This window comes from Methanobacteriaceae archaeon (assembly GCA_029219465.1).
GTDB lineage: Archaea > Methanobacteriota > Methanobacteria > Methanobacteriales > Methanobacteriaceae > Methanocatella.
In genome coordinates, this window is sequence record JAQXTL010000004.1 from 459,169 (window position 1) to 516,839 (window position 57,671).

A 57,671-nucleotide genomic window follows, 5' to 3' on the forward strand; every position below is an offset into this window, starting at 1 on the left:
AAGCAGCAGCCAGTAAAAAAGTTACAATAACCTTAAATGGAAAGATATATTCAAAAATAACAAATAAAAACGGACTTGTGACTTTAAACATTAACCTAAAAGCTGGAACCTACCAGATAACAACTGCTTACTCAAATCTTAAGAATGTAAATAAAATTAAGATAAATCCTGTTAAAATATCTAGTTTTACCCATACAACAATAATTCCAAGTTATGTTAATGTTACAGTACCAATTGCATTTAACTATCCAGGATACACACTAAAGACAGGATTTAACGGTATAATAAAAATGCCTAAAAACGAGATATTTAATGTTCAAATCAAAGACAAAACATATACATTTTCAACTATAAAGTTTTCAGGAATTGATTCTATAGTGCTTGAGCCTAAAAATAGCTTTTTAATTCCATTTGATGGAACTGGCGTGCAAATCAATCCGGATAAATCAAAATTTACAAAAGACGGAATTATAATCACAAGAATCAATGATGCTACTCAAATCGAATATAAAAGTAAAACCAAACAAAATACTGAATTATTTGGATTTTATACAGGTAGAGGACTGCAGTTTAGTGAAACATTAACATATATGGAAAAGGATGTTAGAACTGCCAAAATCACATTTAAAGCCATGAGTTTTGATGAAACTGGTTTAAAATATAGTGTAGCAAAATTTTATGGAAAAACCATCTATGATTTTAATTATAAAAGCTATTATGAAATAACCGGAAATAATACTGACTCAATTAAATTTGCAAAAACTCAAACTCCTGTAACACTAAGCTATTTTGGTAATTCTATAGTAGGAGACATTCCAAAAGAAGATATAATGACAAAATTTGAGATTAATGGTGTTGAAGAGCTTGAAAAACAAGAAACAATAAGTTACGGTTTTGATGAAAACTATAGAGCAAATATGGGCTTTGAAGTTTTACAGACATACACCATAATCAATGAAAAGATAACCAAATATTTGTTAGAAAGCTGGATGTCTAAAAATGCAACCTACATTAATAGATTTGCGGTTATGGATATGTATGGAATGCATTTGGCATCACTTGAAACAGCATGGATTGCAGATGTTCTTGCAGATAAATCCTCAAATGAATTTGATGTTAATTGGAAAAGAGACAAAACATTGACAATAGTAGGTGGAATAAACTTAGAAGATACTTATTTGAATATCTTAAATTCTGATATGGGAATGACCGTAAGTGGAGATGAAAACAATTCAGCTTTATTTAGACTAATAAATTCCATTAATTTACCTAATATTGAAGAATATGTTCTTTTGAAAATAACTGAAAATGATGCTGATAAAATTCAAAATTCCCTTGATAACGTCTTTATGTCAATATTGGACAATAATTTCAGCATGGTACAAATAGATGATATGTTTTACATCTTTTCTGACAGTGATAAAAAATCTGCAATAATTTTGAATACAAGTAGTGGAATTGCAAGTGTAATTTTAGCCAGAAATTCCGTTTATAAAGGATCATCATCACCAACATCAAAAAATTACTGTGGTTTTTGTAATCTTGTTGAAGATACCATAAATGGAATTAAAAATACCATTTCAAAAATACAGGACCTCACTTCTAATAAAACACACCCACTATCAAGACTTTTGTATTATGCCACATCACTATTTTCAAAGGAGTTTAGTGGTCTTAAATCCTTAGGAATGAGCATGATTACAACTATGGCATTAATACAAACTACAGGAACTACATATAGAAACGAAATAGCCGAGAAAGAAGACTGGCATGAACTAATGGATAAAATAACCTTTACAAGACCAGGATATTTACAATCAAAAAAAGTCTACAATATTCCAAATAAAAATAGCGGATATGATTTTATTGAAGTGAAAATCAAAAGTGATATGAGCTTAGATAGGGAAAATGCGATATATATTAGTAATAAAAACACAAGACAATTAACCAAAGAAGAAACCTATGAGTATTTCAGCGAGGATTACTGGACACCATTCAGTATGCCTAAGAAATATTGGGATAAAAGTTGGAACGGGTGATGGAAATAAAAAATAAAATCATATTGGGACTAATTATTGTTGTGTTCCTTTTATTGGCCATTTATCCAAATAATTATCCTTTATGGGATTCATTATTTATCGTGTGTGCATTTTTAACAGGTATTAGAGCATTTTTAAGTGATGAACCTCAAAAACTAAAAAATTTACACATTGTAGTTAAAATTGGATTAATATTGGGAATATCAGTTGGAGTTTATGAAGCGTTAACTGTAGGACATTTCATTTATTCAACAGCAATATTATTGGTAAGCGAACTAATAGACACATTATTAGAAATAAAAAAAGAGATTTAAAAGTTAAAATAATAATTTATTTTAACTTATTTTATTTTTTAAAGTTGAATAGCTTCTTGGACAACTTCATCGTTGTCAGCATCATCATATAAGATGTGAGCTAATTTTAATAATTTTTCCTGACCTTTTACTTCATCTTTAAACAAAGGTACTTCAGCAATGTGTTGGTCCGGGAATTTTTGATCAATTAAAGCTAAACGTTTTTGTTGTAACTTGTGTCTTGAATGACAGAAATCACAATCAGCAATATCTGGCATTACTTGATTTACAACAACACTATCTACTGTAATGTCGTATTTTCCAAGAGCTTCCAATGCTCTTTCAGATTCGTAAATTGACATTTCTTCAGGAATAACAACCATTTTAAAGGTGGTTCTGTCAGGATCAGATAAAACTGCTTTTGCTTTATCAATTTCCTCTTTAGTTCTTTTTAAATCTTCTGAAGTTTGAGGATCATCAACAGCATCCATAAATGGCATTATTTTCTTTAAAGCGTTGGTTGCTCCACCTAATTTGGTTTTAAGCATCATCAATTTACCTACCCAAGAGTCCATTACTTCAGGGAAGGATAATAATCTTAATGTGTGACCTGTTGGTGCAGTATCAAATACTACAACATCATATTCATCAGAGTTCATTACAGCCATGAACATTTCAAAAGCTGCTGCTTCATCAGCACCAGGAGATGCAGAAGCCATATCTAATTGGTCAGATAAGAAATCCATACCTAATAATCCACCATCATTAGGATTTGCTGCTTTTTGAGCTTCCAATTGTGCTTGTTTTTGAGCCATTGCTTCATCAGGATCAATTTCAACAGCAAATAAATTAGTTTTAATTTCACGAGGATAACTGCCGATTGGAACTTCAAGAGAATCAGCTAATGAGTGTGCAGGGTCAGTAGACACAATTAATGTTTTTTTACCTTGTTCTGCTAACCATAATGCAGTTGCAGAAGAAACAGAAGTTTTTCCAACTCCTCCTTTACCACCAACGAAAATGAAAGTGGTTTTATCTTTATTAAACTTAAAATAATCTTTAAATGCCATATAAATTACCTCTTAATAAACTTACTTTTAGTAACTAAATGTTAATTTAATGTTTAATAGTATATAAATTTAGTCATTAATAAGTACTTAACCATCATATGGTTCCAAGGAAATCTTTGTAACAAACCAATTTATGTTTACTAGATAATTTTATCTAGTTTTAACTTCTTTTTTTAAAATTATTTTTCACCAACCATTTTCATAAAAATTGAAAGTACCATTTCAAATGAAATCGCCTTAAAATAATAATATAATATATAAATTAATAGTCACATATTATTTAATGTATAAATGATAAAAGTTGGTGAGAACATTAGTGAGATTCCAGAACTAAACTTCGAAAAAACAAAAAACGACATTGTTGACTTCATTAAAACCAAAGTATCCGAATCTAAAACAGACGGAATCATAATTGGTTTGAGTGGAGGAATTGATTCAACCCTTTCAGCATACCTTGCATGTGAAGCTGTTGGAAAAGAAAATGTTTATGGAGTAAGTTTGCCATCTACTACAACACCAACAGAAGATAAAATTCATGCTATCGAAATAGCTCAAAAATTAGGAATTAATCATAAGGAAATTGGTATTGACAGCATTTTAAATGAGTATATATCTGCAACTCAAATAAACGATGATGATTTAGCTATTGGAAACTTAAAAGCTAGAATCAGAATGTCAATTATCTATCATTATGCTAATCATAAAAATTACTTAGTTTGCGGAACCGGAAACAAAAGTGAAATTTTAATTGGTTATTTCACAAAGCATGGAGACGGTGCATGTGATATTGAACCGATTGGAGACTTATACAAAACTGACGTGTTTAAATTAAGTAAGTTTCTTGAAATCCCTCATGAGATTATTGAAAAACCACCTCGTGCAGGATTATGGAACGATCAGACTGATGAAAAAGAAATTGGTATGAGTTATGATTTACTTGACCAAATTCTTTATTTATACACTCAAAAAGATATGAAAAATACTGAAATAGCTGAAAAATTAAGCATTCCAGTAGATGACGTTGATATGATTATTAATAAAAAAATTAGGAGCGAACACAAAAGTAAAGTTCCTCAAAGCCCTAAAAAAACAATATTATAATGGTGATTTAGTGAGCGAAAATATTGAAAAGAAATGGCAGAAAAAATGGGCAGATGCAAAAATATTTGAATCAAACCCAGATGAAAGAGAAAAATTATACCTTACCGTTGCTTTTCCATACCCAAGTGGAGCAATGCATATAGGACACGGACGTACTTACACAGTACCTGATGTTTATGCAAGATTTAAAAGAATGGAAGGATATAATGTATTATTCCCAATGGCATGGCACGTAACCGGTGCTCCAGTTATTGGAATCGCAGACAGGATTAGAAGAAAAGACCCATGGACCCTTGATTTATACCACAGAGTTCACGGAGTTCCTAAAGAAAAATTACCAGAATTAGAAGACCCAGAATACATCGTAAAATACTTCTCAACTGAATATCACGAAGTAATGGAAGAAATGGGTTATTCAATCGACTGGAGAAGAGAATTCAGAACTACTGACCCAACCTACAGAAAATTCATCGAATGGCAAATTACCCAATTACATGAAAAAGGATTAGTTGAAAGAGGAGAACACCCTGTTAAATACTGTCCTAACTGTGACAACCCTGTAGGAGACCACGATTTACTTGAAGGTGAAGGAGTCGGAGTTAACGAATTAACTTTACTTAAATTCCCAATTGGAGACAAAATCCTTGTAACTGCAACCTTAAGACCTGAAACCATCGTTGGAGCAACAAACATCTGGTTAAATCCTGATGTTGAATACGTTTTAGTTAACGCTAACGGTGAAAACTGGGTTGTTACCAAAGAAGCTCACTACAATTTGCAAAATCAAATTAAAAACTTAGAAATCATATCTGAAATTGATCCTAACGATTTAATTGGAAAAATGGCAACAAATCCATTTACCGGTGCTGAATTGCCAGTTTTCCCAGCTAGTTTTGTAAGTGCATCATACGGAAGTGGAGTAGTATTTTCCGAACCTGCAGATGCACCAGCAGATTACATTGCTCTTCAAGACTTAAAAAACAATTCCGAATTAATAGCTAAATACAACTTAGAAGGAATTATTGAAAATGTAAATCCTATTCCTGTATGTACTCTTAAAGGATATGGAGAAATTCCAGCTGCAGACATTATTGAAAGACTTGGAATTACCGATCAAAACGATGAAAAATTACATGAAGCTACAAATGAGTTATACAAAGCTCAACACAGTAAAGGTAAAATCATCGATTCCATTCCTGACTTTGGAGGCATGAAAGTTCGTTTCGCACGTGAAGAGTTAAAAGAAAAATTAATCAACGACAATATGGCTACAATCATGTACGACTTTGCTGAAAGACCAGTAGTCTGCAGATGTGGTAACAACTGTGTTGTTAAAATCATGGACGACCAATGGTTCATGAAATACGGAAACGAAGAATGGACTGAAAAAACCTTAAAAGTTCTTGATGGCGAAACCGTTATTCCAAAAGAAATTAAAAACAATTTCGAATATTATCTCAACTGGTTAGACGATTGGGCATGTTCTAGAAAAGTAGGACTTGGAACAAAACTTCCATGGGACAACCAATGGTTAATTGAACCTTTAAGTGACTCTACAATTTACATGTCTTACTACACAATTGCTAAATACTTAAGAGACATGGATCCTGATGATTTAAACCTTGCTTTCTTTGATAAAGTTCTCTTAAACAAAGATTCAGGAGAAATCACCGTACCAAGTGAAAAAGTACAGGAAATTCAAGATGAATTCAACTACTGGTACCCACTTGACTGGAGATTATCTGCAAAAGACCTTGTTGGTAACCACTTAAGTTTCTTAATGTTCCACCACAGTGCTATTTATCCTGAAGAAAAATGGCCAAGAGGAACTGTAGTATTCGGTATGGGTCTTTTAGAAGGAAACAAAATGTCTTCCTCAAAAGGAAACGTAGTTTTACTTAAAGATGCAATCCGTGATTACAGTGCTGATGTTGTAAGACTCTTCTTAATGGCTTCTGCAGAACCATGGCAAGATTTCGATTGGAGAGAAAAAGAAGTTCTTGGAACCAAAAGAAGACTTGAATGGTTTAGAGAATTTGCAGCAAAAGTTGAAGAAGTAAAAGGTTCACCTTTAGACTTAAGCAACATTGAAGAAGTTGAATTAACAAGAACCATTGATTTATGGATGATTAGTCAACTTAATCAACACATTAAAAATGCAACTGAAGCATTAGAAATCTTCCAAACCAGACAAGCACTTCAAGATTCATTATTCTTACTTAAAAAAGATGTAGATCACTACTTATACAGAGTAAAACACATCATTGACAAACAAGACCCTGGAGTAATCTATGTATTATCCACTGTTCTTGAAGCTTGGATTAGACTTCTTGCACCATTTACTCCTCACACCTGTGAAGAATTATGGTCCACATACGGAGGAGTTGGATTTGCAAGTGAAGCAAGCTGGCCTGAATATGATGATGAGCTCGTAAGTGCTGAGATTGAAAAATCAGAAGATTTAGTAGAAAACATCATTAAAGATATTGCACACATCAAACAGATGGTTGGAGAAGATGTAGAAAAAGTCCACATTTACCTTGCACCAGAATGGAAATGGGAGTTATACAAAATAGCTGATGAAGTTGGAAAACCAGATATTGGACAAATCATGGGAAGAGCTATTGGCGCTAAACTCCACGACGATAAAAAAGAAATCGCAATGGTAGCTAAAAAAATAGGTAAAGAAATAACCAAGACAAGATACATCGGTAAAATCAATGAAGAAGAAATTTTATCTGATGCACTTGAATACATCAAAGAAGAATGTGGAAACGAAGTAATTATCCACGTAGATGATTCCTACGACCCACAAAACAAGGCTAAAAACGCTATGCCTTACAAACCTGCAATATTTATGGAATAATTTAATTATTCCTACTTTTTCTTTTTTTAATGTAGATACCCTACATGATTTATTAAAAAATAATACTAAACTTAAATTTAATGAAAAAAGCTATTGATAAAAATAAGACTAATTTTAAAAAAAGTAAAATAATTATAGCCAAAATTAATTAAAAGTGTAGCTATAATTTTCTTGCAAATACCATGTATCCGCTGTGACCAACCATACGTGTTTTTGGTCTTACACCTTGAGGTCTGACTTCAAGACCCCTTTCTAAAATTTCAATAATTTCAATATCGTAAAATCCTACTTTTTTAGCGATACGATAGGAAATTTCAGCTTGGTCAATATAAGGTGCATAAACAGCCAACCATCCTCCGACATTTAAAGAGTCCATAACATCTTCAAATATTTCAAAAGGCTTTGGCAAATCTAAAAAGACCAAATCGATTTTATCTTCATCGATTCCGTCCTTAATGTTTTTGTTTTTAACATGAATATTAGTAATTCCAAATCTTTCAATGTTTTTTTGAGCAACCTGTGCAAAGTCTTCTCTGATTTCGTAGGTAAATACATCACCATCAGGACCAACAACATTTCCAAAGTTAAGAGCAATAGCTCCAGCACCAGTACCTGCGTCAATTACACGTGATCCAGATCCTAGTCCAGTATGAGCTAATACTAACCCAATATCTTTTTTAAGAAGAATAGAACATCTTCTATCCATTATATCTATAAAGTCATTGATATTAGGTTTCATAATTTTAAATGTGTGGTCTAAATGACTTTTAACCTCTTCACCAATTTCTGCACTGTCCAATACTTCTGCAGAAACAATTCCCAAATCGCTTTGGAAATCTTCTCCAGGTTTTAAGACGTATTTTTTACCACGTTCATCTAAAATCATCTTCATTATTGTAACTCCGCTAATTTCTTAACTCTTTTTAATGAATCTGGGTGAGTAGATAACAATTCCATAATACCGTTTTTCTTTGAGATTGTGATTTCTGAGTTTGCAAGTCTTCTTAACTCTTCATCAGATATTTTTCCATCACCGTCAAAGTCAAGTTGTTGGAAATCATGAATATCATTAGCTGCATTACCAATATCATTTACAAAGAATGCTCTTCCTGAATTTACATCATCAATTGTTTCTTTACTGCAGTTTGAAGCACCGTAGGATAATTTATAAAGTGCAGATGCTAATGCTGCAGGACGGTTTCCAAATTCAACACTAGCTGCATCAGCATAGTATTCACGAGTTCTTGAGATGAATAAAACTAACAATTGACCTAATATGTAGAATACATAACCAAGAATACCGATTATGATTGCTGCACCATTATCATTGTCTCTTGAAAACATAAAAGATAGTGCAATGTAGTAACAAATCATTGGAATAACACTAACAGCAGCAGTAACAATCATATCATTGTGTTTGATATGACCCATTTCGTGACCAAGAACTGCTTTTAACTCATCTCTGTCAAGTAATCCTAAGATAGGGCGGGTAATTGCGATGTGTCCGCTTCTGCTTGATCTACCATATGCAAATGCATTTGGAATTGCAATTTCAGATAAACCTACTTCAGGTTTTGGAATTCCAGCTTCAGCAGCTAATTCTTGAACCATTTGATGAATGTGAGGTGCTTCAGCTTCAGACAGTGGTCTTACATGCATTGAACGTTTTACTAAACTTGGTCCAAACCAGTATTGTAAGAATACAATAATTAAGCTCACTCCACAGTATAATTTCCAACTAGCTATGCCCAAATATAATCCTACGAGCATAATAAGGAAATATACAATGGAAAACATTACAACAAATGTAAGAATCATTCTTAACTTAAGTTTCCATGTATTTTTCATATTAACACCTTAAATTATTTATAAACATATGTTTCAAAACTACTTTAAATATTATATTTAATTTAATATAAACGTTAAGCACAAAATAATTTAATTACAAAATACATAAACATTAACTATATAGAAAATGGTGATTAAATGAGCGGACCATGGGTAGAAAAATATAGACCACAAAAATTAGAAGACATCGTAGGACAAAAACAAATCGTTACAAGATTACAAAAATATGTTGGGGAAACCAGCATGCCTAACTTAATGTTTACAGGTCCTGCAGGTGTCGGTAAAACAACCACAGCCTTAGCACTTGTTAAAACAATATTAGGAGACTACTGGAGAAACAATTTCTTAGAATTAAATGCATCAGATGCAAGAGGAATTGACACAGTAAGAAATGACATTAAAGATTTCTGTAGATTAAAACCGGTAGGTGCTCCATTTAGAATAGTCTTTTTAGACGAAGTAGACAACATGACAAAAGACGCTCAACACGCTCTTCGTCGTGAAATGGAAATGTATACTAAAACCGCTTCATTTATACTTTCATGTAATTACTCATCAAAAATTATTGACCCTATTCAATCAAGATGTGCAATATTCAGATTCGGTCCAATCAACGGAGAAGAAATTAAAGAACGTTTGCACTTTATCTGTGAATCTGAAGGATTCGAAGCAGATGAAAAAGGTATTGAATCAATTGTTTACTTTGCAGAAGGAGATATGAGAAAAGCAGTAAACGTTTTACAGGCTGCAACTGCAGAAGGAGAAAGCATTACTGAAGAGTCAGTTTACGAAGTTGTATCAAAAGCTAAACCTCAAGACATTGCAAACATGATAAATAAAGCATTAATGGGCGATTTTATGGGTGCACGTAACCTCTTAAGAGAAACCATGGTGCTTCAGGGAACCAGTGGAGAAGATATGGTTACTCAAATTTATCAGGACGTATCAAGAAGAGTTCTTGACGGTAAAATGGATGCAAGTATCTACATGGATTTAATTGAAGCTATTGCTGAATGTGATTTCAGAATTAGAGAAGGAGCAAATCCAAGAATACAACTTGAAGCTTTATTAACTCAATTCTTATAAGGTATAGAAATGTTATGGACTGATAAATACCGACCACAGGAATTAAGCGCAGTGGTAGGTAACACCAAAGAAATCAAAATAATCAAAGATTGGGTTAGCGCTTGGAAATCAAATGACCCTCAAATACCACTACTTCTAGTTGGTCCACCAGGTATTGGAAAAACAACCTTAGCACAAATCATTGCTAAAGAGTTTTCAGAGCATATTGAGCTTAATGCAAGTGATAAACGTTCACAGGACGTTATTAAAAGAACAATTGGTGAATCATCATCTTCAAGATCCCTTTTTGGAGATGAATACAAATTAATTATCATTGACGAAGTAGACGGACTTCATGGAACTAACGACCGTGGAGGAGTTAGAGCTATCGGAGAGATAATTAAAAATTCAAAACATCCAATGATTTTAATAGCTAATGATTTCTACTCAAAAAGATTACAAAGCATTAAACCAAAATGTCAAGTAATTAAAATGAAAAAATCCAGATGGAATTCCATTGCTAAGCTTTTACGTGAAATAGCTCAAAAAGAAGGAGTAGATGCAAATCCAAAAGCACTAAAAGAAATTGCTGTTAAATCTCAAGGGGACGTTAGATCTGCTATTAATACTCTTCAGGCACTTTCAAGTAAAGATGAACCTCTAAACATGGAAGAAATAGCAAATATAAAAACAAAGGACACACGTTCTGATATTTTCAATGCTATAACTGGAGTACTTAAAAGTAAAACCCCAGCACATGTTAAGGAAGCTCTTTGGATTGAAGAAGACCCTACATTAGTCATGGAATACATTGCAGAAAATATTCCTCGCGAATATAAGAAAAAAGATGAAATCAAAAAAGCTTATGATTACATCTCAAAAGCAGATGTATTCTTTGGAAGAACCCAGAGAAGCAGAAACTATGGTTACTGGAAATATGCAACTGACTTTATGGGAATCGGAGTAAGTAACTCAAAACACGAAACCTATAAAAAGTTTACAAAAATCCAAACTCCAACTACATTTTCATTAATGAGTCGTAACAGAGCAAAAAGAAACCTAAGAGATGAAATTGCTAAAGATATAGGTAAAAAATTACACATATCCCGTGCAGTAGCTATTTCAATGTTCCCATATCTTGAAATAATGTATAAAAATGATGAATTAGCTTGGGAACTTTCAGAGTTTTTTGGATTTGAAGACGATGATACTAAAATCAAAAGATTCAGATCAAGAAAAATTCCTAAAAAAGTAGTTACTAAAATGGAGAAACGAAAAGCTCAAATGATAGTTGAAGAACGTGACAAACGTGTTGAAGAGCTTGAAAATCAGATGATGAATATTGTAGGAAGAATTGAATCTTCACATGATAATGATTCTTTAGACTTCTCTGAAGAAGAAGCTGTTTTAGAACCAGAAGTTGAAACGGTAGAAGAAGAAATTACTCTAGAAGAACCTAAAACAGAAACTATTGAAGAAGAAGTTTTAAAACCAGAAGTTGAAGAGAAAAAACCTAAAAAAGAAAGAAAGAGAAAACCTAAAAAAGAAGAAAAAAAGAAAACTGACAAACAAGTTTCATTGCTCAGTTTCTAATTTACTAATTAAATTTTTTGTTTCTTCATCAAATTTGTTAAAATCTGATTTGAAAAATTTATCTTGAATCGGTTTGAATTTTTCATATTCTAATTTAACAAATTCATCAACTTCTTCTCTTGAAATACTTCCCTTACCTTCCAAAACATGATATTCATAAAATTCTAAAAATTTATCTAATTTTTCAGCCCAACTTTTCATGCTTATAGGAATTTTTCTTTCAGCCCTATCTTCTGCATAATCCAAATACATACTAACAACACGATTAAGAGTTTTTAATTCATCATGTGTTAGATAATTTTTAGCAACTTTCACATCACTTAAAAAAATTTTTCCATCTGGAGATTTTCTCCAACTTGTTAGACCCACATGTTCTTTAGTAGAATCTGCCCTTTCACGAATCAATTCAGGTGCAGTTAAGCCATAAACAGCAAAATGAAGCTTATTTTGAACTTTAGCATAAAAATCACGAGTTATTTCTGCATTTTTATTATAATCATATGAAGTAGCAAATAGATCTGTGACTTTTTCATAAACTTTTCTTTCAGACGACCTAATATCCCTAATCTCTTCAAGTAACTCTTCAAAATACACATCAGTAAATCTTCCACCATTTACCAATACTTCCTTATTGAGGACATAACCTTTCCTCATATATTGCTTTAAAACGCCTCTAGACCATTTACGAAACTTTGTTGCTTCTTTAGAGTTTATCCTGTATCCAATTGATATAATGGCATCAAGATTATACCATATTTGAGGCCTACCCCTTGTATTAGATTTTTGTAAGAATTCCTTACTAAATTCTAAATCATCTTTAAATAACTCTTTAGATGATATAGATACTTCATTTTCTTCAAGCTCACCTTCAAACACTATATTAGAAAAATGCATAGACATATTTGAGCCAGTAGTTCCAAAAATCTCTGAAACAACCTTTCTACTAGCCCACAACATATCATCACCAATTATAAATTTGCCTTCAACTGCACCCTCATCACTTTGGTATAATAATGTTTCAACAAGTTCCTACTTAACCATCAACACACCTTTATAAATTTAATATATACCAAACCATTATTAAATACAGATTTATTTTTATCATATATAAATATAATTAGTTAAAAATCTTTAAAAATTGATTTAACTTGATAAAATTGCTTTAAAATAAACATTTAATATAAAGTTAACCATTAAAATAAAAATAAAGATTATTGAGATAATTTTTTTTCAATAAATTCAGCTGCTTTAACAACATTTTCTTTATATTGAGGAGCTACATCTTCTAAAAATTCACTAAATGAAGTAGCTAACTCATTTTTATTTTTATTTTCGATTAATTTTTGACCATCCATTTCTAAAAATGAATTAATCCAGTCTAAAGGAACATTAATTAAAGGATAGACTTCATTAGATTTAATATCACGATTTAAACCTACACCATCAAAAATACCTTCAAAAATATCATTTACCTGATCATCTAAAATTAAAGGATTAACAATAAAATCTGCATCCCCGTCATAAACAAGTTTTACACCGTATTTACGAGTATAAGGTTCCATTAACAATTCAATAATGAAATTGTCTTTTGGCATCAATAAAGTTGAATTCGGTTGTATTTCAAGTGCCAAGTGTTTTGATGATTTGGAACAGATTTTCTGGAATAATGAACTTCTTACAACTTCAATTTCAGGATATTGTTTATTGAAAGTGTCCTGTCTTTTTCTTGAAAACTTGGAAAATCTCAAATTGTTAATATAAAGTTTATCTGGAGTATAAGATACAAAACGACTGTCTACTCCAATTATTTTTAGAAATTTCAATACATCTTTTTTAGAATTTGAAAATTCCTTTTTTTCTTCATTCAATCCTGAAACATCAAACATTAAATCCATAATATCACTCTAAATTAAGTGTTTGTCTTAAAGCATTTTCCATAACGTCTATTGGTGCATCCTGACCAGTCCATATTTTGAAGCTTTCTGCTCCCTGATAAAGCAACATTTTAATTCCGTAAACAGGTTTTGCACCTGCTTTAATAGCTTCTTTTATTAAAACTGTTTCATTAGGATTATAAACTGCATCAAAGACTACCAAATCCTCATGCATATTATCAAAAGTAGCTATTGGCTCATCATCAATATGTGGATGCATTCCAATAGGTGTGGTATCAACCAATATGTCAGCATCGCCCAAATAGTTGTTAATAGCTGAAATTGAATCTGATTTTATATCATCAATTAATCCTGAATCTGAAATATCTCCTGCCAATTTTTCAGCTCTTTCAACATTTCTGTTTAAGATTGTTATTGAGTCTGCACCATATTTTGCAAGATAACATGAAATAGCTCTTGATGCTCCACCAGCACCTGCAACAATTACATTTTTGTTTTTAATACTTGTTACTTCTTCAATTGACCTTACAGCACCAATTCCATCGGTGTTGTATCCTTTTAAATTTTTAAAGTCAATTGTGTTTACTGCACCTATCAAACTTGCAACAGGATCAATTTCATCTAAAAATTCCATTACCTCAATTTTATGAGGAATTGTAACATTAAAACCTTTAATATTTAATGATTTGGCACCTTCAATAGCTGATTTTAAATTAGACGGATCAACATCAAAAGCAACATAGGCATAATCCATTCCAAGAGCCTTAAATGCAGCATTATGCATCGGCGGTGAAAAGCTATGTTCCACAGGATGACCAATCAAACCTACAATATTTGTACTACCTTTAATTTTCATATAATAATTAATTGATTAACAAAGATTATATAAATTTGTATAGACATAGTTAAATTATAATATATTATTTATAGGAGAGTAAGAATGGAATTTAATAGACCAAGAGGTACAAGAGATTTCTTATTTGAAGAAATGAGAGAAAGAAACCAAGCAGAAAGTACCTTAAGAAGAGTATTTGAAAGTTACGGTTATCAGGAGATTCAAACCCCTTTATTTGAAGAATTAAAATTATTTACAACAAAATCCGGAGACGAAATTGTAAACCAGTTATACAATTTTAAAGACAAATCTGACAGAGAATTGACTTTAAGACCGGAAATTACCGCACCTGTTGCAAGATTATACTTAAACGAACTTGAAAAAACAGCTACAAAACCAATTAAGTTATTCTATTACGGAAGCTGTTTTAGATACGAAAGACCTCAAAAAGGAAGGTTCAGACAATTCTGGCAATTCGGTTGTGAATTAATCGGTGCTAAAACACCTCAAGGTGAAGCAGAAGTTATTGCACTTTGTACTGATGCAATCAATTCCCTTGGAATTACAACAGCTGATGTTAACATTAACCACTTAGGAATCATCAGAGGATTATTCAAACACTTTGACATTTCTGTTGAAACCCAAAGTGAAATAATGGTTATTATCGACAAAGGAGATAAAGACTTACTTATTGAATCCTTAAGCGGAGATGAACCTGTAATCGATAATGATGAATTAAATCAAATTTTATTAAAATTAATTGATCTTGTTGGAGACAAATCCATCATCAGTGAAGTTGAAGATTTAATTGCACCATACGAAGAACCAAAACAAGCTTTAGAAGAACTTAAAGAATTAATTGAGCTTTTAGAATCCTTCCAAGTTGAAAACTATACCTTGAACTTAGGAGTTGCAAGAGGACTTGATTACTACACAGGTGTTGTATTTGAAATATATGTTCCAGAACTTGGAGCTCAAAAACAAATCTGTGGTGGAGGATCATACAGCCTTGTAAAACTCTTCGGAGGTCAGGAAGTAGAATCCACCGGTTTTGCACTTGGTTTTGACAGATTAATGAATGCTATTGAAGAGCTTACCGATAAAGAAGAGTTACCTTCACACTTAGATGTTTATGTAGCACCAATCTCCAAAGACGTCAGACCAAAAGCATTTGAAATTACCCAAATGTTAAGGAAAAATGGTTTTAAAACAGACGTTGACTTAAACGGCAAAAAATTCAAGAAATTAATGAACTATGCTGACAAGATTAAAGTTGAAAAACTCGTAATCATTGGAGCTAATGACCTTGCAGAAGGTAAAGTCACTGTTAAAAATATGATTAGCGGTGAGCAAAACTTAGTTGATATTGATAAGCTTGTAGATTATCTTAAAGAGGAATAAAAATGAAAATCAACTTCAGACATGAAATTAATGGAGTTAAAGTAATTACTGCTATTGCACAGGATGCAAAAACAAATCAGATTTTAATGCTTGCAAACATGAACAAAGAAGCATTAATCAAAACCATTAAAACAAAAAAAGCACATTATTGGAGCACCTCCAGAAACCAGTTATGGCTTAAAGGAGAAAGCTCAGGGCATTTCCAGGAAGTTGAAGAAATCCTTATTGACTGTGATATGGACGCTGTTATTTTAAAAATCAACCAAACTGGTGCAGCTTGTCATGAAGGATATATTTCATGCTTCTACAGGAAAATAAACACAGAAAATGAAGTTGATATTGAAGATTTAAAAGATGAAGATTTAGAAGTCATTTTAGAAAGACTTGTAAACCCGGAAGACGTGTATTAAAATGAATTGTATAATACCAGACACAAGTGCTGTTATTATCGGTGCAATAAGCGAAATAATTGAAACAGAGGATATTGACTATCCGGAAATTATTGTACCTGAAGCAGTTGTTTGTGAACTTGAACACCAGGCCAATGCTAATAGATCAGAAGGAATAAGAGGCCTAAAGGAATTACAAAAATTACAACAACTCCAGTACGAAGGAGAATTGTCTATTAGCTTTAAGGGAAGAAGACCAACAAATTATGACATCAAATACGCTAAAAGCGGTGAAATTGACAGCATAATTAGAGATTTAGCAAGAAGTGAAATGGGAACCTTACTTACAAATGATAAAGTACAGGCTGAAACTGCAAAAGCACAGGGGATTCCCGTTTACTTTTTTAAACAACAATATAAGGAAAAACCACTTTCAATTGAAAAATTCTTTGATGAAGACACAATGTCCATTCATTTAAAAGAAAATATTGTTCCAATGGCTAAAAAAGGAACACCAGGACATGTAAACTTCGAAGTATTAAGTGAAAAACGCTATTCATACAAAGAGCTTAAGAAAATTGTTGATGAAATCCTTGATAAAGCAAAAAGTGATCCTAAAACCTATCTTGAAAGTGAAAAAGAAGGTTCATTTGTTGTTCAGTCAAGAGAATACAGAATTTCAATTGCTTACCCTCCATTTTCTGAAGCTTTGGAAATTACAATCGTAAGACCTGTTGCAAACATCAGCCTTGATGAATATAACTTATCTGAAAAGCTATTAAACAGAATTCAAACAAGCGCTGAAGGAATTTTAATCTCCGGATCTCCTGGTGCAGGTAAATCAACATTTGTACAGGCTATTGCAAATTATTACTCTTCAAAATTAAATAAGATTGTAAAAACAATGGAATCTCCAAGAGATTTACAACTTCCAGATGAAATTACTCAATATGCACCACTAGAAGGAAATATGGAAAACACAGCAGACGTGCTATTGCTTGTAAGACCAGATTATACAATTTACGATGAGCTTAGAAAAAACAGTGACTTTAATATCTTTGCTGATATGAGATTAGCAGGTGTTGGAATGATTGGTGTTGTACATGCAACACGTCCAATTGATGCAATTCAGAGAATTTCATCCAGAGTAGAGCTTGGTGTAATCCCATCAATCGTTGATACAAGTATCTACATTGAAAATGGTAAAGTTACAAGTGTTTATGAAACAAAAATGACTGTTAAAGTTCCAACAGGAATGAAAGAAGCAGATCTTGCAAGACCAGTAATTGAAGTAAGAGACTTTGAAACTGGCGAGCTTAAAAACGAAATCTACACCTATGGTGAGCAAACCATCGTAATGGACATGGATTTAGTAAACGGTACTGCTGAAGGAGAAAGAAGAAAAACTTCTGTTGAAAAGATTGCAGAAAAAGAAATCTTAAGAAAAGTAAGAAAATTACTTCCAAAGAAAGCTAAAGTTGATGTGGAAGTTACTTCTCCTGAAAGAGCAAACATTTACATTCCTGAAGAATTTATTCCAAAAATTATCGGTAAAAACGGTAAAAGAATCGCTGAGATTGAAGAAAACATTGGAATAAGTCTTGGTGTTGAAGTAATTGAAACAAAACCAGTTAGCAAAGCACCAATTGAAGTGGACATTATCCATACCAATAAACAGTTGATTTTGGACTTGGGCCGTGAAAAAGGAAGAAAAAACTTTGATGTTTACATAGCTGGAGAATACTTACTTACCGCTACAACTTCCAAAAAAGGAGAAATAAAAATTAAAAAAGGAATAGAATTATCTGATTTCATTATTGAAGCTATTGAAATGGGATTAGAAATTAGCGCTATTCAAAAAATGTGATATTATGAAAATCGGAGCATCAACCCTTGCAGGAATTGAAAATGATTTAGAAGAAACTTTAGAATTTATTGAAAACTTAGGATTGGATTATGCAGAACTTGTACATCAGTTTCCATGTGAAAACATAGATGCTGAAGTATTGGAAAACTACAATTTAAAATATTCCATCCACGCACCATTTATTGATGTTAATATCGCAAGTGTGCAGGATAAAAGTAGAATAAATTCAGTAGACCAAATTAAATCATCAATAGATTTAGCAAATAAAATTGATGCTGAGTGTGTTGTAGTCCATCCTGGACTAACTTCCTTTTTACCAAACAAATACTTTAAAAATGAAGTAACCAATTTTGCAAATGAATCTATGATAGAACTTGGAAGATATGCCGAGGACTTAGGAGTGCTTGCAACTTTTGAAAACATGCCTTCATTTAATACAATGATTTATGACAATATGGAAGAATTAAATGAATTTTTAGTTTCAAATGATTTGTTTATGACACTTGATATCGGTCATGCTATGCATTCTGGATATGGCGCAGATGAAATGTATTTTGATTGCATTAAACACGTACATATCCACGATAATTTTGGTGATGATGATGCACACCTTACTTTAGGTGAAGGCACTATTGATTTAAACACTATAGTCAATACTTTAGAGAAGAATAATTATGATGGCATCTACATCATTGAAGTAAATAACTATGATTCTATCAAAAAAAGTTATGAATATATGAAAAAGAACTTCTAGAGAAGTCTTTTTTCCTTAATTTCTTTTTCAAAATAAAGATATTTAGAATCAATTACCTTTCTAATATCTTCAGCTATTTTTTTACCAATACCTTCTACTTCCTGAAGCTCACTTTCACTTGCATTAATAATTTTTCCAACACTTCCAAAGTGAGATAATAAGTTTTTAGCATTAACAGGACCAATATTAGGCAGAGATTCTACAATAAACAACTGCTGCTCCAACATACTCACTGGTTTTTTATCTGTTCTAATTTGAATTGGAGCTCTTTCATCGTTTTGTTCACGAACAGCTATTCTTTTAATCATAGCTGCAGTATCCTGAGCATTTCTTGTTGGAATAATACTAATACCAAAATCAATTGCAATAGAAGCCAATGATCCACGAATAGCATTTGGATTAACCATACCACCATACAAGTCATCCCCTTCAAGAATAAGTAGTGGACGTTTAAATTCCTCAGATAACTCACGAGCCTGCTTGAATAACCTTTTATCAATTATTGAATCAACAAAATCTTTTGTTGTTTTTCTCTCAATAGCTACTTCATCACTAACCTGATAGTCTGCAACAGCCATAGAATGAACTTTAACATCCATTTCCATTTCAGTTAAGTGTCTGATAACTTTGGAATTACCCTCACGAGAGTCAGCATAAACAATAGGGAAGTTATTTTCTTTTTTAGGTCTTTCAATTACCTTGACATGTTTTTCATTTTCCATTCTCTCAACTGCAGAGGCATTTAACTCTTTTAAAACGTCAGCATCAATTAACTGATTTTTCATACGACTTTCTTTATTGATACTTGACCAGTAGTATCCTTCATCTCTTGTTCCTTTAGTAATCAATACTTTAACATGCCCTGTTCTTTTACGACCGGTTCTTCCACGTCTCTGAATCATACGAACCTCAGAAGGAACTGGTTCATATAATACAACCAAATCAACAGCAGGAATATCAATACCTTCCTCAGCTACACTTGTAGAGATTAAAACATCATATTCTCCTTTTTTGAATGATTTGATAATAGCTTTTTGTTCTTTTTGAGTTAAACCTTTCTCACCGTCTTTAGCAGCCTGTCCGAAAAATTTAACTGATTTGATTCCTTCTTTTTCAAGTTTTTGATGAATCATCTCAAGAGTATCACGATATTGTGTAAATACCATGATTTTAGAAGAGTTTTTATCTTCCTTATCTTCAAAACGATTAGTAGTTAATTTAACCTGACCATCACGCTGACCTAACTCTTTTTTAATGATATTAGTAATTTCACGTAATTTTGGATGTTCCAAACCATTTTTCTCAGCAATTCTTGCTAATTTAACTGCTCTTCCAAAATTATCATCCCACATTAATGATTTAGCAGCTTTGGTTTGCTTTTTTCTCAATCTTGCAACATACTTATTGAATGTTACAACACCCTGGGTTTCAATTAATTCCTGAGCATGCTGAACATTAATAACAGCACTTAAAATTGAAATAGCCTGGAATAATTCCTTGTCAGGGTTTGTAGATCTTGCAATTTCACCCTGAATTCTTCCTCTTGCTTTTAGAATATCCAGTTTACCAACAGAAACTGTTTTAATAACACCCATATTCTTTAAAGCTTTAAGTCTCATTTTCAAAGCTTTATCTACAAATAATTTGATTTTTTCAAGCTCACGGCTCATTTCGATTTTAACCCAGTCAATTTCCACAGGATTAAAATACGGCCTTACATCAGCATCATCTTCGCTTTTAACAACAATATTTTGTATGTATAAATTCTCACAGACTTCCTTAATCTTGAATTTATCAGACCCTGGAGAAGCTGTAAGTGCTAAAATAAGATTGAATTTGGATTCCTGAACATAACGGGAAGCTAAATATACATAAGAATAAGATCCAACACCATGGTGACATTCATCAAATACCACTAATGAGACACTGCTTAAATCATAACGTCCATTAAGCAAGTCTGATTCAACAGTTTGAGGTGTTGCACAAATTATTCTTGACTCTTCCCATCTTTTTACTCTTTCTTCAGGTTTAATAGCTCCAGTTATTGAGGTACATGGCAAATTAATAAATTCCTTAAAACTGGATTCATGTTGTATAGCTAATGGTTTTGAAGGTGCTAAAACCAATATTTTTGAATTTTTAACCTTTTGCAATCTGTCAGCAGCCACTAAAATAGCTACAATTGTTTTACCTAATGCAGTTGGTGCAACAACCATAGTATTTCCTTTTTTTAAAACATCAGCTGCAAGAACCTGTTGATATAACCTTGATTCGATTGCATTTTCCTTTAATAAAGGATGAGAAATATAACTAGCCATAATAACCATTACCTAAACCCTAATCATTACCATATTACTTTTTAATATTTATAAAATGTTTAGAAAGAGCATTTGAAAAGTAATTCATAAAAAAAATAAAATTATAATTCAAAAATAACATTTTTGAATTTAGTTGCAGCTTCACCAATTGCGACTACTACATCACAATCAAGGTTTAAAGCTTTTTTAATACCGTCTTTAACTTCTTCTTCAGAAGCCCCTAAAGTTCCAGTTTTTTCAAAATCGCTAATATGGTTTAAGAATATTCTGTCATTTAATTCAGAGTTTTCTTTAAGCTGTTCAAATGCAGCAATTTGTGATGAAACAGATGCTGGCACGATGAATTTTGAATATTTTAAAACACTGTTGAAAATGCCTGTATCTCCAACTTTTCCAGATTCTGATGAAACAGTAATTACAGTTGTAAAATCACCATATAACTTTTTAAATTCTTTTAAAACTGTTTCAACTCCTGCGGGATTGTGAGCATAGTCAACAAATATTGTTTTACCATCAACAGTTGCAACTTCTTCCATTCTTCCGCTTACACCTGAAAAACTTGCAATTGAAGGTAAAATTTTATCATATGGTAAATTAAGGAATTTATGAGCTGCAATAATGACTCCAGTAATATTATATACATTGTGAAGTCCATCAACGTTCATTTTGACTGTTAATTTTTCACTTGGTGTGTGTAAATCAAAGGTTCTGTTTTTAAGATCAATGTTTGTTGCAATATAGTCGACCTGTGGAGTTGTTAGGCCACATTTACAAAAGTAGTATCCACAGCCTGAAATTATTTCTTTAACAGCTATTTCATTGCCACATACACATTCTTTCATTCCAACAGACTCGGGAAGTTCGTCAACACCAAATGTGATTACTTCACCTTTAAAGTCCATATCTCTTATAAGACCCATAATTGTAGGATCTTGTCCGTTTACAATTAACTGGCCAAAATCTAACTCAGAGATAAATTCTCCTTTAACATTAGCATAATCCTTGAAACTTCCAAGGTCATTTAAGTGATCTGGAGTAATATTTGTAATTAAACCGCCAGACATTCCAGTATCTCTAACTATTCTTCCAATAGTTCCTGGAATACCAAATGTTCCAACTTCAAGTATTCCAACATCCCCATCTAATCTTGATTGAAGAATTGGAATAAACTCTGCATTACCCTGCATTCCTTCCAAATCATGTTCACATGGTTTAATTCCATTATCATAAGCTATTTTTTTAAGTAAAGTTGTGGTTGTTGTTTTACCGTTAGTACCAGTAATTCCAAAAACCGGTTTTTCGGACTTGAGTTTTTCAATAACGTCATATAATTCAAAAATAGGTTTATCGAATTTTTTAAATATTGCAGCATCTTTAGGTAGGCTTGCCGGAGGAATTATATAATCTGCTTTTTCAAAAAATTCCTCAGGAGCTTCTCCATAGAATACTTCAATATCATAACCTTCTAGTGCTTTAGCAAACCGGCAATCCTCTTTAGAGGACAAGTCATTTCCAATTACATTATATCCTCTTTGTTTGAGAATTCTTGCTATTAAATTTCCGTTTGCTCCACAAACACCAATAATTCCGAAGGTTTTATTTTTATTCATACTTTTTACTTCCTATTTCAAGTCCTTTAGTAATTTTATCAACAGTAGTAAGTCTGTCATATGCTATAAGTGGTCCCATGTGTAAGATAATATCTCCAGGTTTTGAATATTTGAATGTTAATTCTGCTGCTTTTTCAATTGTCTCAACAGCTACTTTTTCTATGTTTGGATTTGTTATAGCATCCAAGATTTCATGTGCAGCTTCCATTTCCACACATTGTGTCACTTCATTAAATCCACTAGCTATAACAACTTTAAGGTCATATTCACTTACTAATTGACCAACTTCAGCTTTATCCCTTACAGATAATGTGTCAAAGTGATCCAAGAACAATACAACACTTTCATCTTTAAAGTAATCTAAAGTTATCTTCATTCCATCATATAAGAATGCAGAATCTAAAATAACTTTTCTTCCATTATAATCACCAACATCTTCCATGTGTGCTGGTAATCCTTTAAATTCTGTTAATGCATCAATAACATCTGATTTGTCAACCCCGTAGGTTAATGCAATAGCAGATGCTCCAACTGAGTTTTCAAAGAAATAACTCATCATATTAAATGGTGTTGTAAATTCTTCGTCTTTAGATTTTATAGTTAATGATTTATCTCCCACTACACCTTTAAAGTCAACATCTTCATCAAGTGCATAGAATATTGCATCATCACGAACAGTTTCAATGATATCGCGACAGGAATTGTTTGAGATGAAAGTTTCACTCATAGCCTGAAGCACTAATTTACGTTGCTGATATTTTTCAAGAGAACCGCCAAATTCAGATAAGTGATCTTCTGCAACATTAGTTAAAAGACCAATTTTAATATCTAATTTGTTTAAAAGTCCTATTGTACCATGAGGAAGTTCAAAAATTGCAATATCACATTCATTTACCTTACCTTTTACAATACCGTCAATAATAGCTTCTGAAACTAAATTGTTTACAAGAGAAGAACAGGACCAGACTTTATATCCTGCCTGTTTAAATAAACTGGTTGTAATAAAAGTAGTTGTGGTTTTTCCCATAGTACCAGTAATTCCAATAATATCAACAGGAATCAAATCATTTACTATTTTAGAAAATTCTTCATTGGTTAAAATTTTTAAGTCAGACTCGGCAATTTTTTGAGCAATTGGAGCGCTTTTAGGTAAAGTAGGTGGCATATAAACAGCATCAAATCCATCTACAGACGGATTTTTGTTAGCCATATCTAAGGTAACTCCTTCTTTTTCCATTTCAATTAAACTTCTTTGAAACTCGATTTTAAATTCAGAAATATCTTTTAAATCAGTTACAACAACATCATGTCCCAAATGATTTAATAATCTTGCGACAGGCCTACTTGCATTACCTGCACCAACAACTAAATAATTCATAAAATAGTCTTCCTCAATAATTTATTAGTATAATATATGCATCTTATTAAATTTAAGATTTTTTAAAAAAAAAAATTATTAGAAAATTTATTCAAACTGAATTAAATTTTCTACGTCATTATAGACAACATCAAGTCCGCACATTGACGGAACGTAGTTTGCTGCTTTTGCTGAGTTTACACCAATCACTTCGAAGCCCATTTCTTCAATAGGAGCTACAACCATACAGGTATCACATACTACGTTTCCACCTGCTTGTTCGATGATTTTTGTATAACCCATTCTGTCAGCGGTTGCCTTTACGCTTACGGATGTACAAATCCATAATTTATTTTTAATAGTTTTTCCTTGGACAATGTCAGCTACTTGTTTAATTTCATCAAGAGATGCATGAGGACATCCTAAACAAATCAAATCAGGTACTTTATCTGTAGTAGATAATTTTTGGCGAGTTTCATCGATTTGACTTCTGGAAACAAACATAATATCTTCAACATCATCTTTTCCAGCTTTTTTATGCTCTGGAGTTACATCTTCCATATGGTATAAAGCAACAGATCCAGAGGACGCAAGTGCTGCACCTAAGGTTTTTAAGTCATTGTTGTCTGGAGTATTTTTCAAAGTGAAATATGGAACTCCTCCACCAACAAATTTACCAATAATGTAACCTAGTGCACCAAAATCAGCACCGGAAATTTCACAATCAACATTAACAATTAAATTAGCTTTCCTGTTTTGTTCTAAGTGGAAACCATATAATGGAGTTTTACCAACAATAGCTGCTGCTAATGCTGCAGGACCTCCTTCACGATTGGTTCTAGCACCTATAACTGAATTAACAAATGCTACAGCAGATGATTCAGACCATGATACATGATCTTCAAATCTTGGAACATTACCGACCAAATAAGGTGTACAGGTACATGTTTTGTAGATTCCAAGATTTGCATAAGCATCTACAATCTGATTTTGCTTAACAGCAAATTCTTCTGGAAAACCTAATTCTTTCCAATTATCCAAATCAGTTCCCGGAGGGTTTAAAGATGCATTAATAGTAGCTTTTGCAGAACCATCACGAGCCAAATCTTCGAGATATTCTAAACCTGCATCTCCAATTGTTTTATATGAAACTCCAGATACTTGTGCGGAAGTAATGTCAACTAATTTAGAAGCACCATAGATATCTCCTAAAGCAACTAAAATATCCATACTTTTTCTAATAGTTTCTCCAAACTCCCCATCACACATTTGTTCTTCTTTTTTTGTTAAAAACATATTAATCATTAATTAATTGATATTCAACCATCTCATCAACTAAGTGTAGGAAATTATCTTTAAATTCATAAGGAATCATAGCACCTGCTGCGATGTCATGACCTCCACCACTGCCCCCGAAGTTGTTTGAAGAGTCCTGTAAGGCTCTGCCTAAGTTAACTCCTCTTTCAACCATTTCACGAGTGGTTCTACCGGAGATTTTAATATCCTTATGGAGTCTTGAAAGACCTATTACTGGTTTTGAGTCGTCCAATAACTCAACTGATAAACCAATACTTGCAATAGTACCCATTACAGATTTTAATACTTTATCTTCTGAGTATAAGTATTGAATACTGTTGAGTTGTTCTGCACCCTGTTTTTTAATCCATTCTAAACCTTTAACGATTTGATCACGGTATTGGCGTTGTAATTTTAAAGCAGCATCAAGTGCTTGTTCACGCTCGCCAATTGCAATACTTAAACCAAGACCTGGTTTTTTGTTTTTACCACATGCATCGAGAATGTATGAGTATTCTTCTAAATCACGTAGCAAAGGCACTTCTTTTGGTACAACATAACAGTCCCCAAAGATATCTGGATTAATAGAAACAAGAGCTTCTTTTAATAAATCCTTTTCTTCATCTTCCAAATCTGTGAATTTAATTCCGTAAGATAAGTTCATACGTTCTAAAAATTCACGAGCACCATCAAAGTCTCCACTTATTTTAGGAAGAGGTGGTGAAAAAGTATAAGCTAAGGATTTGTATATTGGTTCTGATGCTTGAGAAACAGTTTTTAATCCTTCATGGATTTCTAAAGTTCCACTTTCAAGAGCATCCTGAACGATTAATTTATTTACACCTGTAAAGCCGTTTTGACCTTGCATATCACCGAATGCACCAATCAATGCAAAATAAGCCAAATGTTTTTTATCCATTTCACGGATTGTTAAATAACTTGAACCTGCACCGCATAAATCCTTACTTCCGTCAATTCCAAATAAGTGAGGATTTAAATGAACAACATTACTTTCTGCTTCGGTGTCATCTGGTTGATGGTGGTCTGCTACGATTACGTCATGCTTGTAGGTGTTAAATTCTTTAATAAAAGAACTTCCCATGTCTGAAAATATGAATAAATCATATTTTTCATGCCTTAACTGATTTACAATGTCTTCTTTAAGACGAGGGATGATTGTTGTATGGAATTGAACATCCTCCTCAGCAAGAGCGTTAGCTAATACTGCTGCAGATGAAATTCCATCAGCATCGTTATGAGAAATTATTCTTATAACATCATCCTTTTCGATATGCTCCTGGAGCATATCAGTTGCTTCACTAGCCCTATTTAACAAGGAGTGCTGCTTCTTTTGGATTATATCTCCATCCTTCAGGTAATGCACCTTCACTTACGTAGTAAGATGCTAATCTTCTGATTCTAGATTCGATGATAGTTAAACCTCTTTTAGAGTGTAAATCTTTAGGATTTTCTTCTAAGTGGTCTCTGATGTTAACAGCTCTTTTGATTAAGTTTAATAAGTCTTCTGGGTATTGTCCAGCTTGATCATTTCTTTTTAAGATTTGGGTGATTCTTTCACCGGTAACATCTTTAACGGAAGGGATTCCGTATTGGTCTCTTAATACGATACCGATTTCGGAAGTACTTTTACCTTCTTTGTTGAATTTTAAAATCATTTCTTCAATTTCTTCATTACTGTAAGTTACCCATTCTGGTCTTGCCATAATATTACCTCTTTAATATTTTTAAATAAGCCCAATAAGTATTAATTTAAAATCTTTTAGAAAATCTAAGCTATTCTTGACTAGAATACCATTTTATAAATTGTTCTAAAGAATTTTTTCTATGTGAAAATTGGTTTTTTTCATCAGTTGTAAGTTCTCCAAATGTTTTATCTAATTCAGGAACATAGAAAATAGGATCAAAAGCAAAACCTAAATCTCCTTTTTCTTCAACTGCGATTTCTCCTGACACCTTGCCTAAAAAGATCTTGGGCTCAGAATTGGGGGCACAGTACCCAATAACTGACCTGAATTCGGCATAACGGTCATCAGTATCTGCTAATAACTTTAAAATTCCTTGGTTTCCTAAAGTATCTTGAACATAATGTGAATATGTTCCAGGAAATCCTTTTAAAGCTTTAATGAATAAACCAGCATCTTCAACAATCACAGGTTTATCAAGTTTACGACTAGCATATTTTGCGCCTGACATAGCTACCTCTTCAAGAGTTCCTTGAAGTTCATCATAGCCTAAGTCAATATGCTCTAATGAAATGTCATAATCTTTGAAAATATTCTCTGCTTCTTTAACTTTATGTTCGTTACCAGTAATAAATGTTATCATATTTTAAAATATGAGTTCATTTTTTTATATAGTTAATCCAAAAAATTAGTGAGTATATCTTCCACGAGATTCAATCTCAGATATTTTCTTAACTATATTTTTATTACCATAACCTTCCAATACACAATCAAAGTATTTTAATGCTAAATTATAATCAATACTTTGAAGAGATTTCTTTAAAACCAATAAATCAACTGCTTTATCTTCATCAAGTTGAGAGTATCTTCCAAGACCAAAATCAATAAAGACTAATTTGTCATCCTGAAGCATCATATTTGATGATGTGATATCTCCGTGTATGATATTTGCAGCGTGAAGTTTAGCTATTTCTTCACCCATTTTAAATGCCAAATCTTCATTTATGACATCTTTAACCATTTTACCTTCGATTTCTTCCATTAAAATGGATTTTTCATTTAAATTAACGTCATATAAAACAGGAGTTTTAACACCAGCACGTTTTGCATCAGACAATAGCTTTGCTTCTTCTTTGGTTCTTGCTTTTCTAATCTTATTGTCAATTTCAGGAATCCTGTATCCTTTAGCAACTCTGTCTTTTAAAACAGCTTTTTCGCCCAAATAGCTGCTTTTAACTATGTTGGATTCGGCTCCTTTTGCAATTAAATCATCACTTAATTTCAAGTATGTTTTTGAATTGTCAATCCATGGAATATCAACTTCATCGGTTCTGAATTTTTGAATAATTCCTGTTTGAGATAAATCCATTGGTCCAAACTCTTTACACATTAAAAGCCCAAGCCATGCAATCATTACACCATTATCGCCGCAAAGCTTCATCTCTGGCATGTAGAATTTAGCTCCGTGCTCTTCAGACATTGTTTTAAGCATTTGTCTTAATCTTGAGTTAGCAGAAACTCCCCCACAAAGCATAACTTCATCTTTTTGAGTGTGTGAAAGTGCACGTTCTGTTACCTCAACAAGCATGGAAAATGCAGTTTCCTGAAGTGAAAAACATATATCTTCCATTGGAGTTCCTTTTTCAGCTTCTCTAAGTGCTGCAGACAATAAACCTGAAAATGAAAAGTCCATTCCTTTTACAACATAAGGTAAATCAATATAGGAACCTTTTTTAGCCAATTTTTCAACTACAGGACCTCCAGGATGACCTAAACCTGTTTCACGGCCAAAATGATCAAGACAGTTTCCAATAGCTATATCTAAAGTTTCACCAAAAATTCTGTATCTTCCACTTTCATATGCAATTACCTGACTGTTTCCACCACTTACATAAAGAGAAACAGGATTAACTGCACCAGTATCAAGTTTTCCAACTTCAACATGACCAATACAGTGATTTACACCAATGATTGGTTTTTTAAGTGAAAGTGCAAGACTACGAGCAGAAGTTGCAACAATTCTTAATGCAGGACCTAAACCCGGACCCTGTGCAAAAGAAATTAAGTCAATATCATCATAGGAAAGTCCAGATTCGTCAATTGCCTGTGAGATTAATTTAGGAATCCATTCTGCATGATGTTCAGCAGCCATTCTTGGGTGAATACCTCCTTCTTCTGGAAACAACTGATTTCCAGCCATAGCTAAAATATTCCCGTCACTATCAACAATACCTACACCAGTTTTTTCTGCAGTTCCTTCAATTCCTAAACTTATCAAAATTATCAACTTGAAAAATTAATTATTTAATATATTGTTCTTTTTATTATTAAATAATTTTTAATTAGAAAACAACATAACAAACATTTTAAATTTAAATTAACATAAACTATGATTATGGGATTTTATAGCGCTAATACTCCAGAAGAAAAAAGAGTAAAAAAATTAACCGGAGATATTAACATCAGCGATATGTTCAAAAATGAATGTGAAACCCGTGGAATTCCTATTTATAATGCTTATAATATTCAAAAAAGATTATTGCACGAGGTAGAACAAGAACAGCTTCACGGTGTTAAAGAAGTAGATGACAGATTAATGGAATTACTTGATGAGAGAGGAAAAAATAAAGTAACTCACAGATATGTGGACTATATATCAAATGAAGATAGTGCATCTAGAGGAGTAATCCCTCCAAAAGCATCTGAGACTTCACTTCCTCCAAGAGATCAAATTAAAATTCCACCAAGAGCAAGAGATGCAAAACAGTTCCCTAATGATGATGAATTGCCTGAAAGAGAATTGTTAAAGAAAATCATGCTCCAGAATAAAAAGATTATTAATCAAAATAAATTAATTTTAGAACAGTTGAAAAAATTAGGTGAAAAAGATGATTGATGGAATAACAACTTACGGTTCAACTGACCTTATAGAAAAGTTACAAAAATGTGATGATCCAGTATTTTTACTTACAATAGGAACCACTGACACATCAACAATCCCTGATATTTCAGGAGCTGGCGCAACACCGGAATTAACAGTTTATACTCCGGCAGCAGATGCGGAATTTTTGGTTTTAGGAGAAGTTCACTGTACACAAACAGCTGCAGAAACAGTTGTTGACGGAGCAGCTGCACCAACACCTGCAAGACTTACAAAAGCTTCACTTCAGCTTTCAGAAATTCCTTTTGTTATTATTGATGCAGGTTCCAAAATTAAAGCTGACGTTTCATACTACAGTTTTGGAAAAGAACACGGTAGAGACATAAGAACTGGTAAAGGTATCGTAAACCCATTGGAAATTATTGAAAACGGGAAAGATTTAGGAGCAGAATTGTCAAACAGACATGAAATGCTCATTATTGGTGAAAGTATACCTGCAGGAACAACAACTGCATTAGGAGTATTAAAAGCATTAGGCTATGAAGCAAATGAAAAAGTTAGTGGAAGTATGCCACACAACCCACATGACCTTAAATCAAAAGTTGTTGATGAAGGATTGAAAAATGCAGGAATAACCCCTGGAGAAGCTGATGCTATACAAGCTATTGGTGCTGTGGGAGATCCAACAATTCCGGCTATTGCAGGTCTTGTTTTAGGTTCAGATATTCCTATTATCTTAGCAGGTGGAACACAAATGGCAGCAACATGTGCTGTTATTAAAGCATTAGAACCAAACTTTGACTTTTCAAGAATTAACTTAGCAACTACTGTATTTGTCGCAACTGATGAAACTGCTGATTTATTTGGAATTTTAAAACAAATTGATGATGACATTACAGTAAATGTTGTAGATCCTAGATTTGAAGAATCTGAAAACGAAGGATTGAAAAATTACTTAACAGGATTTGTTAAAGAAGGAGCTGGAGCTGGAGGCGCTATGTTTACAGCACTTGTTTTAGGAAGTTCTGTTGAAGAATTAAGAAAAAAAATAGAAAAAGTATGTGAATAGAGATTATTAATCTCTATCTTTTTTAATTTTAGAATATGTGGCAAATTGAGCCCATAAATACTATAATACCCATCAACCAGCAGTAATATGCGAAGATATCCAAACTTCTGTTTTTAATTAAGTCTAACATCCATTTGATAGCCATATAACCTGCAATTATTGAAACAATAAAACCAATGAAAATTGGTAAGAAGTTTACATCCATTGCAGAACCAATATCTTTTAATTGGAAAACAAAAGCTCCACATATTGCCGGAATAGATAATATGAAACTGAACTTAGCTGCAAATTCTTTTTCAAGACCAAATGTTAACCCCGCAGCTATTGTAGTTCCGGAACGGGAAAGCCCCGGCATAATTGCACATGCTTGACCTAATCCCATAATAAGAGCTTCTCTTTTGGAAATATTATTCATGTCAATTTTTCCACTGTTCATTCTTTGAGACAAGTAGAGGATAGTACCTGTTACAAAAAGGAAAAATGCTGGAACGTAAAGAGCTCCTGCGAATAATGATTCAACTGCATCATCGAATAATACTCCAACAAGTCCGACAGGAATAGTAGCTAAAATAACATACCAAGCAAGTCTTTTATAAGGATCTGCGTAGAACCCTTGCATAAATCTACCTTGTAACAAATCACCGATACTTAACCACCAGGAACGAATCATTTTTATAATATCCCAACGGAAGAACCATAACACTGCAATTAATGTTCCTAAGTGGAGTAAAACATCAAAAGCAAGGGAACTTTCAACACCCAAAATGTTATGGGCAAACACTAAGTGTGCTGAACTACTTACTGGTAAAAATTCAGTTAATCCCTGAACAATACCAATTATAATTGCTTGTAGTATGTCCATTATACTCACCTAAACGTATGCTAACCAGCCGTATTTGTCTTCTACTTTACCTTCTACAATGTCAAAGAAGGTTTTTTGAACTTTTTCAGAGATTGGTCCTCTTCTACCAGCACCAATGATTTTGCGGTCAACTGAACGGATTGGAGTTACTTCAGCTGCAGTACCAGTAAAGAACATTTCATCAGCAAAGTATAATCTTTCTCTGGAAATAACTTCTTCAGATACTTCGTAACCTAAATCACGTGCGATAGTCATCATAGAGTCTCTTGTAATACCTCTGAGGTTAGATGATGCCATTGAAGGAGTGATTAATTTTTCACCTTCAACGATGAATATGTTTTCTCCAGTACCTTCAGATACATGACCTTGGTAGTCAAGCATAATAGCTTCGTCAAATCCGTTTTCAATAGCCTCTGTTTTAGCTAATTGAGAGTTCATATAGTTTGCACCAGCTTTTGCAAGAGTTGGGAAAGTATCAGGTGCAGGTTTTCTCCATGAGGAAACACCGACATCTACACCGTTTGCCATTCCTTCTTCTCCTAAGTAAGATCCCCATTCCCAAGCAGCAATAACTACATTAACAGGACAACTTGAAGCATCTACACCTAATTGTCCGTATCCTTTGAATACTACAGGACGGATGTAACATGAATCTAAATCATTTACACGGATTGTTTCTAAGATTGCTTCTTCAATTTCTTTATGTGTGAATGGAATTTCCATTTTGTAAACTTTTGCAGAATCAAATAAACGTTTAACGTGTTCTTCTAATCTGAATACTGCAACACCTGTTTCATTTTTGTATGCGCGAATTCCTTCGAAAACACTTGTACCGTAGTGGACTACATGAGAAAGAACATGAATTTTTGCATCTGCCCAATCAACCATGTCGCCATCTACCCATATTTTTTCAGCTGAGTCATCCCATGCCATTTTTTATCACCTTATAATTTATTTTTTAAATGATTATATTATACAAATTTGTAATTACTCCATATTAATAATTTACTTTATTGAATATAATTCATTTTTATGAAAAAACGAAAAGTATATATAGTAATAAATTCATAATATTGTTTGTTGGTTCCGTGGTCTAGTGGTATGATACCTCCCTTACAAGGAGGGGATCACGAGTTCGAATCTCGTCGGAACCACTATCTTGATTTTTTTTAGAATTTTTTTCAATATTAGTCAATTTTTTCGTTCTTTTTTTGAAAGATTATACAATTTTCATTCCTAACAGTCAATCTTATAAAAAATTTTTAAAAAAATGACCAGTTGAATATTTTTTTACTATAAGAACTAATAGATTGAACAATTTTTAACGAAATATGTATTATACTGATTAAAAACAACAAATAATAAAATTTAAATAGTTTTCTAACAATAATTAGTATTATCAAAAAGGGGGAAATTTATTATGGTAGTTAAAATAGCTATTATTAAAAGTGGAAATATTGGTACCTCACCAGTAATTGACTTATTGTTAGACGAAAGAGCAGACAGACCAAATATCGATGTAAGAACTTTTGGATCTGGAGCAAAAATGGGACCTGAACAAGTAGAAGACGTCGTTCCTAAAATAGACGCATTCGAACCAGATTTCGCAATCTTCATCAGCCCAAACCCAGGAGCACCTGGACCTGCTAAAGCAAGAGAAATGTTATCTGAAAAAGACATTCCTGCAATCATCATTGGTGACGCACCTGGTAAAGGTAAAAAAGATGAAATGGACGAACAAGGCTTAGGTTACATTATTGTTATGTCCGACCCAATGATTGGTGCAAAAAGAGAATGGTTAGACCCAACTGAAATGGCTATTTTCAATGCAGATATTTTAAAAGTATTAGCTGAAACCGGAGCATTAAGATTAGTACAAAAAACTATTGATGCTGTTATCGAACAAGCTGACTCTGGTGCAGAAATTGAATTACCAAAACTCATTGTTACTGCTGAAAAAGCTGTAGAAGCAGCAGGATTCGCAAACCCATACGCAAAAGCAAAAGCTATCGCAGCATACGAAATGGCTGGCGCAGTTGCAAACTTAGACATGAAAGGTTGTTTCATGACCAAAGGTTTCGAAAACTTCATCCCATTAGTAGCAGCTGCTCACGAAATGGCTGCATGTGCTGCTAACTTAGCTCAAGAAGCAAGAGAAATCGAAAAATCTAATGATACTGTTTTAAGAACTCCTCACATGAAAGAAGGAAACTTAGGTTCTAAAACAGACTTAATCTCAAAACCAGAATAAGTAGTATAACACTACTTTTCTTTTTTTACTTTTTTTACAATTAACAACTATTAACTGAACTTTTTTTAAAAAAATAGAAAAGAAAATTAAAAGTAATTTTCTTTGATTATAAATTTGATTCTTTTATTCCAGAGTCTGTTAATATTTCTTTAGCCTGATTATCTGTTAAATCAAAGTGATAGAAATTACTGTAAAACTCTTTGGTTGTGTTTACAAGATTTAAATCTTTATATTCTTCAGGATAGATAACTTTAGCAGCCCATAGAAGACCCATAATCATATTAGCTCCAACAGGATTGTCAAACCATTTGAATGGGAATTGTGGAGTTACATAAACTTCCTTATTTTTAACTGCTTTTAGTAAAGCCCAGTTTGAGTTATTGTATACACTGTAATAAAAGTCAATATCATTGGTAATTATAACATCAGGGTCCCATTTGATTATCTGTTCAATTGAAACCTGAACTCCAGAAGAAGCATTAGTCTGATTTAGAGAATCTGCAACATTTTTACCACCTACATAATCAATTAACTGACTATGTGATATACCGGAAGGATATGTTTTCAATCCATCAGGACCATTAGCATAATAAATAGTTTTCTTATTATCATCAGATAACTTGGATGACTTTTCTTTAGCCGTGTTCATGTATTTATTGTTGAAATCTATAAGCTGTTTTGCTTTATCGCTTGCACCCAATAGCTCACCGACAAATGAAATCGGCTTATCTATAGTAGTAAGGTTACTTGTATCACCAACTGCTACTACAGGAATTGATCCCATTTTTTCCTGGCGTTCATTTATAACACCAAGATCAGCATTTCCCTGTTTATCAAAAGTAGATTCAAGTATAATATCTGGCTTTGCAGCTATAAATTCTTCATAACTTCCGTCCTGTTTACCATACCATCCTCCAACAGCAGGTAAATCTGAATATTTGGAAGGAACATATTGTGATTCGTTTTCGCTCCACTGATTGTTAAGTGCCTTTACTTTATCCGGAGCAACCATATATGCAACCATTGTCATAGACGGTGAAGTAGATATAACACTACCCACATCATTTGGAATTGTAACAGTTCTGTTTGCCATATCAGTAATATTTTTAGAGCCATCAGTCTCAATAGATGACGAAGACATAAATACTTGAGTTGCAACACCCATTACAACCAAAATAACTAACATCAAAATTATTATTTTATTTCTCTTATTCATCACGAAAAACCCCTATTTTCGATGAGAATATATTTTCATGATGATGTTAAAAAAAGTTTCTAAATAGTTATGCAAACCTAAAATAAAAAAAGAGTAACTAAAAGCTATAAAACGCCTTTAGTAGATGGAATTTGATCATGTTCAACTTTAATTGCATCTTTAATAGCTTTTGCAAATGCTTTAAAGATTGCTTCAGCCTTATGGTGATCGTTAACTCCTTCAACAGTGCCATAAATATTTAATTTAGCAGCACTTGCAAATGATTCAAAGAAATGAATTACAATATCTGAAGTCATATCTCCAATTTTTTCATTTTTGAATTTTAAATCCATATTACAATAGCTGCGTCCACTAATATCTATAGCCACAGTTGCAACTGATTCATCCATTGGGACAATAGCATGTGCCATTCTTCTGATACCTTTTTTGTCACCAATAGTATTACTAAATGCTTCACCAAGCAATATTCCAACATCTTCAATTGTATGGTGATCATCTATTTCAATATCCCCACTTGCCTGAACATCCAAATCTATCATACTATGTTTTGAAAATGATTCTAACATGTGATTGAAAAAATTCACACCGGTTGAAATATTGTATTTACCAGTACCGTCAAGATCCATTTTGATAGTGATATCTGTCTCAGATGTCTTTCTTGAAACATTTGTATTTCTAGTCATAATCTAACCTATAAAATAATTAATTTAAGCTACAATAATTTGGATAGTTTAACCATTACGATCAATAATAATGCACTGTGTAGGGCATTCCATTGCACATAAGGTACAAACGTGACAATATCTTAAATCCAATATATGTGCAACGTCACTAATCTTCCAAATTTTAGCAGATTTAGGACAAATCTCAGCACATTTTCCACAAGCAATACATTTTTCTTCGTCGACTAAAATTTGTAACAATTCAATCTCTCCATATAATTATAATTTTAATGTTGCAACAGACATTGCTTTAAATCCTACGTAAACTTCAGAACCAATATTAAGATTCAATTCTTTTTCAGCAGAAACTGTAATATCAGAACATAAAACAACGCCACCAACATCGATTTTAACACGAATGATTTCGTTTTTAAGTCTCATTTCAACAATTTGGCCTTTTAATACGTTACGAATACTTGAAGATTGAGGTTCTAACATTAAAAAGATATTATCGTAACTAATTAAAGCTAAAATTTTATCTCCTAACTCATAATTCCTATTTAAAGGAGCATTAATTTCAAATTGATTCATTTTAATGGTCATTACACCTTTTTCAAGATTAACATCCACAATTTCAGCTTCAATTTCATTAACATCTTTGTGAAGTTCCATAATTGCATTAATCTTTTTACATTCTTTTAAAATGGAATAACCATCATCGGTAAGAGATGTTCCTCCACCTCCACCTTTTCCTCCTTTTGTAGTATTAACAATCTTTACATCAAGAGCCATTTCCATTTTTTCAATATAATTTAATGCAGTCCTATAAGAAACTTTAATTTCTTTAGCAGCCTTTGTTAGAGAACCATAATCTAAAATAGACTGTAATAACTGATATTTTTTATTATCTAATAAAAATAAGTTATTATTTACATTAATTTTATATTCCACACCTGCCTTTACATCAGCCATTATAATCCCCCGAAAATATAATAATTCTATTATATTTTATATAATTAAAATAATTTTTGATTAAATTATTCTTTAAATTCAACTTTTTCGATGAAATTAATTACTTTATTAATTAATTTAGACAAAGGTCCGAATTTATCTGCAAGTCTTCTTAAACTTTCAATATCATCTTTTTGGAAAAATTTAACCAATATTAAAGCTATGAAATAAACAATAATACATGCAAATATTCCTGGGAACAAGAATAAAGTAGTTTTTGGAATAAAGTATGCGAAAATACCCATGATTAATGAAGCAAGTAAAATCTTAATTATCGGAACAGACGGAGCTTTAGTATTTGTTAATCTAAATACACAAATAACACATGGAATCATCATTAAAAGACAAGCTACACTGGTAGCTAGAGCTCCACCAGCAATTCCAAGAGTTGGAACCATAATCCAGTTTAATACACCAGTAACTATTGCACCAAAAATTAAAATATACATTGGAATTCTCGGATTTCCAATACCTTGAATAATACTAGTTGAAATTGCAAATATTGAATAGAATGTCATTCCCAATGACAAAATAGCTAAAGCACTAGCCCCTGCAACATAAGCTGGGTTTTTAAAGTAAAGAACCCCTAAAGTTGGTGCTGAAAATAGAGCAAGTCCTACACACATTGGTACAACAAACAATAATGAAAACTTATACGCATCAGAAACATACTTTTGAAGCAAGTTTGTATCTTTTAACTTGAATGCTTCTGAGGAAGCCGGTAAAATTGTAGTAGCAATTGAAATAGATATTATCAAAGGAAGTCTTGCAATAGGATCTGCTGCTGCAAAAAATCCAATATCATCGAAAGTCAAGAATCTACCCATTACAATTGTACAGATGTTATAAATAAGCATCTCAGCAATAGCAGTTACAATTACAGGAATAGAAAATTTAACCAAAGTTGTAGCTAACTTTAATTCGTCACGTCTTGTGAAAACAAAGTCTTCACTAGGTTTTGGTATTAAATCGCCCATACGGTATTTGAAAATATAGACTGCTGCAACTACAGATAATGAATATCCAATAACAGTACCCCATAAAGCACCAATTGTGGAAAAACCAATTAAAACAAAAGCAGTTGCAAATAAAATCATACCCAATTGTTCTACAGCACGAGTGTATACGATATACTCCATCTTATAGACACCCTGGAATGCACCTCTAAAAGCACCTACAATTACACTAAATGGAGCAATAAGTCCTACAATTTGTAAAGGAACTAATGCAACAGGTTTTTGCAAATAATTATAAGCAAGATAAGGAGCAACAACAAAAATCATTAGCGCTCCAAAGAATAAACCTAAAAAGACCATAATCTTTAAGGCCGTATAAATAGTCTGTCGGGCCATATCCTTTTCGTCAACAGCCTCGTATTCGGCAACATATTTAGCAATAGCCGGAGGAAGTCCACCAGCAGATAAAGTCTGGAAAATTCCCTGAAATGGCAATGTAATTCCTAAAATACCATATGCAGTAGGTCCAAGTAAAATTGCCATTAAAAAACGGTAGATATAACCACCGATACGGAAAATTACATTTCCTATTAGAATTATCAGACTACCTCTAACTAATTTATTCCCCATAATATTACCTTAAAATTATCTATTATTAATATAACTCAATTTTAATATTTAAATATACTTATTTAAAAAATTTTCAAATTCTATTAACGTTCTGTTTAATGACTCCATTCCATAAGAATCATTTTTAATATCATCTAGAGAATCATTTGACCAGAATGAAGCTCCAAGATTAGATCCAAAAGGACCGCCACTAACAGGAATAATTCCATGAATCATAAAATATGTGATATTTTTCAAATGAGCAAAGTCCTGTCCACCAGTCCTATCTCCTCCAACAGCAATACTCATTCCAATTTTTCCTCTTAAAATGTTATAGTCAATAGCTTCTAAAGCTCTAGTTCTGTCCATAATAGCAGATAAATAGCTACTAATACCTCCACTTTGAATTGGAGTTGCAATAACAATTCCATCAGCACTTAAAAGGCCTTCATAAACTTCACTCATGTCATCTTCAATAATACATTTTTTATTCTCAAGACAATAATCACAGTGCATACAGTGTTTAATGTCTTTTGCCTGACAAGAAAACATTTCAGTTTCAAAATTATCTTCTTTTAGTTTATCCATTGCTTTTGACAATACATAATGAGTAGTACTGTTTCTTGGACTTGCGCAAATACCAAAGACTTTCATAAAAATAGTTTATTACAATTAATTAAAATTAATTTCGTTTAAAAAAAAAAAGAGAGTGTAAATTAACCCTCAACCATAATTAATTTACCAGTATCAGAGTCTCGATAAACCTTACCCATTTCTGTAAATCCTTCACCAGAAGATTTACTTAAATCAGGAGCATCTTTTAATTCATCCCCTTGGTCTATTTGTGAAACTTCCTCTATAGCATTTTTAACTCTTTGTTTTTGTTGCTCGTCCATATTTTCATTAAACACAATACTTTGCATATTCCATGAAATAACCAAGAATACCAACAATCCAACTGCAATAACCAACATTGCATCAACAAGATTTGATGTACCGGCCATTGGATCTTCTTCACCCTGATTTAGGAATTTTCCTTTTCTTCGACGAATCATACACAACACCTAATTTTTTAAATTCTCTAAAACTGCATTTACAAACAATTGCAAATTAGAAGAGTACTCTTCATACCATCTACGCCTTATTTTTGATATAACATAAGCAACAGCACCAGAACCAATACCCACAACAGTTGTATCAAATGCAACTATAATTGCATTAGCCAATGTGGTAACATCTCCACTACCTAACGCAGCAAGACCCGGCCCCATTGGAATTAAAGTACCCATTAAACCAAGAGTTGGACCAATACGAGTAACAATATCTACTTTTTCAAGAGATTTTGCCATGACAACTTCTTCTTCCTCAATTAAATTTAAAGCCCAAGCTTCACGAGATTCATCAGACAATGAGTGAGAATCTGCAATCTTTAATAGAACTTCTTTTTGAGAGTCATAAATCTTTGAACCTTTAATAATATTTTTAAGTTCTGAAACACCCTCAGCATTAACCAAAGAAAAGATTAACTCTTCTTTATAATTTCTGGTTAATCTAACACGAGTTTTATAATCAGAAATAAGACCTCCAAAAGCAAAAACTGCAAAAATTGCAAATATAAGTAAGAAAATAATTACTGGAATCTGTAAACTTTGAGAAACTACATTTAAAGTTGCAGCCAATAATTCACTACCCGGAATAACTACCATATAAATCACCACCTATTTTTTTAATAAAGAATTCTTTTTATAATACAATAAACCTAAAACAACAATAATAACCAATAACACAAATGAAAAGGCAGCAGAATCTATTGAAACTATATTAATTGGCTTCATATCACTCATATTAAGAGAAATGATATTTGGAAGCAACAATGAAATCATTAAACAATAAATTCCCAATATGAAATACATACTACCAAAATTTCTATATGTATAATTAATTTTAACGTAAGATATGCCAATAATCAATAAGTTAAACACTACTGTTGTGAATAAGCTAATTTGTAAATCATCTAATCCAAAAATTGATTCACCAAATCCTATGCAGATCATCATAGACAATATAAAACTTACATAAGACAATAAAAGAACTTTTAAAAATGTTTTTTTGTAATCTTTCTGTTTTAAAATAATATAACCAATAGTCATTAATAAAAATGCAATTAAAAACAGCAAAATGTAGTTATACTCGCCAATGAGAGAATCTAATTGAATTTTGAATATTGAAATTAAATAAACAGAAATACCAACAGATATAAACGAAACAATAGATAATTTAGCCAAATTTCTTTTAGAATCAATATTGCAATTAATAAACAAACCAATAATTACTGAAAATATCAAAATTGAAACGATAAAAGCAACTGACCACAATATGTTAAACCCCATAATATCCCCAATTTATTTTTTAGAAACTATTTTAGATACTATAACAGTTATGAAAAAACCACATAACATTACACAAATCAATAATATAACATTATTAACAGTAAATAACTCATTATTAGCAGTATTTTCACTAGAATCATTAGTTAAATTTTTATTTGTTTTATTTACTTCAATTTCAGAAGAATTATCATTTACAACAGACCCGGAAGTTGACTCCTGATAAGTTGTACCTTGAATTTCATCAGATGTAGAATAAGTAGAACCACTTCCAGATGATTTTGAACTACTTGAATAACTATAACTAGATGAATCACTCTGACTTTGAGAATAACTAGAACTAGAAGAACTAGAAGAGCTTGAACTACTTGAAGAAGGTGTTGAACTTCCTGATGAATGAACTACATCTGAAGTCACCTCTTCCACATACTCAGAACCATGTCCTGGATGAGCACATGCTGTAGATGCTACAAAAGATATAATAAAAATAATTGAAATCAACAAAGCTATTTTTTTATATTTCATATAATCACCATTTAATAAATTAAATTTAATTAAACATCAAAAAACCACATTTAATTAAATTTAACTTAAAAAATAAAAAGATAATAACTCTAAAAGAGTTATTATAATAAAAAAACTATTTTTTACTACGTTTTACATAACCTACACCAAGTAAAATTCCAATAGCTAATACACCAATTAAAGCATATAATAAACTATTTGAATCGATTGATTTTGCTGCAGGAGATTTGGATACTTCATATGCTTTTGCATTATCTTTACCATTTTGAGAATCTTCAGACTCACCTTGAGTTGGACTTTGACTAGAAACACTAGAAATTATTGCACCAGTTGTACCAACACTAGCAGAACCAGAAGGTTTAGCACCTGAATCAGGGACATTTGAATTACTGTTTGAATTAGAGTTACTGTTTGTGTTAGAAGTTGCATTAGTATTTGAATTATTAGAGTTTGAATTACTATTGGAGTTTTGATTCATTGCATTTAACAAATCTTCTTTAGTAACATTTTCAAGACTTTTCAAATAAGAAATGGAATTGAAGTTTTCTCCAGCACCTTGTTTTAACATGTTGAATTGTTCTTCAGTAATCCATTTTTCACTTACAGTAGTAACAACAGGTGTTGATTTAATATCTGAATTAGCTCTACCACTATACAAATCAATGAATCCTTTAATTGTGTTAGCACGCTGAGCTTCACTAGTTGCATATTTACTGGTGTCAATTTTACCATTTTGGAAGTTGACAATCATTGCTTTACCAATTTTAAGATTATCATCCCATACAACAAGAACTCCTTGAGATAATCCATTTTCTGTTTCATTTTTTGGTAACTTTTGTACAAAGAAATTACCTAAACCAGGTGATAAATCTAATAAATAAGTTAAACTGTCATCCTTACAATAAATGTTGGATGCAATGTATGTGTAAGACTCATTTTCACCTAATGGATAATTTTGTTGTATATAATCAGTTATGAAAAATCCAGGTTGCACACCAGGACATACATGAGCGTGGTATAAGAATGTAGCCATTTGATCAAATAATGGATGTTCATTCCATGCATTAACAATAGTTTGTATGTTAAACCAATTACTATCAGGAACAAATGATTTTTCAATAGCTCTTAATTTAGCACTATTATTTAATGTTTCAAATCCGACATTTACAACTCTATCACCATCAAGAGTTCCAACAAAGAAATCATTGGTGTCAGGGTTGTATCTTAAATAAATCATATTAACTACATCTGAATCAGGATAACGAATTGCAAATGCAAACCATAATGGTTTCCATACAGCTTGGTGAAGACTTAATAAGTTTTGACCAAATAAAGTTCCACCAAATACTTCAAATAAACCGTCACGTGCACTTACAGTATCTCTACCATTTAAGAATGCATATCCTGCATCAGTTAAAGCAAGGAAATCAACGTCATCTCTTTCAATATCAATGCCTAAATCTTCTTTGAATATTTTTTTAGCTTCATTAGCTGCATCAATACCTATTTGTTTAATTTGTTCATCAGTTAAAACTTCATGAGTGTTATTAACAGTTGCTCTTGTAGCAGAAGAGAGATTTAATGATAAGATATAGTTTAAATCTAATCCATGACCATCAATACCATATTCTGCAGGCTCACCATCATAGGTTACATTTTCTGTAGTTCCCATCAAGTAATTGTATTGTTCTTGGTTTAAACCTGTAAATTCGTATAAGAAATCAACTAAATCTTCAGGGTTAGTGTTGATTTTATTAATCCACCAGGAACAGTATTTTAATTCTTCTAAACTTCCAGCATCAGGATTTAATCCAGTTTCTTTAGTGAAAGCTGCTTTAAGTTTAGTTGAATTGAATGACATGATGATTAAATCACCAGTTTTGAGTTTAGAATTCCATTTGATAAAACCAATCATATTTTCAGTAGCACCAGTGTTGGTAGTATTCATACCAGTATAACCAGTTTTACCAATAGTGTCATCTAAAAAGAACAATGCTGCATCATCATCAGATCCACCAGGAACACCAAGTACTTTGTATGCAGTTACATCTGCAGGAGAACCTACTCCACCAGGATTAGTTTCTTGGTCTGGAGGATAGTATTTTAATAAAGCTTGAATAATACTATATCCTCCCAAAGTACCTTCACAAATATGACCGTGGAAAGCAGCTTCTTGGAGAATTTCTTTAGAAACATCCGCAGCCCAACCATTTGCTAAACTTGCAAATGCCCAGGAATTTTCTCCAACTACAGCCTTATAATATTTATTCCATTGAGATTTAGTCATATTCTCAGAAATAGTTCCTAAATATGAATATTTAGTAGATGCGTTTTGGAAAACAATAGCTTTTAATTCATTACCTTTTTTGATAATAAAAGCAAAATCGATTGGGTCTACTGCACTTTGACGTAACATTAATACATTAGTATAAGTAATTCCGCCGTAATTTACAATTGCCTCCATTGCATCTTCACTAGTTTTACCATTATATTTTGCAACACCAGCAGTTGTAATAACTAAAATATCATCCGCATTTTTAAAATCTAAGTATTTGTCTGCTTGAACAGTTACTTCATGACCCAATATATAACTTTCAGAAGCTTTCATATCAAAAGTAACATTAGCTAAAATAGATTTGCCCAATTGAGGAGTGATGATTTTATTTTGAGTTAAATACCCCGGAGCAATAACAGAAATATTAAGTTTATCCAATACATCACTTGAATTAATTACGACATTATAAGAATTAGATGAACTATCGTAATCCTTTGAAATAATGTGTTTATTATTAACAATAATTGTTGGATTTATATTCCCATTGTCGCTTTCATACTGATAATTAACATTAACATTTAAATTTGCTATTTCAGAACTTTCTTGGATATCTGAAGTTGAGTTTCCAAGAAATGAATCATCAATATTATTCGCTGAAACTCCACCTATCATTAGCAAAACAATCATGCTAAAAAATAAAAGTGAAATTAAACGTTTGTTAATAATTTTACCCCCATATTATCTTTAAATTCAATGTATTCAAAATATTAAGAACGAATGAATACACTCTAAGATTATAGTAATAAATATATAAATATAATTATTACTTAAATTAATAAAAATTATAAAAAAGTATTACTACAAACATTATTTGAAGAATATAAAAAGAATAATAAAAAAGCATTAACCCAAATATTGATTAATACACATATATTAACAAAAAATGTCATAAAAACAACTTATTTTATCAAATAACCCCTTATAATTTAATATAAAATTAAATAATTAAATATTAAGCTATTTAAAAAAAAGTAATAAATAACCGCAAATTTTATAAAAAAATATACAAAATAACAAAAGTATTACAAAATTAAAAAGTAATACTATTCTTTTTTAGACTTTAAACTACATAATTGGCCCTTATTTACTCTAAAATAAATAATAAAATAAAATTAAAAATTATTACTTTTAAAAATTGACTAAACAAAATCAAATAAAATAGAAATAATTTAAACAAATTAAAACAAGTAATACTATTTTAAAAAAAATCCTAAAAAAGTAATAAGCAAATAGTCTTATAGAGTATTACTCCAAATTTCAAGTGTTGAAAATGATAATAAGGTGATAAGATGCATTTACCCGACGGAATAATAAGTTTTGAACAGGCAATGATTTATTGGATAATTACATTAATAATTATTTTACTATTTTTTTACAAGTTTTCTAAAGATGAAAATAAAGAAAAGAGAATAATATCAATAGCATTATTTAGTGTTTTTACTATAGTTATAACTTCATTATCAATTCCATCACCATTTGGTGTGCCAATCCACTTTTTTTTAATACCTTTAATTGCAATGATATTAGGTCCATTTTCTAGTACAATAGTATCATTTATCGCGCTATTAATGCAGGTATTCACTTTAAATATGGGTGGGATTACATCATTAGGTGCGAATTTCATTGTAATAGGATTTATTTTACCAATTGTAACCTACAGTTTTTATAAACTCTTCCTAAATCTAAATAAAAAACTTGCAATTTTTGGATCAACAATAATTGGAATAATTGCTGCTACATTTGGACAAGTAGGTATTTTATTAATTTCTGGAGCTATGAACTTTGATCTTTTATTATCAACACTAGTACCATTTTACTTATTTATCTCAATTATTGAAGGATTTTGCAATGTAGTTATAATAACCTCTATTGAAAAAATAAAACCCGAATTAATTGAAATAAATGAAATTTAGGTGATAAAATGAAATATTTAAAGATTTTAATAATAGTATTAACATTATTTTTAACAATGAGTGCAGTATCATCTCATGGAGTTGACATAACCTCCGATACAATGGTAGTTGCTAATGAAACAAATGGAAAAATGACTAAGAGTATTGCAGATTCAAATAATATGAACATTAGTGTTTATAAATTTACATCAGAAGATGAAATTTTACATACACTTGAACACAGTATAAACAATACCAATAAAAGAATTTTATTTGTCGCGTATCAAGATATAGCTCATGATTTTTTAAAACAACATCCTGATTTATCCAATAGAATAATCATTGTCGATGATGTAAATGAAAATACTACTCTAGAAGGACTCAAAACCATTATCAATACAAATGAAGCTACAAATAATGAAAGTAATTTTGCGATTCCATTAGTCACCGGTATCATAATTGGTATTTTTATAGGAATAGCTTGTGGAGTCTTTATTATGAAAAAAAAAGAATTAGAATAATATTCTAATTCCACCTTCTTTTTTTAAAACTACATATATATTTATAATATCTAAAAAACAAAATATCATTTAATTGGGGATAATTTATGAAGTTCGGGAAAGGTATTGTAAAAAAATATTCAAGAGAATATAACAGGACATTGAAGAATGGTGAAAAGAAGAAATATAAAACAGAACAAATTCAGATTACCGTTCCGAAAAATGAAGACATTTATACAAACAAAGAAGAAGTTCTAATTATCCCAAGTTCTGAAATTGAAGATTTTAAAAGTAGAGAAGAAGAAAACGACTTTTTAAAAGCCGCTAATTATCTTTACGTTATGGAAGTAGAAAAATTAAATGAGGAAATAGATATGAATAAAAACTCTACTTTGAAATATGAAAGTGAGATTGAAGAGTTAAAAAGTGAAATAGCTTCTTTAAAAACTATTGAAGAAGAAAATGTTGAACAAATCAAACAGGAAAACGAAGAAATTAAAGATAAACATACCAAATTGATTATCGAAAACGAAAACCTGAAAACCAAGTTCACCAACATGAAAACTGAACATGAAAACTTAAAGAGCAAACATTCCAGAATTAAAGAAGAAAACGAACACCTCAAAAGCAAATGTTCTACTTTAAAAGATGAGCACACTTCAATTAAGGACAGCTACGATAAAGTTTCAGTTAAATACGACCAGTTAAAACAAGAAAACCTCAACACTAAAACCAGTTATGCTGAAATTTTTGAAATCAACGAAGGCTTAGAAAAAGACTATGAAGAACTTCGTTTAGAATATAATGATCTAGTTGATAAAATAAATGAATTAGAAGAAGAATTATATAAAATTAGATCAGTTAAAAGTCACGATGAATACATCGCTAATAAAGTTAAAGAATTTATTTTAAAAAGTGGAGATTAAAGAGTTTTATAATCATCTTGAAACTCTGGATTCCATCTTTTAAGACTTGGAATAACCAAGGCTGTAATACCGGTTGCTTGTGTTTCAGGCAATCTCGGATTTTTTTCCATCATTTCTAATGTTTTTCTTGTTATCATTTCAGAAAGAGTTATATCTGGCTCTGTAAATTCACCATTCTGATAACAATCTATACAATAATCTGAATTTAAACTACCATCCTTATTTGTACCATAATCTTCTTTTACAATTGGTCTACCACAAGAATTACAAAATACCATAATATACACTCCATTAAAAAAAATAGGGGTAAATTAGAAAAAATCTAATTTACTAGTCGTCTTTCACTTCAATATTTTCATCTTCATCCATAGCAAGTCTCATGTTGTCTGGATCTGGTTCGAAGTGTTCTAAGAAGTCTTGTGCAGCTCTTCTTACGTCTCTAGAACCAATGATGTATCTACCTGCGATGATGATATTTGCACCTTTTTCGATAGCTTCTTCTGCGTTGTTAGGTCTAATACCACCTGCAACAGCAACAAGACCTTTGTCACCGAGTAATGCTTTAATATCTTTAATGTTACCCCATTCAGTCATATCACTGGTGTCTTCACCGTGTTCTGCTCTGTAGGTTTCCATATCAACATTTCTGTGTAATAAAACAATATCTGGTTTTAAGTCTTCAGGAAGTTTAGCTAATTTTTCTTCGAATCCAGCAACGTTCATCATATCTAAGATGGAATAGATACCTTGTTTTTGGGTTTCGTGAATAGCTTTAGCAATGGATTCAACAGTACCGAGACCGGAAATAGCAACTGCATCAGCAGTTTCATCTGCTGCCATTTTAACTTCTACACGACCAACATCTAAAGTTTTTAAGTCAGCAATAATGAATGCGTCAGGACGTAATGCTCTGATTTTACCGATAATTCCAACACCGAATTTTTTAACGAGTGGAGTTCCAGCTTCGAGTAAGATTCTGTCGTTGTCTGGTAAATCTTTAATGATTCTTTCCATAGCAGCTTCATTATCTAAGTCAAGTGCAACTTGTAAGTATGGTGGTGACCAAAGTTTTTTGACTTTGAATCCCATAATTGGGTGAGTTCCACGGTCTTTTTCTGCTAAAACTTTTTCGATAGATGGGTAATCTGCCATAGCTCTTCTGATTGCTAATTTGGTTGCTCCGTAGTTGTATTGATAAATTTTTCTGTAATCTTTAGCAGATGGATCAATGAATACACTTACGTTAATTACGATATCTTCTACAATTTCTTTTGGAATGTATCCATCTTCTACTGCATCAGCTACTGCTCTTGCAACAGCAGTTTGTGCAGGTCCAAATACTTTATTAGCATCGTCTAAATCACCAACAGTTACTTTAGGAATAATTAAAGTAGCTGGTTTAGTCATTAAATTAGGTCTAATTACACTGGTTAAAGGAGTGTGTCCAACAGATAAGTTTGATAAACCATTAGCGAAAGCTTGACCGACAGGGCCAAATTTGTCACCAATTAATAAATCAATGTGTGCTAATTCTGGGCCATCTCCAATAAGAGCTTCTCCTATTTTATACATTGGGTCCATTAAAATATCCTCCATATAATAGTATTAGTTTATTTATAAATATAATTAATTATTTATTGGAAGTTAATCCTTCTTGAGATATCTTTAGGTAAAGGTAATCTTCTGAAAGGTTTTCCTTCACATTTTTCGTTAACTTCAGCAATTAATTCATCAACAGTCATGTCGACTTTTTCACCAGTTTCACGTACGGTTACTTGGAATTTACCGGATTCAACTTCTTTATCTCCAACGACGAAAATGTATGGGATCCATTCTTTGGATGCATTTCTGATTTTTTTACCTACACTTTCATCCCTATCATCAATATCTACACGAATGTTTGAAGCTTTGATTTTTTCATATAATTCTTCTGCAAATTCTTTGTGAGATTCACCGACAGTTAAAATTCTAGCTTGGATTGGACTTAACCAAGTAGGTAACATTGGAGATTTCTCATTTAATTCAATTGCAGTTTTTTCAAGCATTGCACATAAAACTCTTTCAATACTTCCGGTTGGAGAACAATGTAAGATAGTTGGATTATGTTGCTCGCCGTCTTCACCTAAGTAAGAAATACCGAATCTTTTACCACTTTCAACATCAATTTGAACAGTTGGGTTTTCAATTGGACGACCTAACGCATCAATGTTAGCTAAGTCGATTTTACATACCCAATAGTGGTGTCTTTCAGGTAAAACTTCAAGTAAAATAGGTTTACCGAATTTTTCAGCAATTTCATACATCCATTCTTCGTTTTCTTCAAAGAAGTCTTGGGTTGCTCTGAAAATTACTTCAAAGTCTAATTCTAAGTCTTTACCGGTTTGCATACACATGTCAGTTTGATTTGAGAATTCTTCAAGAGATGCTGGAACATCTGCACAGAAAGAGTGGAAATCAGGCATGGTGAATGCTCTTAATCTTTTAAGACCTACAACTTCTCCTTTTTTCTCGAAACGGAAACTGTAAGTGGATAATTCATAAACTTTAGCTGGTAAGTTTTTCCAGGTTAAGTATGAATCAGCCATTGTTCTGAATGCACCGAAACAGCATGCAAATCTGAGCATTAAGTTCTTTTTGGTGTCAGTTCTGTATTGTCTTTCACCAAATTTATATGCATGTTGATATATTGCTTCATTATCTAAATCGTAGAAAATTGGAGTTTCAATTGGCATTGCTCCATTATCTACTGTGAGGTTGTAAACATAATCTGCAAGTAAATCTCTTATTAATCTACCTTTTGGATACCATCTGAGGTTTCCAACATCAGAAGCAGGTTCATAATCACAAATTTCTTTTTCTCTCATTAATTTAACGTGAGGAGGTTCTCCTTCATCGGATGCGCCTTGACCTAATTCATAATCAACGAGTTGTTTGAAAGCCTTATTGTTGAATTCAAAGTCTTCAATTTGAGTGATTTTGTTACCTTCAAGGATTTGCCATTTGGAAGGTTTTCTTTCTACTTTTGCTTCATCTGCATTGTCTGCAGTGATAGTTCTTGAAAGTTCACTTAATGGGTGACCTTTACAGGAAATTTCAAATGCTTTATACCATCCGAAAGGTACTCTTTTTACATTAAAGTCTTCAGCAAGTAAAGCTTCCTCTGCATCTTTTAAGATTTGTACAGCAACTTTTGGAGAGCTTAATGAAGAAGATAAGTGAGCATAAGGATATAATACGATATTTTCAGCTTTAACTTGATCATTAGTTTTTTTAACTTCACTGACTAAATTTTTAACAATACCTTCTGGATTATTTTCATCATCTTTTTCAACAGCTGTAAATACTACTAAAGAATCATCAAAGGAACCTTCTTTTTTAGCTTCCTCAATATCTTCAGCTACAGGTGTTTTATTTTTTACATTATAATTTAAATAATCAGAATGAATTAATAAAATTCTCATTTTACCACCATATATTATGATTTAAGTTTTATTTTTAATATTATATAAAAATAGCTAATCATGAAAATTTACAAACCCCAAATCTAAAAGACAATATTAATAAAATACCCAAAACATATTACTTAACATGAGAATTATTTTAGCAGGAACCGGAAGTGCAGTTGGAAAAACAACTATATCTACTGGAATAATGAAAGCATTAAGTGAAAAATACAATGTTCAGCCATTTAAGGTTGGACCGGACTATATAGACCCGTCATACCACACATTAGCTACAGGTAATGTCTCAAGAAACCTTGATTCCTTTTTTATGAAAGAAGGGCAAGTCAGAGACTCCTATCTTAAAGGAATGAAAGGAAAAGACATAGCTATTATTGAAGGTGTTAGAGGATTATATGAGGGAATTGATTCTGTAAACGATATTGGAAGTACCGCGTCAATTGCAAAATCCCTTAATGCACCAGTAATCTTAATTATCAATTCCAGAAGTTTAGTTAAAAGTGCAGCAGCTATTGTTTTAGGTTTTAAGGCATTAGATCCTGAAATTAATATTGCTGGAGTTATTTTAAACAAAGTTAAAAATAAAGCACACTACGAAAAAACCAAAAGATCAATTGAAGAAATAACCAAAGTCGAAGTTATTGGCGGAATTGTTCGTGACAACAACATTTCAATTGAACAAAGACATTTAGGTCTTGTTCCTGCTCGTGAGAGAGAAAATTCACTTAAATTCATTGACCTATGGTCTGAAGTTATTAAAAATTCCATTGATTTGGACAGATTAGTTGAAATTGCAAAAACAGCTCCAAAAATCACTTCCGATATTACTCCAATTTGGAATAAATTAAATAAACAGCCTGTTAAAATAGGAGTTGCTTATGATGAAGTATTCAATTTCTATTATAAAGAAAATATTGAATCTCTAGAAGCAAACAATGCTAAAATAGAATATTTCTCACCATTAAACGATGAAGAATTGCCTGATGTTGACGGATTGTATATTGGTGGAGGATACCCAGAACTATTTTCCAAAGAACTTAATGCAAATCAAAATATGCTATCACAAATCAAGAACTTCCACTTAGAAGATAGACCTATCTTTGCTGAATGTGGTGGTTTAATGTATCTTATGAATTCTATTCACGAAGATAAAATGGTAAATGTATATCCATACAAGTCTATTTTAACAGATAGAGTACAGGCACTAAAATATACCATTGCAGAAGTTACTCAGGATAACATTATTTCCAAAAAAGGTGAAAAATTCCACGGACATGAATTCCACTATTCAAAAGTTCTTGTTGATAAAAACAACATTGAAAATGATTTGGCATTCAATATATTAAGAGGAAAAGGTTCCTATAATAATCAGGACGGATTTATGAAAAGAAATACACTTGCAAGTTATGTCCACACCCACGTAGCAGCAATGCCTAACTTCGGTGGAAACCTATGTATTTCATCATTGGAACTTGGAGGATAAAATGAATCTTAAAAAAATTGATTTTTTTAACCCATTGATAATAGTAGTTGCAATCCTTGTCTTTTTGGCAATGGGTTATATTGGATCATTTGACTACCGCTTTGAATACCCTCTCAAACCAAGTGTCTTTATTGTAATAATATTAGCATGTATAGTCTTTGGGACTACTTTTTTACTTACAAATCGCAAAGTCAGTGTTGAGAAAACAAAAAAAATTGATATTCTATCTGAAAAGTTATTGGTAGGATTAGTTATAGTTGCATTAATTTTACAAGCTGCAAATTTAGTTTTAATGGGAGGAATACCTCTTTTTAACAGTGTTTTAAAGTCAAATGCAACAACAAACATCTGGAGAATTGCATACCCACTATTTTTAATAATGATAAATGTGCTTCTTGCAAAATACTATGATAAAAAATATCTAATTTTAGTTGCACTTGGAGCATTAATATTTGGTCTTAACGGATATAGAACATCTGTTTTAGGAATTTTAGGAAGCTGCTTTATTACACTTTATTATTTAAATAAAATATCTAGAAAAATGGGAATTTTATTTGTTATAGTAATCACAGCAGGTATTATGGCAATCGGATATATTGCATCACAATCCATTGCAAATCAGCACTGGACATTAAATCCTGCTCAATTGGTATTCTACAGAGCAGCATTTACATTGGAAGTCTTTGAAAAAATAATTCCACTTGCAGGAACAACACACGGACATATTCTAAGTATGATTTTTAGTTCCGGAAGTCCTAGAACATTTATTGGAGAATATGTACTACACTACACAGTTTGTCTTACTTCAACATTATTCGGACCTGTAACACTTGATTTTGGACTAATAGGTCTTGCAATTCAAATGGCATTTATGGGAGTGTTCTTTGGTATAATTTACAAACTAAAAGAAGGAATAGGAGTTGGAATTTACTCCATTATTTTAACACACACATTAATTTGGATAGAAACTGGACCAACCGACATTATGGTTTGGTTTTTATATTTACTTGGATTAATATTGATAATAATTAATTATAATTATATTAAATTAAACAAAAATTAATATAATTAAGATAATTAATGAAATAAAGAATACGATAGTTCCTTTAACGATAAAATCTCTATTCTTATTAGTGTATAGAGATAAACCGTATGAAACACCTAAAGCAACAATCATCTCCAATAATCCAACTATTCCAGCGTCTAATTTTAATAGACTGCCTGCAATAAATGAAACAAGATAAGCAATAACCACAACAGCAATAATTAAACCAATCGGATTTTTAACAAATTTAAATAAAAAGGAATCTTCACTAAAAAGACCGCCTCTAGAATCATAATTATACAAAGTAGTAGGATTACCTGACAATAAATTATTTCTAGATTTTGTATTTGACCTGTTTAAAACAGAAGACAAAAATCCACCTCTATTGTCCTCTTCATCTAACCTGTATAATGTATTTTTATAAACAGCAGGATTTTGATCTCTTCTTTTCATGAAATAATCCATATCAGAAGCATCATAAGTGTATTCCGGATATTCTTCCTCAATATATTGAGATGCCCCACCATCATAAGGAGTATTATCTAAAGTAGTCTGGGAAGTATTATCCTGATATCTTTTAGCTATTTCAAGTAAGTTATCCCTGTCTACTAATTTAATTTTCTTTCTAAGAGCATAATTCTTTGCCTGTTCGGAGAAATAAGATGAAGAAACAATAGTAACTTTAGATGCCTTAATACTTTGTTGGACCTCTTCCATTTCCCTTAATACGTCAACCCCAATTTCAAAATCTTTATCATAATTTTTACATGCTACAACAACACCAAAATCCCCAAGAGTTGTAGGTAATATAGCATATATATCTATAACTTTCTGAGAAGTCTTAAAATTCTTATAAACTTTAAAACCAGAGTCCTCCATTACTTTAGCTATAAAATTAATTAATTGTGGTTTTTCCAAATTTCCACCCGCTGTGTTTTTTGCATTTAATATTATAATTTATAGAACAAATTGTTATTAAACTTTTTTATACTTTTGAATAGTATAAGATTAAAAAAAAGTTAGAGATTAAATTATAAAAAAAATATTAAAAAAGAAAAAAGCCCGTAAAAATTAATTTTACAGCAAATACAAAGTCTTATGACTTCAAGTTTATCAAAAGAATAACTTGAAGCCACATGATTTGAACCTATAAACCACCATGTCCTATTGGAAATTATCTTTTAGATAATTAACAATGTTGTATATATTCATAAAAATATGATTATAATAATTACATGCATTAAGATTAGTTCCATAGAACACTATTCTACCATAAACATCTTTAAATGAAAATACACCAGTACCCTTTTTATCAAATATATTTTTCAAATTATTAGCAGCTTTCACTAACTCCTTATGAAGATCCAATACCTTAAATAAGAGTTAACAGAGTTAGGCTGAGTTAAATAAGCCTGATCTATATCATCAAATTTAACTTTCAAATCATTTATTCTAATATCAGAGGAAATATCTGGCCAATTAATATGTTTAGACCCATCTTTAAGAGTTATCATAGGATTTGCAGGTTTAACAAATTGATCAATTACATTATGAATATCATTGAAAAATGTAGTAAGATACCTACAATTTTCAATCTCAATTGCATTTGAGCCAACTGAAAAGAATACTTCTCTTCCATTTTCTCCAATTTTAGACCTAAGAGTTGAGAACTTATTTCCAATTTGGAAATTATTAGTCAGTTTTTCCATTTCTAAATGTAATTTATCTAAAGTTAATTTGAAATTAGCAGATTCAGGTCCTTCAGCCTTATAGATTTTCTCCAAATCATCTAATAAATTTTGAATTGGATTCAAGATTCTATTTAATTTAGTTGCCTTTGGCACCTCAAAATACATCTGTGGTTTAACAGGCTGCTCAACAACTTTAGGCTGTTCTACAACCTTAGGCTGACTATCAACAACTTTAGGTTGATTATTAACAACTTCAGATTTTTTTACAATATTAGGATTTTCTCTTTCCTCATCTAATATAGTTCTTATCTTAGTAGATGTTTGTGGATTTTCAGTAGGGTTTTTTTCACCGAGATCTTCATAAGGATCAGCCTCCTTAATGCGAACATCACGTTTAATATATTCTTCCTTAGGAGCTTTAACATCACCTTTATTTTGTTTGAATAATTTTTTACCGATTGTTTTACCTAATCCGTACATCATTAAGTGTCCAATTGCAGTGTTTACTGAACCCCAGACTAAGTTACCAACATGCACATCATGGTTACATACAGCTTTGTATGAGTTAATCCAAGCACTAGTAGCACTAGCAGCACCAACACTTACAGCTCCTGAAATCACAGCAGAAACACCTTCTAAAGGAGCAAAGAAAATACCTGCAATCATAGTAGCAACAGACGCCCAGTTAGCAACATAGGACAAAACACAATTCTTCATCTGACTAATACCTTTATCCAAGAAATAAGTACCATTAAAAACAGTACCATTATCTGATAAATAATATTAGATCTTCCGAGTTTTGAGTCGTAGATTGCACTTCCTTCTTTATTGTAACCGTGATTATTGTTAAAAATACAGTCTAATAAATTAGTACTACCTTCATTGTAGATTACACCACCATATTTAGCACTATTGTCGCCAAAAGTACAGTTAACAAAATCACACATACCAGCATTATCAATTACACCTGCATAATCACGACTAACAGCATAATCAATATGATTACCAGTGAAAACACTATTATAAGCCTTAAAAACACCTTTATTAACAACAGGAGTCTTAAAACCACTAACACTAACATTATCCAATATTACAGTAGAAATCTTGGAAGATTCGATCAAATGAATATCCTTATCAGTTTTAAAAGTACATCCATTACCGTTTAAAACTAAAAGACCATATTTCACAACAAAACGATCATCTTTACCCAAGTTAAAATTATTTCCATTAACTGTTACATTAGCAACGTCAACCTCACCATTATTGTTATTAACTAACTTAATAGCATTTAATAAGTCATTTTTATTGTTAACAGTGATATTTTTTACAATAGGATTATTGTCTTTTCTTATTACAGATATTCCTCCATCGTCACAACATGAAGAAAACCCACTTTTACCAACAGACTTAGTTAATCCAGTATTAATGTTGTAAACATCATTTTCCTTCCAGCTGGTAAATGCATGGGTTGTTGCTGATACTGCTTTTTTACCCCAATTCCAAATCATACCAATTAATGGAATTTCTTCAACAAAAGTCCTAGTATCAGAAGGTTTCCAACAAAACAAAGCTTTATTTCCATTAAAAGAACAATCTAATAAATTGACATTTCCTGCGTTATTGTAGATTGCTCCACCTTTATTTGCAAGATTATCGTTGAAATTACAGTTTACAAAATCACATGATCCGAAATTACGTACTGCTCCACCGTTATCGTCTTCTGCAAAGAAATAACGAATCTCATTACCAACAAAATCAGTATTATTCGCAAAGAGATGACCATGATTAATTACAGCACTATTAAAACCCTTAACAGTCACATTATCAAGAGTCAATACACCAGAAGATGTGACATAAAACGTGATAATTTGCATTTTTATCACCATTACATTTTACAGTTGTACCATTACCAACTAAATGGACATTCATTCCACCTTTAATTTTACAAAAATGAACATCAACGAATTTATCTGCTTCATTCTTTTTAGCATTAGTGAAAAGACTTACACCCCAGTCTTTAAGTCCATTAATAAAACCACCAATGTCTAAAGGAATCCAAATCATTAGCATAATTTACAATTCTTTTCCATAACCCGCCGTAATCCTCAGAACTCAAAGTATACTCAGTATTAGCAGTTAAATTAATAACAACGTCAGCATAATTATATTTAGACGCTGCAGTCAACTGAACTAAAACTTTACCTAATTCTTCACTGTTTCCAATATTAATTACCTTAGTAAAATTGGAATTGTTGTTTTTTGTGTTTAAAACGCGTACAAGACCAGTATCACTACACTCAAATAAAGGTACCTGATTAACATGGTCTAAAAATACATACGCACTAGCACCATTACCCATATATAAATCTTCACCAGTACCAGTATTTCCCCCCCATTTACAGTCAAGGAATTTGTTTACTGATCCATCTTCTCCACAAACTGCACCACCATAACTACATTTATTGTTTTTAAAAGTACAGTTAGCACAGGTTAAATCAGCGAAATTATCTATTGCTCCTCCTTCACGCATCAAACCAGGTGAATTAACAGTATCAAAACGCTGATTATCAACAAAAGTAACATTATAAGCTACAACTTCACCATAAGAA

At 31.8% G+C, this 57,671-nt stretch carries 54 protein-coding genes and 1 tRNA gene (2 of these 55 only partly in view); 19 read left to right on the forward strand and 36 right to left on the reverse strand.

Translation table 11 applies throughout. The features are described 5' to 3' along the window. A protein-coding gene (locus tag PUD86_04045; protein MDD6776443.1) for a hypothetical protein crosses the window boundary here: on the forward strand, positions 1 to 2,039 show its 3' portion. It extends 772 nt beyond the left edge of the window; the window shows 2,039 of its 2,811 coding nt (coding positions 773-2,811); its start codon lies off the left edge, out of view; its stop codon occupies positions 2,037 to 2,039. After that, positions 2,039 to 2,353 carry a hypothetical protein gene (locus tag PUD86_04050; GenBank protein ID MDD6776444.1) on the forward strand — a complete coding sequence of 105 codons (315 nt, stop codon included), beginning with the start codon at positions 2,039 to 2,041 and terminating at the stop codon, positions 2,351 to 2,353. Before PUD86_04045 ends, PUD86_04050 begins: the two co-directional genes overlap by 1 nt. Before the next feature lie 38 nt (positions 2,354 to 2,391). Here PUD86_04050 and PUD86_04055 read toward each other — a convergent pair whose 3' ends face one another. Next, positions 2,392 to 3,402, reverse strand: a complete 1,011-nt coding sequence (locus PUD86_04055) for an arsenical pump-driving ATPase GET3 (GenBank protein MDD6776445.1) — start codon at positions 3,400 to 3,402, stop codon at positions 2,392 to 2,394. A 291-nt stretch (positions 3,403 to 3,693) separates the two neighbouring features. Here PUD86_04055 and PUD86_04060 point away from each other — a divergent pair, with 291 nt between their 5' ends. Further along, the gene (locus PUD86_04060; GenBank protein ID MDD6776446.1) at positions 3,694 to 4,503 is read left to right on the forward strand and encodes an NAD+ synthase; all 810 of its coding nucleotides are present in this window, start codon (positions 3,694 to 3,696) and stop codon (positions 4,501 to 4,503) included. A gap of 10 nt (positions 4,504 to 4,513) precedes the next feature. Then, complete coding sequence (gene leuS / locus PUD86_04065; protein MDD6776447.1) at positions 4,514 to 7,369, forward strand: leucine--tRNA ligase; 2,856 nt, start codon at positions 4,514 to 4,516, stop codon at positions 7,367 to 7,369. Positions 7,370 to 7,529: 160 nt separating this feature from the next. On the opposite strand, the gene PUD86_04070 is transcribed toward leuS, so the two are convergent. Together PUD86_04070 and PUD86_04075 are read right to left on the reverse strand one after the other, a co-directional pair. Continuing rightward, positions 7,530 to 8,261 carry a tRNA (adenine-N1)-methyltransferase gene (locus tag PUD86_04070; GenBank protein ID MDD6776448.1) on the reverse strand — a complete coding sequence of 244 codons (732 nt, stop codon included), beginning with the start codon at positions 8,259 to 8,261 and terminating at the stop codon, positions 7,530 to 7,532. After that, the gene (locus PUD86_04075; protein MDD6776449.1) at positions 8,261 to 9,217 is read right to left on the reverse strand and encodes a zinc metalloprotease HtpX; all 957 of its coding nucleotides are present in this window, start codon (positions 9,215 to 9,217) and stop codon (positions 8,261 to 8,263) included. Before PUD86_04075 ends, PUD86_04070 begins: the two co-directional genes overlap by 1 nt. 138 nt (positions 9,218 to 9,355) lie before the next feature. Here PUD86_04075 and PUD86_04080 point away from each other — a divergent pair, with 138 nt between their 5' ends. Then, positions 9,356 to 10,303: a replication factor C small subunit gene (locus PUD86_04080; GenBank protein MDD6776450.1), complete on the forward strand. Its 948-nt coding sequence runs from the start codon at positions 9,356 to 9,358 to the stop codon at positions 10,301 to 10,303. 9 nt (positions 10,304 to 10,312) lie between these two features. Beyond that, complete coding sequence (locus tag PUD86_04085) at positions 10,313 to 11,875, forward strand: replication factor C large subunit (GenBank protein ID MDD6776451.1); 1,563 nt, start codon at positions 10,313 to 10,315, stop codon at positions 11,873 to 11,875. Here the strand turns inward: PUD86_04085 and rhuM are convergent. From rhuM to aroE, 3 genes are all read right to left on the reverse strand, one after another. Continuing rightward, positions 11,858 to 12,832: a RhuM family protein gene (gene rhuM, locus PUD86_04090; protein MDD6776452.1), complete on the reverse strand. Its 975-nt coding sequence runs from the start codon at positions 12,830 to 12,832 to the stop codon at positions 11,858 to 11,860. The genes PUD86_04085 and rhuM overlap by 18 nt on opposite strands. Before the next feature lie 254 nt (positions 12,833 to 13,086). Beyond that, on the reverse strand, positions 13,087 to 13,770 hold the full coding sequence (locus PUD86_04095; protein ID MDD6776453.1) for an ATPase: 684 nt from the start codon (positions 13,768 to 13,770) through the stop codon (positions 13,087 to 13,089). A 4-nt stretch (positions 13,771 to 13,774) separates the two neighbouring features. Continuing rightward, positions 13,775 to 14,626, reverse strand: a complete 852-nt coding sequence (gene aroE, locus PUD86_04100) for a shikimate dehydrogenase (GenBank protein MDD6776454.1) — start codon at positions 14,624 to 14,626, stop codon at positions 13,775 to 13,777. 84 nt (positions 14,627 to 14,710) lie between these two features. Here aroE and hisS point away from each other — a divergent pair, with 84 nt between their 5' ends. The 4 genes from hisS to PUD86_04120 are packed head-to-tail and all read left to right on the forward strand — an operon-like array spanning position 14,711 to position 19,016. Continuing rightward, positions 14,711 to 16,006, forward strand: a complete 1,296-nt coding sequence (gene hisS / locus PUD86_04105; GenBank protein MDD6776455.1) for a histidine--tRNA ligase — start codon at positions 14,711 to 14,713, stop codon at positions 16,004 to 16,006. A 2-nt stretch (positions 16,007 to 16,008) separates the two neighbouring features. Continuing rightward, complete coding sequence (gene hisI, locus PUD86_04110) at positions 16,009 to 16,416, forward strand: phosphoribosyl-AMP cyclohydrolase (GenBank protein MDD6776456.1); 408 nt, start codon at positions 16,009 to 16,011, stop codon at positions 16,414 to 16,416. Between the two features lies 1 nt (position 16,417). Beyond that, positions 16,418 to 18,262 (forward strand): PINc/VapC family ATPase, encoded by a 1,845-nt coding sequence (locus PUD86_04115; protein ID MDD6776457.1) that lies wholly within the window; start codon positions 16,418 to 16,420, stop codon positions 18,260 to 18,262. A 4-nt stretch (positions 18,263 to 18,266) separates the two neighbouring features. Continuing rightward, positions 18,267 to 19,016: a sugar phosphate isomerase/epimerase gene (locus tag PUD86_04120; protein MDD6776458.1), complete on the forward strand. Its 750-nt coding sequence runs from the start codon at positions 18,267 to 18,269 to the stop codon at positions 19,014 to 19,016. On the opposite strand, the gene PUD86_04125 is transcribed toward PUD86_04120, so the two are convergent. From PUD86_04125 to PUD86_04160, 8 genes are all read right to left on the reverse strand, one after another. Further along, entirely contained in the window at positions 19,013 to 21,334 is a 2,322-nt protein-coding gene (locus tag PUD86_04125) for a DEAD/DEAH box helicase (protein MDD6776459.1), read from the reverse strand. The two genes, PUD86_04120 and PUD86_04125, sit on opposite strands and share 4 nt — an antisense overlap. Before the next feature lie 101 nt (positions 21,335 to 21,435). Further along, positions 21,436 to 22,944 carry a Mur ligase family protein gene (locus PUD86_04130; protein ID MDD6776460.1) on the reverse strand — a complete coding sequence of 503 codons (1,509 nt, stop codon included), beginning with the start codon at positions 22,942 to 22,944 and terminating at the stop codon, positions 21,436 to 21,438. After that, on the reverse strand, positions 22,937 to 24,322 hold the full coding sequence (locus PUD86_04135; protein MDD6776461.1) for a Mur ligase family protein: 1,386 nt from the start codon (positions 24,320 to 24,322) through the stop codon (positions 22,937 to 22,939). Before PUD86_04135 ends, PUD86_04130 begins: the two co-directional genes overlap by 8 nt. A gap of 87 nt (positions 24,323 to 24,409) precedes the next feature. Beyond that, positions 24,410 to 25,606, reverse strand: a complete 1,197-nt coding sequence (locus PUD86_04140; protein ID MDD6776462.1) for an aconitase X catalytic domain-containing protein — start codon at positions 25,604 to 25,606, stop codon at positions 24,410 to 24,412. Beyond that, the gene (locus PUD86_04145; protein ID MDD6776463.1) at positions 25,599 to 26,933 is read right to left on the reverse strand and encodes a DHH family phosphoesterase; all 1,335 of its coding nucleotides are present in this window, start codon (positions 26,931 to 26,933) and stop codon (positions 25,599 to 25,601) included. The genes PUD86_04140 and PUD86_04145 overlap by 8 nt, the downstream gene beginning before the upstream one ends. Beyond that, positions 26,923 to 27,321, reverse strand: coding sequence for a 30S ribosomal protein S15 (locus tag PUD86_04150; GenBank protein MDD6776464.1), 399 nt, complete (start codon positions 27,319 to 27,321; stop codon positions 26,923 to 26,925). The genes PUD86_04145 and PUD86_04150 overlap by 11 nt, the downstream gene beginning before the upstream one ends. Positions 27,322 to 27,391: 70 nt before the next feature. After that, positions 27,392 to 27,943: an XTP/dITP diphosphatase gene (locus tag PUD86_04155; GenBank protein ID MDD6776465.1), complete on the reverse strand. Its 552-nt coding sequence runs from the start codon at positions 27,941 to 27,943 to the stop codon at positions 27,392 to 27,394. 45 nt (positions 27,944 to 27,988) lie between these two features. After that, the gene (locus tag PUD86_04160; GenBank protein ID MDD6776466.1) at positions 27,989 to 29,587 is read right to left on the reverse strand and encodes a bifunctional N(6)-L-threonylcarbamoyladenine synthase/serine/threonine protein kinase; all 1,599 of its coding nucleotides are present in this window, start codon (positions 29,585 to 29,587) and stop codon (positions 27,989 to 27,991) included. A 108-nt stretch (positions 29,588 to 29,695) separates the two neighbouring features. Here PUD86_04160 and PUD86_04165 point away from each other — a divergent pair, with 108 nt between their 5' ends. Both PUD86_04165 and PUD86_04170 read left to right on the forward strand, forming a co-directional pair. Next, positions 29,696 to 30,196 (forward strand): hypothetical protein, encoded by a 501-nt coding sequence (locus tag PUD86_04165; GenBank protein MDD6776467.1) that lies wholly within the window; start codon positions 29,696 to 29,698, stop codon positions 30,194 to 30,196. Next, positions 30,189 to 31,250, forward strand: coding sequence for a TIGR00303 family protein (locus PUD86_04170; protein MDD6776468.1), 1,062 nt, complete (start codon positions 30,189 to 30,191; stop codon positions 31,248 to 31,250). Before PUD86_04165 ends, PUD86_04170 begins: the two co-directional genes overlap by 8 nt. Before the next feature lie 28 nt (positions 31,251 to 31,278). On the opposite strand, the gene PUD86_04175 is transcribed toward PUD86_04170, so the two are convergent. Together PUD86_04175 and PUD86_04180 are read right to left on the reverse strand one after the other, a co-directional pair. Continuing rightward, on the reverse strand, positions 31,279 to 32,112 hold the full coding sequence (locus PUD86_04175) for an undecaprenyl-diphosphate phosphatase (protein MDD6776469.1): 834 nt from the start codon (positions 32,110 to 32,112) through the stop codon (positions 31,279 to 31,281). A gap of 9 nt (positions 32,113 to 32,121) precedes the next feature. Next, positions 32,122 to 33,045 carry a branched-chain amino acid transaminase gene (locus PUD86_04180; GenBank protein MDD6776470.1) on the reverse strand — a complete coding sequence of 308 codons (924 nt, stop codon included), beginning with the start codon at positions 33,043 to 33,045 and terminating at the stop codon, positions 32,122 to 32,124. Positions 33,046 to 33,194: 149 nt separating this feature from the next. On the opposite strand from PUD86_04180, the gene PUD86_04185 reads away from it, so the two are divergent. Both PUD86_04185 and PUD86_04190 read left to right on the forward strand, forming a co-directional pair. Then, positions 33,195 to 33,266: transfer RNA gene (locus PUD86_04185), tRNA-Val, on the forward strand. A 266-nt stretch (positions 33,267 to 33,532) separates the two neighbouring features. Beyond that, entirely contained in the window at positions 33,533 to 34,363 is an 831-nt protein-coding gene (locus PUD86_04190) for a F420-dependent methylenetetrahydromethanopterin dehydrogenase (protein MDD6776471.1), read from the forward strand. 106 nt (positions 34,364 to 34,469) lie between these two features. Here the strand turns inward: PUD86_04190 and PUD86_04195 are convergent, their stop codons facing one another. From PUD86_04195 to PUD86_04245, 11 genes are all read right to left on the reverse strand, one after another. Then, positions 34,470 to 35,579 carry an ABC transporter substrate-binding protein gene (locus tag PUD86_04195; protein MDD6776472.1) on the reverse strand — a complete coding sequence of 370 codons (1,110 nt, stop codon included), beginning with the start codon at positions 35,577 to 35,579 and terminating at the stop codon, positions 34,470 to 34,472. 104 nt (positions 35,580 to 35,683) lie between these two features. Beyond that, the gene (gene hisB / locus PUD86_04200; GenBank protein MDD6776473.1) at positions 35,684 to 36,262 is read right to left on the reverse strand and encodes an imidazoleglycerol-phosphate dehydratase HisB; all 579 of its coding nucleotides are present in this window, start codon (positions 36,260 to 36,262) and stop codon (positions 35,684 to 35,686) included. A gap of 48 nt (positions 36,263 to 36,310) precedes the next feature. Continuing rightward, on the reverse strand, positions 36,311 to 36,502 hold the full coding sequence (locus PUD86_04205; GenBank protein MDD6776474.1) for a 4Fe-4S binding protein: 192 nt from the start codon (positions 36,500 to 36,502) through the stop codon (positions 36,311 to 36,313). A gap of 18 nt (positions 36,503 to 36,520) precedes the next feature. Next, entirely contained in the window at positions 36,521 to 37,213 is a 693-nt protein-coding gene (locus tag PUD86_04210) for a TOBE domain-containing protein (protein MDD6776475.1), read from the reverse strand. Between the two features lie 65 nt (positions 37,214 to 37,278). Continuing rightward, the gene (locus tag PUD86_04215) at positions 37,279 to 38,838 is read right to left on the reverse strand and encodes a flippase (GenBank protein ID MDD6776476.1); all 1,560 of its coding nucleotides are present in this window, start codon (positions 38,836 to 38,838) and stop codon (positions 37,279 to 37,281) included. Between the two features lie 48 nt (positions 38,839 to 38,886). Further along, positions 38,887 to 39,471: a flavodoxin family protein gene (locus tag PUD86_04220; protein MDD6776477.1), complete on the reverse strand. Its 585-nt coding sequence runs from the start codon at positions 39,469 to 39,471 to the stop codon at positions 38,887 to 38,889. A 62-nt stretch (positions 39,472 to 39,533) separates the two neighbouring features. Then, positions 39,534 to 39,872: a DUF2149 domain-containing protein gene (locus tag PUD86_04225; GenBank protein MDD6776478.1), complete on the reverse strand. Its 339-nt coding sequence runs from the start codon at positions 39,870 to 39,872 to the stop codon at positions 39,534 to 39,536. A gap of 9 nt (positions 39,873 to 39,881) precedes the next feature. Further along, on the reverse strand, positions 39,882 to 40,523 hold the full coding sequence (locus PUD86_04230) for a MotA/TolQ/ExbB proton channel family protein (GenBank protein MDD6776479.1): 642 nt from the start codon (positions 40,521 to 40,523) through the stop codon (positions 39,882 to 39,884). Between the two features lie 12 nt (positions 40,524 to 40,535). After that, the gene (locus PUD86_04235; protein MDD6776480.1) at positions 40,536 to 41,207 is read right to left on the reverse strand and encodes a DUF2162 family putative transporter; all 672 of its coding nucleotides are present in this window, start codon (positions 41,205 to 41,207) and stop codon (positions 40,536 to 40,538) included. A gap of 12 nt (positions 41,208 to 41,219) precedes the next feature. Beyond that, complete coding sequence (locus tag PUD86_04240) at positions 41,220 to 41,729, reverse strand: hypothetical protein (GenBank protein MDD6776481.1); 510 nt, start codon at positions 41,727 to 41,729, stop codon at positions 41,220 to 41,222. A 115-nt stretch (positions 41,730 to 41,844) separates the two neighbouring features. After that, positions 41,845 to 44,676 carry an FmdE family protein gene (locus PUD86_04245; GenBank protein ID MDD6776482.1) on the reverse strand — a complete coding sequence of 944 codons (2,832 nt, stop codon included), beginning with the start codon at positions 44,674 to 44,676 and terminating at the stop codon, positions 41,845 to 41,847. Positions 44,677 to 45,353: 677 nt separating this feature from the next. On the opposite strand from PUD86_04245, the gene PUD86_04250 reads away from it, so the two are divergent. The 3 genes from PUD86_04250 to PUD86_04260 all read left to right on the forward strand — a co-directional run bounded on the left by PUD86_04250 (position 45,354) and on the right by PUD86_04260 (position 47,382). Continuing rightward, positions 45,354 to 45,977 carry an energy-coupling factor ABC transporter permease gene (locus PUD86_04250; protein ID MDD6776483.1) on the forward strand — a complete coding sequence of 208 codons (624 nt, stop codon included), beginning with the start codon at positions 45,354 to 45,356 and terminating at the stop codon, positions 45,975 to 45,977. An 8-nt stretch (positions 45,978 to 45,985) separates the two neighbouring features. Next, on the forward strand, positions 45,986 to 46,477 hold the full coding sequence (locus PUD86_04255) for a hypothetical protein (GenBank protein ID MDD6776484.1): 492 nt from the start codon (positions 45,986 to 45,988) through the stop codon (positions 46,475 to 46,477). Between the two features lie 86 nt (positions 46,478 to 46,563). Then, positions 46,564 to 47,382 carry a phosphoserine phosphatase gene (locus tag PUD86_04260; GenBank protein MDD6776485.1) on the forward strand — a complete coding sequence of 273 codons (819 nt, stop codon included), beginning with the start codon at positions 46,564 to 46,566 and terminating at the stop codon, positions 47,380 to 47,382. Here the strand turns inward: PUD86_04260 and PUD86_04265 are convergent. The 3 genes from PUD86_04265 to PUD86_04275 all read right to left on the reverse strand — a co-directional run bounded on the left by PUD86_04265 (position 47,379) and on the right by PUD86_04275 (position 50,843). Further along, positions 47,379 to 47,660, reverse strand: a complete 282-nt coding sequence (locus PUD86_04265; protein ID MDD6776486.1) for a zinc ribbon domain-containing protein — start codon at positions 47,658 to 47,660, stop codon at positions 47,379 to 47,381. The two genes, PUD86_04260 and PUD86_04265, sit on opposite strands and share 4 nt — an antisense overlap. 52 nt (positions 47,661 to 47,712) lie before the next feature. Further along, complete coding sequence (locus tag PUD86_04270; protein MDD6776487.1) at positions 47,713 to 48,954, reverse strand: bifunctional 5,6,7,8-tetrahydromethanopterin hydro-lyase/3-hexulose-6-phosphate synthase; 1,242 nt, start codon at positions 48,952 to 48,954, stop codon at positions 47,713 to 47,715. Positions 48,955 to 49,016: 62 nt separating this feature from the next. Continuing rightward, entirely contained in the window at positions 49,017 to 50,843 is a 1,827-nt protein-coding gene (locus PUD86_04275; GenBank protein ID MDD6776488.1) for a threonine--tRNA ligase, read from the reverse strand. Between the two features lie 127 nt (positions 50,844 to 50,970). On the opposite strand from PUD86_04275, the gene cfbB reads away from it, so the two are divergent. Further along, positions 50,971 to 52,326 carry a Ni-sirohydrochlorin a,c-diamide synthase gene (gene cfbB, locus PUD86_04280; protein ID MDD6776489.1) on the forward strand — a complete coding sequence of 452 codons (1,356 nt, stop codon included), beginning with the start codon at positions 50,971 to 50,973 and terminating at the stop codon, positions 52,324 to 52,326. A 1-nt stretch (position 52,327) separates the two neighbouring features. Then, positions 52,328 to 53,389, forward strand: coding sequence for an oligosaccharide repeat unit polymerase family protein (locus tag PUD86_04285; GenBank protein ID MDD6776490.1), 1,062 nt, complete (start codon positions 52,328 to 52,330; stop codon positions 53,387 to 53,389). Here the strand turns inward: PUD86_04285 and PUD86_04290 are convergent. The 6 genes from PUD86_04290 to PUD86_04315 form a co-directional block, all read right to left on the reverse strand. After that, on the reverse strand, positions 53,375 to 54,289 hold the full coding sequence (locus tag PUD86_04290; protein MDD6776491.1) for a restriction endonuclease: 915 nt from the start codon (positions 54,287 to 54,289) through the stop codon (positions 53,375 to 53,377). The two genes, PUD86_04285 and PUD86_04290, sit on opposite strands and share 15 nt — an antisense overlap. Positions 54,290 to 54,535: 246 nt before the next feature. Continuing rightward, positions 54,536 to 54,700: a hypothetical protein gene (locus PUD86_04295; protein MDD6776492.1), complete on the reverse strand. Its 165-nt coding sequence runs from the start codon at positions 54,698 to 54,700 to the stop codon at positions 54,536 to 54,538. 17 nt (positions 54,701 to 54,717) lie between these two features. Next, positions 54,718 to 55,779 (reverse strand): hypothetical protein, encoded by a 1,062-nt coding sequence (locus PUD86_04300; GenBank protein ID MDD6776493.1) that lies wholly within the window; start codon positions 55,777 to 55,779, stop codon positions 54,718 to 54,720. Beyond that, on the reverse strand, positions 55,776 to 56,936 hold the full coding sequence (locus PUD86_04305; GenBank protein ID MDD6776494.1) for a hypothetical protein: 1,161 nt from the start codon (positions 56,934 to 56,936) through the stop codon (positions 55,776 to 55,778). Before PUD86_04305 ends, PUD86_04300 begins: the two co-directional genes overlap by 4 nt. Further along, entirely contained in the window at positions 56,887 to 57,126 is a 240-nt protein-coding gene (locus tag PUD86_04310; protein MDD6776495.1) for a hypothetical protein, read from the reverse strand. The genes PUD86_04305 and PUD86_04310 overlap by 50 nt, the downstream gene beginning before the upstream one ends. Continuing rightward, positions 57,089 to 57,671 carry the 3' portion of a hypothetical protein gene (locus PUD86_04315; protein ID MDD6776496.1) on the reverse strand. It continues 422 nt past the right edge of the window, so 583 of the gene's 1,005 nt are visible here — the last part of the coding sequence; its start codon lies beyond the right edge, outside the window; the stop codon is at positions 57,089 to 57,091. The genes PUD86_04310 and PUD86_04315 overlap by 38 nt, the downstream gene beginning before the upstream one ends.

What these genes read in the sequence shown, in the direction of transcription:
- PUD86_04050 (MDD6776444.1), top strand. Translation starts at nt 2,039, where the DNA reads ATGGAAATAAAAAATAAAATCATATTGGGACTAATTATTGTTGTGTTC.
- PUD86_04055 (MDD6776445.1), bottom strand. Translation starts at nt 3,402, where the DNA reads ATGGCATTTAAAGATTATTTTAAGTTTAATAAAGATAAAACCACTTTC.
- PUD86_04060 (MDD6776446.1), top strand. Translation starts at nt 3,694, where the DNA reads ATGATAAAAGTTGGTGAGAACATTAGTGAGATTCCAGAACTAAACTTC.
- PUD86_04070 (MDD6776448.1), bottom strand. Translation starts at nt 8,261, where the DNA reads ATGAAGATGATTTTAGATGAACGTGGTAAAAAATACGTCTTAAAACCT.
- PUD86_04075 (MDD6776449.1), bottom strand. Translation starts at nt 9,217, where the DNA reads ATGAAAAATACATGGAAACTTAAGTTAAGAATGATTCTTACATTTGTT.
- PUD86_04080 (MDD6776450.1), top strand. Translation starts at nt 9,356, where the DNA reads ATGAGCGGACCATGGGTAGAAAAATATAGACCACAAAAATTAGAAGAC.
- PUD86_04085 (MDD6776451.1), top strand. Translation starts at nt 10,313, where the DNA reads ATGTTATGGACTGATAAATACCGACCACAGGAATTAAGCGCAGTGGTA.
- rhuM (MDD6776452.1), bottom strand. Translation starts at nt 12,832, where the DNA reads ATGTTGTGGGCTAGTAGAAAGGTTGTTTCAGAGATTTTTGGAACTACT.
- PUD86_04095 (MDD6776453.1), bottom strand. Translation starts at nt 13,770, where the DNA reads ATGGATTTAATGTTTGATGTTTCAGGATTGAATGAAGAAAAAAAGGAA.
- aroE (MDD6776454.1), bottom strand. Translation starts at nt 14,626, where the DNA reads ATGAAAATTAAAGGTAGTACAAATATTGTAGGTTTGATTGGTCATCCT.
- hisS (MDD6776455.1), top strand. Translation starts at nt 14,711, where the DNA reads ATGGAATTTAATAGACCAAGAGGTACAAGAGATTTCTTATTTGAAGAA.
- hisI (MDD6776456.1), top strand. Translation starts at nt 16,009, where the DNA reads ATGAAAATCAACTTCAGACATGAAATTAATGGAGTTAAAGTAATTACT.
- PUD86_04115 (MDD6776457.1), top strand. Translation starts at nt 16,418, where the DNA reads ATGAATTGTATAATACCAGACACAAGTGCTGTTATTATCGGTGCAATA.
- PUD86_04120 (MDD6776458.1), top strand. Translation starts at nt 18,267, where the DNA reads ATGAAAATCGGAGCATCAACCCTTGCAGGAATTGAAAATGATTTAGAA.
- PUD86_04125 (MDD6776459.1), bottom strand. Translation starts at nt 21,334, where the DNA reads ATGGCTAGTTATATTTCTCATCCTTTATTAAAGGAAAATGCAATCGAA.
- PUD86_04130 (MDD6776460.1), bottom strand. Translation starts at nt 22,944, where the DNA reads ATGAATAAAAATAAAACCTTCGGAATTATTGGTGTTTGTGGAGCAAAC.
- PUD86_04135 (MDD6776461.1), bottom strand. Translation starts at nt 24,322, where the DNA reads ATGAATTATTTAGTTGTTGGTGCAGGTAATGCAAGTAGGCCTGTCGCA.
- PUD86_04140 (MDD6776462.1), bottom strand. Translation starts at nt 25,606, where the DNA reads ATGATTAATATGTTTTTAACAAAAAAAGAAGAACAAATGTGTGATGGG.
- PUD86_04150 (MDD6776464.1), bottom strand. Translation starts at nt 27,321, where the DNA reads ATGGCAAGACCAGAATGGGTAACTTACAGTAATGAAGAAATTGAAGAA.
- PUD86_04155 (MDD6776465.1), bottom strand. Translation starts at nt 27,943, where the DNA reads ATGATAACATTTATTACTGGTAACGAACATAAAGTTAAAGAAGCAGAG.
- PUD86_04165 (MDD6776467.1), top strand. Translation starts at nt 29,696, where the DNA reads ATGGGATTTTATAGCGCTAATACTCCAGAAGAAAAAAGAGTAAAAAAA.
- PUD86_04170 (MDD6776468.1), top strand. Translation starts at nt 30,189, where the DNA reads ATGATTGATGGAATAACAACTTACGGTTCAACTGACCTTATAGAAAAG.
- PUD86_04175 (MDD6776469.1), bottom strand. Translation starts at nt 32,112, where the DNA reads ATGGACATACTACAAGCAATTATAATTGGTATTGTTCAGGGATTAACT.
- PUD86_04180 (MDD6776470.1), bottom strand. Translation starts at nt 33,045, where the DNA reads ATGGCATGGGATGACTCAGCTGAAAAAATATGGGTAGATGGCGACATG.
- PUD86_04190 (MDD6776471.1), top strand. Translation starts at nt 33,533, where the DNA reads ATGGTAGTTAAAATAGCTATTATTAAAAGTGGAAATATTGGTACCTCA.
- PUD86_04195 (MDD6776472.1), bottom strand. Translation starts at nt 35,579, where the DNA reads ATGAATAAGAGAAATAAAATAATAATTTTGATGTTAGTTATTTTGGTT.
- hisB (MDD6776473.1), bottom strand. Translation starts at nt 36,262, where the DNA reads ATGACTAGAAATACAAATGTTTCAAGAAAGACATCTGAGACAGATATC.
- PUD86_04210 (MDD6776475.1), bottom strand. Translation starts at nt 37,213, where the DNA reads ATGGCTGATGTAAAGGCAGGTGTGGAATATAAAATTAATGTAAATAAT.
- PUD86_04215 (MDD6776476.1), bottom strand. Translation starts at nt 38,838, where the DNA reads ATGGGGAATAAATTAGTTAGAGGTAGTCTGATAATTCTAATAGGAAAT.
- PUD86_04220 (MDD6776477.1), bottom strand. Translation starts at nt 39,471, where the DNA reads ATGAAAGTCTTTGGTATTTGCGCAAGTCCAAGAAACAGTACTACTCAT.
- PUD86_04225 (MDD6776478.1), bottom strand. Translation starts at nt 39,872, where the DNA reads ATGATTCGTCGAAGAAAAGGAAAATTCCTAAATCAGGGTGAAGAAGAT.
- PUD86_04230 (MDD6776479.1), bottom strand. Translation starts at nt 40,523, where the DNA reads ATGGTAGTTATTCCGGGTAGTGAATTATTGGCTGCAACTTTAAATGTA.
- PUD86_04235 (MDD6776480.1), bottom strand. Translation starts at nt 41,207, where the DNA reads ATGGGGTTTAACATATTGTGGTCAGTTGCTTTTATCGTTTCAATTTTG.
- PUD86_04240 (MDD6776481.1), bottom strand. Translation starts at nt 41,729, where the DNA reads ATGAAATATAAAAAAATAGCTTTGTTGATTTCAATTATTTTTATTATA.
- PUD86_04245 (MDD6776482.1), bottom strand. Translation starts at nt 44,676, where the DNA reads ATGATAGGTGGAGTTTCAGCGAATAATATTGATGATTCATTTCTTGGA.
- PUD86_04250 (MDD6776483.1), top strand. Translation starts at nt 45,354, where the DNA reads ATGCATTTACCCGACGGAATAATAAGTTTTGAACAGGCAATGATTTAT.
- PUD86_04255 (MDD6776484.1), top strand. Translation starts at nt 45,986, where the DNA reads ATGAAATATTTAAAGATTTTAATAATAGTATTAACATTATTTTTAACA.
- PUD86_04260 (MDD6776485.1), top strand. Translation starts at nt 46,564, where the DNA reads ATGAAGTTCGGGAAAGGTATTGTAAAAAAATATTCAAGAGAATATAAC.
- PUD86_04265 (MDD6776486.1), bottom strand. Translation starts at nt 47,660, where the DNA reads ATGGTATTTTGTAATTCTTGTGGTAGACCAATTGTAAAAGAAGATTAT.
- PUD86_04270 (MDD6776487.1), bottom strand. Translation starts at nt 48,954, where the DNA reads ATGTATAAAATAGGAGAAGCTCTTATTGGAGATGGCCCAGAATTAGCA.
- PUD86_04275 (MDD6776488.1), bottom strand. Translation starts at nt 50,843, where the DNA reads ATGAGAATTTTATTAATTCATTCTGATTATTTAAATTATAATGTAAAA.
- cfbB (MDD6776489.1), top strand. Translation starts at nt 50,971, where the DNA reads ATGAGAATTATTTTAGCAGGAACCGGAAGTGCAGTTGGAAAAACAACT.
- PUD86_04285 (MDD6776490.1), top strand. Translation starts at nt 52,328, where the DNA reads ATGAATCTTAAAAAAATTGATTTTTTTAACCCATTGATAATAGTAGTT.
- PUD86_04300 (MDD6776493.1), bottom strand. Translation starts at nt 55,779, where the DNA reads ATGAAGAATTGTGTTTTGTCCTATGTTGCTAACTGGGCGTCTGTTGCT.
- PUD86_04305 (MDD6776494.1), bottom strand. Translation starts at nt 56,936, where the DNA reads ATGCAAATTATCACGTTTTATGTCACATCTTCTGGTGTATTGACTCTT.
- PUD86_04310 (MDD6776495.1), bottom strand. Translation starts at nt 57,126, where the DNA reads ATGATTTGGATTCCTTTAGACATTGGTGGTTTTATTAATGGACTTAAA.